Here is a 51,387-nt window from a genome sequence, read left to right on the forward strand (position 1 = left end):
AACGGGGTCCGGGCCATCCGGCCGTGGCGGATCGGCACCAACTCGGGAACCCGGGTACCCGCCTGACCGACCAGCAGACCGATCGGGTCGCGGTCGGCGCCGTCGCCGAGGTCGGCCAGATCGGCCACCGCGACGCGGTCGGCCGCCGCACGCCCGAGGGCTTCCCGATCGGACACGCTCAGATGGCGGCGTGCCGGGTCGGCCTCTACGTCCGGAGCACTCATGGCATGTCCGTTCTCATCGGTGACGACCGGCCCCGGTCGGGTCGAGCGGGGCCGAGCGGGGTCGAACGCCGGGGGTGGATCAGGACGCGAGGATGCGCTGCTTCTCCGTGGCGAATTCGGCGTCGGTCAGCACTCCCTGCGCGTGCAGATCCGCGAGCTGCTTGAGTTCGGCGATGCGGTCGGCGTTCGACGCGGCCGGGGCCGCCGGTGCCGGTTGCGGAGGCGGGGCCTGCTGGACATACTGCGGCTCGGGCTGCGCATACCGTTGCTGCTGCTCGTAACCCTGCTGGGCCCATCGCTGACCCTGACGACGAGACACTCTGTTGGACACCGCCGTTGCGGTTCCTGCGACGACTGCGGTGCGTGCCATTCCACGCAGGAGTCCGGGCATGATGTTCTCTTTTCTGTCGTTCGGCGAAAAGTAAGAGGATCAGTTCTCGGCGGACTCGAGGGCTTCGATCAGGTCGGTGACCGGAATCCGGCCGGACGCGACCGGCTCCGCCCCACTGCGCCGAAGCGCCGTCGCAAACGGTGCCGCCCAATGGTTTTCGTAGACGATGATGGCCGCGGCATGGCCGACGTCGAGCACGGCGCCCGCCTCGGCGAGATCATCCTCACCGATGAGGCCGGACGCAGCCTCGGCGAACAGCGTCACGTCGAGGTCCCCGTCGAGGTCGAGGTCGGCGATGTCCACACCGACCACACCGTCGGCGGTGCGCCGGAGGAACGCGAGGTCGAGGACTCGGATGATGTCGCGGTCGACGAGGTCACGCAGGTGCCCGAGTGCGCTGCCGTCGAAGTGGGCGTCTGCGGGAAATTCGACGACGAGATAGTCGATCGGACCGATTTCGACGTCGACGTCGGTGATTTCGCTGTCTGCTGCGGTCATGGTGTCCAGCCTTCCATCGCCCGATGTGCGCGGCATCATCCTACTGGTATGACAGCAGTCGGTCGGCCGGTATGACCGCAGCCGACCGGCATCGACGACGGTGGCACGATGTCATTCGGTCCGGGTGATTCGCATCCGCGGGCCGGCGGTGCACGATGAAGCGCGCACACAACCGTCGCCGGGTCCGTCGTGGCCCGAGATCACGAGGAGAGGTCAAATCATGTGGGATTCGTTCTGGGAGTTCATCTGGGGCATGGTGGTGATCTTCGCGTTCGTCGCCTACCTGCTCGTGCTGTTCTACATCCTGAGCGACCTGTTCCGTGACCGGAAGCTGTCCGGCTGGTTCAAGGCGATCTGGATCATCTTCCTGATCCTCATCCCCTACCTGACCGCACTGGTGTATCTCATCGCCCGCGGGCGCGGGATGACCGAACGCACCGTCGCCGCACAGCAACAGATGCAACAGCAGACCGACGACTACATCCGCAACGTCGCCGGACCGTCATCCGCCGAGCAGATCGCCACCGCCAAGGCACTCCTGGACGCGGGCACCATCACGCCGGCGGAATTCGAGACACTCAAGGCCAAAGCGCTCGGGTGAGGCCCGCCGTATCGAAGTGAATCGGCCTCGGACGCGTCAGTTGTTGTCCATGACGCTGTTGTCCATGACGCGCCCGAGGAACTCCGTCGCCGCATCCAGCCCTCCCCGCCACGGCAGGTCACCGTGATCGGAATCGACCCCCCGGAGCTCGTATCGTGTTCCGGCGGCGGCGAATTCGCCGAGCAAGGCCGCGGTCAGCGGTAGCGGCACATCGGCGTCGCGAAACCCCTGCACGACCAGGATCGGGCGGTCGTACCCCGTGGTCGGAACGGCCATGTACCGGTGCAACGCGGCCGCGAACACCGGGTCGTCGAGTGGCCGGGAGACCAGCCGTCCGGCAGGTGCCTGCCCGACCACCGACGCGAAGTCCGGTGCGCAGACACTCGAGATCCGGTCGATGATGCCGCGCCCGAGGGGCGTCAGATACCTTCCGACGTCGACGTCGTCGGAGTTGGCGGCCATCCCCGCCAGGATCGCGGCCACGGTTCCGGTCAACCCGGCGGGCAGTGCGGGGACACCCGGCCGCAGGGCGAGGATCGCGTTCTCCACATTCGATGCGGGCGCCATCGCGACGGTTCCGCGGAAGTCGAGGTCCGGGGCCCGGGCCGAGGCGACATTGCCGGTCGCCAGCGCGGCGTGACCGCCCTGCGAGACACCCACCACCGCCCACCGGCGGGACAGGCCGGGAAGCGCGATGTGGGCGGCCCGCACGATATCGGCCGACGCCGTCGCCTCCGACCGGGTCTGCAGATACGGATGGGTCCTCTGCCCGGCGACGACGGCGGCGGGGCTCAGACCCAGGTACTCCGGGGCGACGACCGCGTAGCCTGCGCGGTTGAATTCGGCGACGATCGCGGAGTCGTTGCGTTCGGCGATCGGCGACGCGGTGAGGCCGCAGTCCGGTCCGAGCCCGGAGGTGCCGTGGGTCCACACCACCACCGGCCATCCGCCCGGCGGCGGTGTCCCGGCCGGCGTTCGCACCAACCCACTCGCCGGCACCGTATGCCCGAATCCGTCGGTGGTGAGGTACGACAGTCGCGCCACGCGGTCGAGGCCACCCCAGGCGCGGCCGAGTGGGGCGATCGCCACCACCGCGCCGGGTGGCCCGGGCGAGGCCTGCGCCGGGGCTCGCACCACCCGTCAGAATGGCCGTGACCAGCACCGATACCATCACCGGCCACACGCTTGCATGCCTTCTCGTCGCCACGTAACACTCCTCGTTTACGAGTGAGTATCCACACCGATTCGCCCCTCCGGCTGGAATTATGGCGTCGAGCGCGGACAATCGAGACACATGACCTCCATGGAAATCCTCGCGCTCAGCTCGCTGCTCGTTCTCGTCGCCTGCGCCGCCGGCATCGGCGCGCTCATCGGCATTGTCGCCACCTCGGCCGGTTCCTCACCCGCCGCACCGGATCGCGGCGCCGACTTCGCGCCCGTCCCGGCCTCCTGAGGCCTGTCCTCAGACCTCGTACTCCACGAGCCGGCCCTGCACGTAGACCTCGGCGATCGCCGGCTCCCGCATCCCCATCAGCAGCGCGAACAGTGTCTGCTCCCTGGCCAATTCGGGATCATCGGCGCGAATCCCGTTGGTCAGCAACGATTCCAGCGGCGGCCAGCGTTCCGGCTCGATCACCAGGAAATCCGCTTCCTTACCGGCGTCGAGGTTGCCGAATCGCTCCTCGGCGTCGAGCGCGCGCGCCCCGGCCAGTGTCCCGGTGAACAACAGCTGCGCCGGATGCAGCGCCACGCTCGCGTCACCGGCTTCGGAGATGTGCACCTTGAACGCGTCGGCGAGCACCTGCGGTATCAGCCACTCATCTCCTGCCCCGCAATCGGTTCCGGCCGCCACGGTCACACCCGCCGCCACGGTCCGCCGCCACGGCATGGTGCCCGATCCCAGGAACTGTTGCGATGTGGGGCAGTGCGCGATCGATGTTCCGGTCTGCGCCATCCGTGACAGCTCGGCGTCGGTGCAGTGCACCGCATGCGCCATGATCGTCCGTCGTCCCAGCAGACTCTCACCGCCGGTCGACGAACCCGGCAAGAACTTCCCGTCGTAGGTGTCGAGATAACTGTCGACCTCGAAAAGTGTTTTCACCGTGTCGATTTCACCGGTAAGCGGACGATTGTTCTCGTTCAGGTGGGTGTGAACGTACACTCCTCGCTCGGTCACAGACGCGTATAGATCCCCCAGCGCACGCAAGGTCTCGGTGGTCACCGACAGGCTGAACCGGGGCACGATGGCGGTGTGGCGCAACGCGGTCGACGGGTCACCGGTGTCCGAGGCATGCCAGCGGTCGATCTCGGCCAGCGTCAAGGCGGTCGCGTCGGCCTCCGAGGTCATCAGCGGCGCAGCCGAATCCGGCCCGGAAGTCTGAATGCCGCGGCCGCTGACGATGCGCAGGCCCGCACGCTCGGTTTCGGTGAACAGTGCCTCCTGGGCCACCGGGAACGCCGATCCGAACACCATCGCGGCGGTCGTGCCGGCCGAGATCCGGCGGTTGGTGAAGTCCCGGGCGATGCGGCGGGCGAATTCCGGGTCGGCCAGTCGCGCCTCGGCCGGAAAGATACAGGTGTTCAACCATTCCAGCAGTTGCCCGCCACCGTAGGCGTCCAGGGAGTAGGTCTGCGGGAAGTGGATGTGGGTGTCGACGAAACCGGGCAGCAGAAAGGCCGGACCGTGATCGATCACCCGGTGCGCGGCGAACTCGTCGGGGACCTCGCCGCGGGGCCCGGAGAACAGGATGACCCCGGAGTCGTCGTCGACGACCAGCGCACCGTCGGCGATGTCGACGAGCGCGGCCACCGCGTCGTCGACGGTGGGATTACCGGCGATGTGGACGAGGTGGCCGAGGTGCGTGCTCATCGGTCAACCGAAGCACAACCGGCGCGGTTCGGCGCGCCGAGTGCGGTGCGACACCGTTCTGCGCGCCGACCTCATCCGCACCACTCGATGGTCCGCTCAGATGACGATCCGATCCGATGACGATCCGCTCAGATGACGATCCGCTCAGATGACGTGGCCGTCCCATTCGTGATCGTGCATGAACCCCTCGGCGAGACCGACGCGGTACTTCACGCAGCTGCGCAGGATGCCGAGGTAGGCGGCGGGCAGCAGCAGGCCCGGTTTCCGGTCACCCGGCACCCCGATGACGTCGTCGAATCCGCGCAGGTCCCGGAAGTACTCCCGCATGGTGCGTCCCTGCCGGGAGTCCTCCGTCCAGCCGAACAGCGTCATCCCGACCTTGATCATGGTGTGCACGTCGTCGTCGGGGACGATGACCTCGGTGTTCTCGCGGAAGAACGCGCGATCGACCCGGTTGTGCGGACGGAACATCATGATCCCGCTGGTCGCGCGGGGATTGCACTCGATGCAGTACAACCCCTTCTCGGGGTGATCGATGAAGTCGAAACCCACCTGGCCGGTGAAGTCGGTGCCGGCGAGGAAGTCGGTGACCCAGTCCAGGATCCCCTGGTGGTGGGCGGAGACGAACGACAGGCAGGAGCTGCCGCCGATCGCGTACTCCACCGGATAGGTCGCGTGGGCGAAGATCCGGCCCTCCCGCACCACCGAGTAGGTGCAGTAGCGGTCGCCGGTGAGCCATTCCTGTGCCAGCCACGGGTTGCTCGGGTCGTGATCGAGCCACTCCATCGCGTCACCGGGATACACCTTGTGCACCTTCTGCGAACCGCGCGAGTAGCACTTCTTGACCGCGAACGGTCCGGTGAAGTCGAGTTGTGCGATGTCCTCCGGTCCGCGGAGTTCGGCGAACTTCAGGGTCGGGATGCCGCGATCGGCCAGCATGACCTGGAAATCGTATTTGTTGTGCAGCCGGTTCTCGAGGTCGAAATCGGAGAGGAACAGCTCGCATTCGGGCGGGAAGAGCCCTCGCATCATCGCCAGGATGTCGGTTTCCTCGTGGATCGGGATGACGATGTCCACGGCTTCCTCGACGACGATGCGCGCGAGTTCGCGGCAGTATTCCTGCGGTTGGAATTTCGGAGGTGGGACGAGGTGAAAGCCGCTGACCGCATTGGAGACCCGGGTGATGGCGACCGGGATCGAGTCCACCGTCGTCACCCGGTGCCCGCCGGCGGCGAGCAGACGGGCGAGGTTCAGGGTCAGGAATGATCGGCCGAAGGTGATGAGCACATGCTTACCGGTTGGGGGCACGTCGCGAGTCTAGAGACATGCGGCCGATGAGCGCGCAGGGCGGCCCGACGGCACCGGTGAGGACACCGATGTCGCCGCCGCGGGTGTCCGCAATTTGCGCATAATTGACGGGCTCTTGTCGGCCCCACCCGGCATACTCGGACATGTCGGTACCCGGAATACTCGGACATGTCGGTACCCGGAATACCGGGACCGCGATGACTGTTCCAGTTTTTCGCGTTGTTAAGTTGGTGTTGTCGGCCGTTTGAGGCCGCAGGGGTGGAGGTGCGGATGTTGTTTGTCGTCGGCGTCATCTCCGCATGCCTGGCTGCCGTCGCCTACGGCATGTCGACGGTGCTGCGTGCGCTCGGTGCCCGTCGCGTCGCGCAGACCTCCCGTGAGGACGGGATCGAGGACACCAACGCGGCCGGTGGTCCGTCACTGCAGTCGACGATGTCCACGTTCGTCGATCCGTCCTTCATCCTCGGCACGGTGATGGTGATCGTCGGGTTCGCCGGCGGCGCGGTCGCCGCACGGTTCCTGCCGCTGTTCCTGTCGCAGACCATCGTCTCGGCCAACCTCGTCGTCACCGCGCTACTCGGGACGATCATGCTCAACATCGCCCTGCACACCCGGGACTGGGTGTCGATCTGGCTGGTCGTCTTCTCCCTGTGTCTGCTGGGCTTCTCCTCGTCGCATACGACCGGGGAAGGCCAGGCCCACTCGATCCACTGGGGTTTGTTCGTCGCGACGCTCGTGTTGTCATCGCTGGCCCTGCTCGGTGTCTACCGGCTGGGTCGCCACGGCGCGATCGTCGGTGGTGCGATGGCCGGCCTGCTCTTCGGCGTCATCGCGATCGCCGTGCGCATCCTCGACGGCGTTCACCCCTTCGACCTCAAGGTGCTGCTCCTCGATCCGGCGGCATGGACGATCGCCGTCGCGGGGGCGGCCGGATTCTTCGTGCAGACCGTCGCCCTGCAACTCGGTGCCGTCAACGGCGTCACCGCGGTCCTGGTGGTCGGTGAGACCGCAGGACCCAGCCTGGTCGGGGTGCTGTTCCTCGGCGACACCGCCAAGGCCGGTCTGGGCTGGCTGGCCGTCGTCGGTTTCATCGGCGCGGTGATCGGTGCGGTCCTCGTCGCCTGGTACGGCTCCGGCGATCCCGACCACTTCGGCGAGGCACCGCCGATGAAGGGCGGCTGGCGACGCGGACGGGAGAACGACGAACGCGACGACCTCGACGCCGAGGAGCGCGACGCCGCCGACGTGACGAGCGCCGTCGCCACCGACGACGAGGTCAGCGAGGATCAGTTCTGCGACGCAGACTTCACGCTCGTGGAGGACGATCTGGAAGCCGACCTGGGCGTCACCGGCGATCAGCGGGTGGCCCATCCCGGTGGCAACGGACCGCGCCGGACACCGTGACACCGTCTCCGTGATCACGCTGCACGCTTGACACCGAACGGTGGCGCCGACAGCGTGGTGACCATGTCCACGACCAGCTCCGCCGCCCGACGCGCCTATGACACCCTCGAACCCTTCCACGTCCTGGCCTACTTCAGTCCCGCCCTCGCCGCCGCGCACGAGGCGACCGGCCTGAACGCGCACGCCTTCTACGTCGGGGCACGTGCCGCACCGATGGGTCCGTGCGCGGCGGCGGTGGTGACCGCCGCCTTCGTCAACTTCGCCCCCGATTCGATCGCCAAGAGTTGGGCCAAGGCCGTCGCGGTCGGCCTCGACCGGGTGTCGCAGGCCCGCGACCAGATGCTCGATGAGCAATTGCGCGATATCTGGGGCGACGGCGTCGCCGACGACGCCATCGTCGCGGCCGCCGATGTGTTCGCCGAAGCGGCGCAGACCCTGCCGTACTCGGGTCGTCCGCTCGCCGCTGCGTGGGCCGCGGCCCCGGCACCCACGCCGCCGCACCTGCGGCTGTGGCATACCTTCGCCGTGCTGCGGGAGTGGCGCGGCGACAACCACATTGCCGCGTTGGTGGTTCACGGACTCGGCGGACTCGACGCCGCGGTATTCCACGAGGCGGCACTGCCCGATCCCACCGTCACGCGCCGGGTACTGGGCCGGGATCTGACGCTGCTCACCCGCGGCTGGTCGGCGCAGGAGTGGGAGGAATCGGTGGATCGTCTTGTCGCCCAGGGGCTCGCCGAACGCACCGGGTCGGATACCGAACCCGGTCACCGTCTCACCGCAGACGGCGCCGCCATCTACGACGACATCGAGGCGCAGACCGATGCCCTCGGTGAGCAACTGTGGTCGCGTCCAGAACTGTCGGAGACCGTCACCGCCCTGCGCCCGTACGTGAAGTCCGTCATCGACGCCGGGGTCCTGCCCGGCACCCGGAAGAAGTAGCCCGGAAGATCCAGGTCCGAGAAAATCGGCGATCTCGATCCCCCGGCGGGTGTGGTGGGTGTATTGGTCGAACCATGACACCACCACACCCCGACGACGAACACGAATCGCCTGATCACCAAAGACGTTCCACCAGTCTAGATCTCGCCGAGATCAAGCAGCTCAAGTATCGGTATCTGCGGGCCCTGGACACCAAGAACTGGGATGATTTCGCCGCCACCCTCACCGACGACGTGATCGGCCACTACGGCGGTCTCGACCTCACCGGCCGCGACGACCTCGTCGGCTTCATGCGCGAGTCGGTGGGACCGGGGGTGATCACCGAACATCGTGTGTCACATCCGGAGATCGACGTCGACTGCGACGTCGCGCACGGACGGTGGTATCTGTCGGATCGGGTGATCGTCGCCGAGGTGGAGTTCATGCTCATCGGCGCCGCCTTCTACGCCGACGTGTATCGGCGCACCGCCGACGGCTGGCGGATCTGCGCCACCGGATACGAGCGCACCTACGAGGCGCACGTACCGCTGGCGTCGATCCCCGGATTCAGCGTCACCCCGGGGCCGGCGATCATCGTCGGCGAGGGATCATCGCTCCCGAAATAACCGACGATTCGCGAGTCCGGAGGATCACCGTTCCCGGAGAATCAGTGAGGCGATGCCGTCGCGATCGGTGACGTCGAGCTTGGCACAGGCCCGGTAGATGTGGCCCTCGACGGTGCGGACCGAGACGGTGAGCCGCTCGGCGATCTGCCGGTTGGACAGTCCCGACGCTACCAGCGTGGCGATCTCGCGTTCGCGGGTGGTGAGCGGCAGCGGCTGCGCCGCCTCGAGTAGTGCCGGGGTGCGCAGACCACCGCAGGCCGCGGCCAGACGATTGGCCATCGACGACGACGCCACCGTCGCCGACCGTTTGCCGGCCTTGTCGTGGATCGCCGACGCCTGCGCGGCGACGTCGGCCGCCGACAGCCGCAGCCCCAGTGCCTCGAGATCGGCGGCGCAGACGTCGAGTTCCACCCCGTCACCGGCGGCGAGCGCCTCGGCGTGCCGGGCGTAGAGGCCCGGCAGCGGACCGTCGATCCGTTCGGCCAGTTCGGCCAGGCGCCCGGCCGGGCCGGCGTCACCGAACCGGACGACGGTGTGCAGCGCCTGCGCCTCGACGGCCAGTTGCCCGGTCTGCGCGGCCAGCGCGGCCGCATCCCACGCCCGCCGGATACCCAGTGACACCGTGCCGGCGGCGGCCGCCTGCCAGGCCTCGGCGATGCGCAGCATCGGCCGGAACACCGCGACGTGCCGGCCGTCCCGGGCGCGGGCGCGGGCCAGGACGGCCTCGGCGCGGTCGGCCTCCCCCAGCGCGCTCAGCGCCTGGGCGAGAAAGACATAGGCGGGGAAATTCCACGAGGCCGAGTACTCCTCGCCGTCGAGGGTGGCCAGGGTCTGCTCGATCCGCCGCACCACCGATGCGCATTCGCCCCGAGCCAGTTCGACGGCGGACACCAAAATCCCGGACATCGCCCAGCTGAGATACTGCGCGGTGTCGGCGAACGCCACGTAGCGTCCGGCGGCGGCGTCGGCGGCGTCGAGTCGGCCGCCGAGGATGAGTCCGAGGATCTCGCCGATCCCGGCCGGATACCGCAACAGTCCGTCGGTGAACTTCTCGGCCTCGCGGGCCCGCTGGATCAGCGGATCGAGTTCGTCGCCGCGCCCGATGAGGGCCCGGGACAGCATGCCACCGAACACACCCCATTCGACCGCCCACGGCAGCGCGTCCTCCGGTGCCAGTGCGGCATCCGACAGGCGCAGCGCGTCATCCAGCTTGTTCTCGAAAAGCGCACAGGCAGAACTGATTCCGTCGACGATTCCCATCAGGTGCGGATCGGTCACCGCAGCGCGCACCGCGTCGAGGATGGTCGATGCCCGGTCGGCGTCGTTCATCACCCAGAACATGTTGCCGACGCGCTGCAACCCGATCCGCAACTGCAGCGACGCCTCGAGCCCGGTGGTGTCGATGCGCGCGAGGATCGCCTCGGCCTCGTCGGGATGCCCCTGCCACATCAATGCCCGCGAGAGCAGTTCGGCCTCGGCGGGACCGCCGCCCTCCTCGAGCGCGGCGCGCGCGAATCGCTCCCCCATCGGGGTCTGCGCCAGGTTCAGGGCGTCGCCCGCGGCCGCCGACAGCAGACCGAGGTCGACCGCGGACGCGTCACTCTCCAAGGCCAATTCGGCCAGCCGGATGCGGTCGGCGGGTGACGACAGCGAACGCCCGCGCAGGGCCTTCACCAGATTGCCGCGGAGGCGCCGCGACGAGGCGAATCCGAGGCGTCGGCGGATGACCTCACCGAACAGCGGGTGGTGGAAGCCGACGTTGAGGTTGCGGCCCTCCCGTTCGATCCGCACCAGTCCGTCGATCTCGGCTTCCTCGACCGCCTCCTCGCCGGCCACCTCGGCGAGGACGTCGAGATCGAGGGGTTCACACAGGCTCAGATATTTCAGCGCGGTCAGCACTGACTCGTGAAGTTGTTCGATGCGTCCCTCGAGCAGCGAGGCGAGTTCGGAGGTGATGGCCGCGCGCCCGCGCAGCTGCCACACCCCGTTGACCTGCCGCAACGTGTTCGCCTGCCGGGCACCGTCGACGAGATGACGCAGGAACAGCGCGTTCCCGCCGGATGCCGCCCACATCCGGTCGGCCGAGTGTTCCTCGAGCTGACCGCCGAGCACCGACTCCACCAGTTCGACGCTCTCCTCCTTGGTGAACGGCGACAAGGTGATCCGCAGCAGGTGGTTGTCCTTCCACAGCGAGGTCACCGCGTCGGGGACGGTCTCGCCGCTGCGGACCGTCGCCACGATGTGCACCGCGCGGTCGATGGCGAGTTGGTGCAGCAGCGTCGCCGACAACTCGTCGAGCAGGTGCGCGTCGTCGACGCCGATGACGGCGTGACCGTCGGCGAGCAACGATTCGCGGGCCGCCGCGAGGTAGGTGACCGGGTCACTGGAGGTGGCCGTCCCGACCAGGTGGGCGAACACGCCCAACGGGATGCTGCGGGCCGATTCGGTTCCGGCGACCCACCGCACGCCGCTGCCGATGCTCGCGGTGACGTGCCGGGCGAGGGTCGTCTTGCCGACGCCGGAGTCCCCGGTCAGGACCACCCCACCGACGGCGGATTCGCCGCGCAGGGCCGCCGAGATGGCGCGATACTCCTTCTCGCGTTGCACCAGGGGCCAATTCGTTGGCATGGTTGCTGATTTTAGTCCCTTTATCAGCAAATACGCAGGTGAATATCAGCCAACGACATACGGTCGGTTGATCACGCGTCCCGTCGGTTGGTCACCACGACGCCGGCGACGAAGACGACGATGGCGACCACCGCGAAGTACACCAGCGACACATACGAATTCCAATGGAACACGTCGTCGGCCGAACCGCCGGACAAAAAGCGCGTCCCATTGGCGAACGGCAGGAACGGGCCGACCCAGTCACGCACCCGCGGAACCGATCCGAGAATGGTCTCCAGCACCAGCATCCACACCAGCACGATGGAGATCGCGCCCGCGGTCTGACGGACCAGCGCACCGACTCCCATCGACAGCAGCACGCACAGCGCGGCGAAGATCGGGGTACCCCAGATCTGCCGGATCACCGACGAGTTGCCGAAACCGACGACCGAGGTGCCGAGACCGGCCTGCAGGATCAGGATGCACACGACCGCCAGGACCAGAGTCGTGATCACGGTGAGCGCAACGTAGACCACGGCCTTGGCGATCAACACCCGCGGCCGATTCGGCACCGCGAGGAACGACGCCCGGATCGTGGAGAACCGGTATTCGCTGGTGATGCCGAGGACCGCCATGATCATCAGGACGATGACGGCAAACTGCTGCAGCCCGACAAGGAGCACGGTCATCGCGGCGCCGTCGGCGACCTCGGTGCCACTCGATCCGGTCTCGTCAGGTGCTCCGGTGAACAGCGCACTGAACAGCGCGGTGATACCGATGCTGAGCAACACCACCAGCCCCATGCACCAGTACGGGGAGCGGATGGAGCCGATTTTGATCTGTTCGGCACGCAGGACGTCGATCACTGCGGACCTCCCTGGGACGGGCCTGGGAACGGCCCCGGTGCGGGCGGGGACGGCGGGAATCCGGGTGGCGGCACCTGACCGGGTGGCACATACCCCGGTGGTGGCGAGCCGTGGCGCGGTGGACCCGAATGCATACCCGCCTCGGCGCCCGGCATCGCCACACCCAACTCCTGGGCGCCGCCACCCGGCGCCGCCCCGGTACCACCCTGATATTCGACGGCGTGCGCGGTCATCGCCATGAACGCTTCCTCCAGCGATGCGTGCGCGCCGACGAGTTCGTGCAGGGTCACCCCGGCCGCGGCGGCGATGTCACCGATCCGATCGGTGGTCGATCCGTCGTCGATGACGAACACGGTGCGTCCGTGGCCGTCGTTCTCCGGGTGCGGCGTCACGCCGGCGGCGACCAGCGCGTGATGGAGTTGATCCGGATAGGGCGAGCGCACCCGCACGATGGTGCGGGCCGCCGCGGTGAACTCGGCGACCGACTTGTCGGCGATCAGCCGGCCCTGTCCGATGACGATGAGGTGATCGGCGGTCAGCGACATCTCGGTCAGCAGGTGACTGGACACCAGGACGGTCCGGCCCTCGGCGGCCAGCGCTTTCATGAAGTTGCGGATCCAGACGATGCCCTCGGGATCGAGGCCGTTGACCGGCTCGTCGAACAGCAGGGTGTGCGGATCGCCGAGGATCGCGCCGGCCAGTCCGAGGCGCTGCGACATGCCCAGGGAGAAACCCCCGGCGCGTTTGCCCGCGACCTGGGTCAGGCCGACGGTCTCGAGGACCTCGTCGACGCGGGCGGCGGCGATGCCGTTGCTGGCGGCCAGCCACCTCAGGTGTGCCCGGGCGCTGCGGTTGGGGTGCACCCACTTCGCGTCGAGCAGGGCACCGACCTGCCGCAGCGGATTATCGAGGTGACGGTATTCCTTGCCGTCGATGGTGGCGCGTCCCGCGCTCGGCCGGTCCAGTCCCAGCATCATCCGCATGGTGGTGGACTTGCCCGCACCGTTGGGTCCGAGGAAGCCGGTGACGATCCCGGATGCCACCTCGAAACTCAGGTTGTCGACGGCACGCACCGGCCCATAGTCTTTGGTGAGGTTCTCCACTCTCAGCACGGACTCGACAGTACACAGCTTCCGGTGTCGGCCGGGCGGTGCGATGTCTCAGGGTGATGTCTCAGGCGTCGCGGTCGGGCGAGGAGGCGTTCGCCCAGCGTCGCCGCGGAATCCGGCCCGCACCGGCGGCCAACCGGCCGGCGGTGACGCCGTGCCGCATCGCCGCGGCCATCCGTTCCGGATCGTCGGCGCGCGTCACCGCCGTCGCGAGAAGTACTGCGTCACAACCGAGTTCCATGGCGAGAGCGGCGTCGCTCGCGGTTCCGATCCCGGCGTCGAGAACGATCGGTACCGTCGCCCGCGAGACGATCATCTCGATGTTGTGCGGGTTGCGGATACCGAGGCCGGTACCGATCGGCGAGCCCAACGGCATCACCGCCGCCACGCCGAGGTCGGCGAGTCGGGCGGCCAGCACCGGATCGTCGTTGGTGTAGGCGAGTACGACGAATCCGTCGTCGACGAGTTGGGTTGCGGCGTCGAGGAGTTCGACGGGATCGGGCAGCAGCGTCCGCTCGTCGGCGACCACCTCGAGTTTCACCCAGGACGTCTCGAGTGCCTCCCGCGCCAGTCGCGCGGTGAGGACCGCCTCGGCCGCGGTGTGAGCGCCCGCGGTGTTGGGCAGGATGTCGATCCCCAATCGCCGCAGCAGTTCCAGCACGCCGGTGGCACTGTCGGCACTGACCCGCCGGATGGCCACGGTCGTGAGTTCGGTGCCCGAGGCGATCAGTGCGCGGGAGAGAACATCGAGGTTTCCCGCACCGCCGGTACCCATGATCAGGCGTGAGGTGAACTGTTTGTCGGCGATGCGCAGCGGATCGCCGATTCCCGGGTCGACCGCGGTGCCGAACGCGGATTCGGCCGGCGCGCTAGCCACCTTGCACCGCCGTCACGATCTCCACCACGGCACCGTCGGAAAGGCCACGGCCCCAGCCACTTCGGGGTATCACCTCGCCGTCGACGGCCACCGCGATCCCTCGATCGGGCAGACCCATCGTCGACACCAGGTGCGCCACCGATCGGTCGTCGGCGAGGTACATGGTGTTCCCGTTGACCCGTATCGTCATACTCGTTCCCCTTTCGTGACGCCCGCCCCGATCCCGGTCTCCCTCGGCGCCTCGCCCAGCAACTCGAGGACCGCGTCGGATGTGTAGGGCGCCAACATGATTCCGTTGCGCCCGTGACCGGTCGCGATCACCGTCCGGTCGTCGGCCCGTTCGATGATCGGGAGGCCGTCGGGCGAACACGGCCGGAATCCCACCCCCACCTCGGTGAGTGAATACTCGCGCAGGCCCGGATAGACCTCGATCGCGTCGGCGAGCAACTCGGCCACGCCACCGGCCCGTGCCGCACCCGAGGCGTTCCGCCAGTCGGACACGTCACCTTCGTATTGTGTTGCGCCGACGACGATTCCGTCGCTTCTCGGCACCAGGTACACCATCCGGCCGTCCACTCGAGCGCGGATGACGTGCCGCGGCGGCGGTACCGTCCAGCGGTCGGCGGTCAGGCGCAGCACCTCCCCGGCGGCCAGGTGCACCGGGGCCGACGGCCACAGGTCCACCATGCCGGCGCCGGCGGTGAGCAGCACCTGATCGGCGTCGACCTCGGCCGGCGAGGTGATCCGGCGGGTGACGATGGTGCCACCCACTGCTTGCAACGCTGCGCGCAGTGCCGCCAGTAACCGCCGATTGTCCACTGCCCCTTCGCCTCGCGCGAGGTATCCACCGTGCAGCCGCGGCCCGACGGCCGGCTCACGACGACGGATCTCCGCGGCGCCGACGGGTGTCAGGTCGTCGTCGCCGCGCGGTCGGGCCGACCACACGAAGTCGGCGAGTTGGCGGAGGTAGGCGACGTCGGCGGCGGTGGTCGCGACGAACAGTGAGTCGCGGGCCGCGATGATCGACGGGTCGCCGAGTCGCTCGACGAGTGCCGGCCAGCGCCGCACCGAGGCTTCCGAGAGCGCCAGCAATGCGTCCTCGCCGGGATGTCCCTCGCCCAGCGAGCCGAGCATCCCGCCAGCCACGTGCGCGGCGCGGTAATGCTCGCCGGCGTCGAAAACCGTGACGCGCCAACCACGATCGGCGGCGGCCAGTGCGCAGGTGAGGCCGATGACGCCGCCACCGACGACGGCCAGCGTCCGCCCGTGCGGCCGTACGGATTCCGGGATCCGCGAATGATGCATCCGTGCTCCTTCCTTCGCCGGCATGATCCGGATCAGGTGTGACGGTCTGCGGGGGCGGCCCGCACTCTCAGCCCGACGTTCCCCGGACTCCCGTGTGGTGGTGCCAAGCCTACCCCCGACCGCACGGCCGCTACTCTCGTCCCCATGTCGACCGAATCTCGGACTCCCGGGACCGGCCGCGCCGAGGGACCATCCCGGCGCGATCGCCTCACCACCACCCGGCTCTACCTGTGCACCGACGCCCGCCGCGAACGCGGAGACCTGCCGGCCTTTGTCGATGCCGCGCTTTCCGGTGGGGTCGACATCGTGCAACTGCGCGACAAGGGTTCGGCCGGTGAACGCGAGTTCGGCGTGCTCGAGGCCCGCGAGGAACTCGCCATTCTCGCCGACCTGCGCAGCATCGTCGACGCACACGGCGCACTGCTGGCGGTCAACGATCGCGCCGACATCGCCGCACTCGCCGGCGCCGACGTTCTGCATCTCGGCCAGGGCGACCTGCCTCCTGCCGACGCCCGGCGCATCGTCGGCGACGACGTTGTGATCGGCGCCTCCACCCATGACCCGGAGCAGGCCGCGGCGGCGATCGCCGACGGCGACGTCGACTACTTCTGCACCGGACCGTGCTGGGCCACCCCGACAAAACCGGGTCGGGTCGCCGCCGGCCTCGACCTGGTGCGGTCGGTGGCCGCGACCGGCACCGCCAAGCCGTGGTTCGCGATCGGCGGCATCGACGCCGACCGCGTGCCCGAGGTCGTCGACGCCGGGGCCGGACGGATCGTCGTGGTTCGGGCGATCACCGCGGCCGCGGACCCCGCTGCGGCGGCGACCGATCTGCGGAGTCGGCTCGGCTGAACTGACGCAGCACCATTCACCCGCAGCCGGAGATGCCGGGAAAGCGACCCCGCGGGCGTGATACGGACCTTCCCTGAGCAGAACTCGGGTCGGGCAGGCTTTGCCGTGTCATCCACCCACGCCCACTGCCCTGAGTCTGCTCCCGAAACGCGTTTGCCCGCCGCCACGAGCCGGGTCTATGGTGGGCGGATCATGTCGTGGACACACATCGCGCTCGTAACCCGCCGCAGCGGGGTCTGATCTGACCGACCCCCCGCTGCGGGGTCGGCGTGCGCTGAATGACATACGTTGGAAGTCGGTCACCCACTCTTCGACCGAAACGATGATCCACGATGCCTTCTCGTCACCTCTCGCCCGCACCCTTGTCATCGGGTGAGCGCGACCCTCATCCGTCCACGTTCCCCTGGTCGCGCTGCGGCGGTCCGATCCCTCGCGGCATTCGCGAGGAGGCATCGGGCATGACCTGGCAAGAGTTCAACGAATCCTATGGCGCGACCGGCGCCATCCGCCTCGGGTCCTTCTCCGTGGCACCGGCCCCGGCGGACATGGTCGAATGCCGGGCCACCATGGCCTACGCCGACCGGATCATGTCGCTGTCGGCCACCTCGACCGGCCCGATCGGCGCCATGACGTCGATGCTGCACGAGATGGGTGCGCAAGTCTCGATCCTCACGCTGCATCAGCGCCCGACCGACGACGGATTCGCGTCGTTTCTGCTGTGTGAGCGCGACGACCGGCAGTGCTGGGCCTACGGCGACGGCGCGACCGGCGACGAGGCCAACGTCAAGGCCCTGATCGCCGGCGCCAACCGACTCCTCGAGCCGTAGGCGGCGCGGGACCTGACCCGGCCGGAGCCCTCGGGTCAGGTCGGCAGCGCTCAGGTCGGGTCGAGCGCGGCCAGACGTTCCCGCAACTGAGGCCATGCCTCACCGAAAGCGGGATGCAGCGGCAGACTGTCGACATCGGCCTCGTCGACCCACCGCAGTTCCGCGGATTCACCGTTGGCCACGGTCCGGACCGGCGCGTCGACGTCGGCGATCACCGTCGTGTAGGTCCACGCGTCCACCCGGTGCGTCACCAACGCGGCGACCACTTGCAGGTCGTCGGCCTCGATGCCGGCTTCTTCGTGCGCCTCACGCATCGCCGTGTCGATGGCGCTCTCGTGGGAGTCGCGCGCCCCGCCGGGCAGACCCCAGGTGCCGCCCTGATGGGACCAGACCGCCCGATGTTGCAGCAGGATCAGGGTCCGGCCCTCCTCCTCGTGGGGCGCACGGATCAGCAGTCCCGCCGCTCCGTTCACACCCCAATACCGGCTGCCATCGCCACCGATGACCCAGCCATCCCCGTCTCCGCGCACACATGCCTCCTCGACACCCGAGAATCGCCGGCGACAAACTCACCACCGCCATCCGCGGCGGATGCGTCCGCACCGCCACCGTTCCTCCACCGTATGTGAGGCAGCGCACCTCGGCCAGGGGTGGCGCGCGTGTCAGGCCGATGCGGACGAAGTGGAGAAAACGCCCCGGGGAGGTGGGGCATCGGCCCGTCGACATGTCCTAGGGTTGAAACGGACTCCTCCCCCGGAGCGATTCATCCGATACCGAGCGATTCGCCCGATACCGGACACTGCCACGCCGCGGCGAGGCGTCGGTGGGTGCGCCCTGCCGATGCGGCGGAGCGACCAGCACACTGAGCAGTTCGCTGCCCAGGACCGGCGGCCAGAAGAGGTGACGACGTGACCGGCGACGCATCTGGAGTGCGTACCGCGCTCACGCGCGCGGGTCGCACGATTCGACCGCATCCCACCACCCCGCCGATCCGGCAGGTCCTCACCGACCGTCGCGAACTGATGTCGATGGGCCGGGCGCGCGCCCAGTCACCGCTGGTCACAATGCGTCACTACGCACGCACCACGCCCGGCAAACTCATCATGATCGTCGCCGTCGTGGCCATCGGGATCCTCGCCACCGGCTGGTACGGCTCCACCGTGCTCGAGAAGCGCACCGACTCCCTGAAGTCGATGATCGACGTGGACGAACCCCTCGCCGAGGCATCGCAGGTGCTCTACAGCTCGCTGTCGATCGCCGACGCCGCCGCCAATTCCGCGTTCATCTCCGGCGGTCTGGAATCCCCCGAATTGCGGGCACGCTATTCCGACGCACTGGCCACCGCCTCGGCGTCACTGATGCGGGCGGCGGGCACCTCGGGGGCGCCCGGCGAGGTCAACGACGCCACCGACCGCGCGATCAACGCCGACCTGCAGACCCTCGCCACGACGATCCCCGTCTACAGCGGGCTCATCGAGACCGCCCGTATCAACAACCGGCTCGGCAACCCGGTGGGCAGCGCCTATCTCGGTCAGGCGTCGGCCCTCATGCAGGACCAGATCCTGCCGTCGGCTCAACGACTCTACGATCGACGCTCCACCGCGATCGCCGACCCGCAGCAGGCGCTGACGATCCCGCCCTACGGGGTCTACTTCGGGTTGCTCGTGGTGAGCCTGGCCCTCATCGGGACCTCCCGGTTCCTGGTGCGGCGCACACGACGCCGATTCAACATCGGCGTGCTCGCCGCCCTCGTCGCGATCCTCGGGGGGCTGGCGTGGCTGCTCATCTCCGGATTGGCGTCCGTCGCTGCCACCAATTCTGCGAAGGTCGACGGCGCCGATCCCCTCGGGCAGCTCACCGAGGCTCGCATCCTCACCCAGCAGGCACGGTCGGCGGAGACCCTCTCGCTGGTCCGTCGCAGCGATCAGGCCGATCTCGACCAGACCTTCGCGACCGCCACCGACAGCATCAGTGCGACGTTGACGCATCTGGGTGGGCAAACCGCCGACGACGACGGCGCGCTGTCCTCGGCGCAGGTGGAGTCGGTGAAGTCGGCGCTGGCGCAGTGGCGCGAATCCGACGAGCAGGCCCGTGCGGCGATCGAGAAGGGTGACTTCGCGACCGCCCGCACCCTCACGATCGGCAGCGATCCGTCGAGCACCGCGAGCAGCTACGCCGCGGTCGACTCGGCGTTGACCGACGCGATCACCACCACCCGCAACTCGTTCCGCGACGACATCAACACCGCGCAACGGGTCCTCGGCTACACCGGTACCGGGATCATGGTGCTGTCGCTCTTCGCCGCGGCGGCCCTCGTGCTCGGCATCATCCCGCGGATCCGGGAGTATCGATGAACCCCGTACCGATGAACCCCGGACCGATGAACCCCGGACGGCATCCGCTCACCTCGCGGCGCCACGGCGCGGCACGGTGGATCGTGCTCCTCGGCGCGGTCGTCGTACTGTGCAGCGGTTGCGTGACGTTCACCGCGCCGGAGTCGCCGCCGCCGTCGGCCGCGGGTGTCACACCCACCCCGCCCGGGGTGCAGACCGCGACGACCACCGAGCCGGTGCCGAACTCGCAGTCGTGCAATGCGACGGCGAGTCTGCGTCCACCCGAGCAGATGCCCGAACCCAACGAGATGCCGCCGAACAGCACGATGGCCGTGATCGCCGCCCGCGGTCGGCTGGTCGTCGGCACCGACATCGGCTCCAACCCGTTCAGCTTCCGTGATCCGCTCTCCGGTGACATCCAGGGATTCGATGTCGACATCGCCCGCCAGATCTCCGCGGCCATCTTCGGTGATCCCAATCGGATCGAGTACCGGGTGCTCAGCTCGGCCGACCGCACCGAGGCACTGCGTGACGGCTCCGTCGACGTCGTGGTCAAGACCATGTCGATCACCTGCGACCGTCTCCGAGAAGTCAGTTTCTCGGCCCCGTATTATATTGCGTCGCAACGCATTCTGGCACCCAAGAATTCCGGCATCACCGACGTCGACGGCCTCGCCGACAAGCGCGTGTGCGCCGCGCGCGGAACCACCTCGATCGGCCGGATGCAGGCCGACCAACCGCGTGCCAAGATCATCACCACAACCACATGGGCCGACTGCCTGGTGATGTTGCAGCAGGGCCAGGTCGATGCCGTCACCACCGACGACGCCATCCTGGCCGGGCTCGCCGCACAGGATCCGTGGGTGGAGGTCGTCGGACCGGGTCTCGGTGCCGAATACTACGGAGTGGGCATGCCGCAAGGGCACGATGACATGGTGCGGTTCGTCAACGGAGTCCTCGCGGAGAACAAGGCCAACGGTCAGTGGTATGCCACCTACAACCGGTGGCTGAGCAATCTGGGCCCCAGCTACGGCCCGCCACAGGCAACATATCGGGACTGAGGGACGATGACCGGGCACGACGAGCGCACCGACGAGACACCCGCGTGTGTCGACGTCGGGACGCAACGTGCCGCGCTGGAAGACCTCGACGTCGGGACCCAACGCGCGGAGTCCGACGATCTCGACCCGGGAACCCAGCGCGCATCGCTGGAGGACCTGGATCCGGGAACCCAGCGCGCATCGCTCGACGATCTCGATCCGGGAACCCAGCGATCCGATCCCGCCGACCTCGGGACCATGGCCACCCCGATGACCGGATCGACCGATCCTGTGGTGCGGTCCAGACCGCTCATCCCGACCGAGGCACTCACCTCGGTCGGCCAGACCCGTCGTCTCGTCCCAAAGCGCCGCCCGCAGGTGCACGATCGGCGACTCGGCAGCGGTCTGGTCGAACTCCCGAAGATCACCGACATCGAGCCCGCGGACGCCGTCCTGGACTATCCGGTCATCGCCGAGGCCAAGCGCACCTGCTGGCGCTGCGGCCGACCGGTGGGACGTGACTCTGGTTCGGCTGCAGGCGAACTCACCGGAACCTGCCCGCACTGCGGCGCGCGATACTCCTTCGTTCCCGGACTCGAACCGGGCACCGTCGTCGCCGGACAGTACGAGATCGCCGGCGCCATCGCCCACGGTGGCCTCGGCTGGATCTACCTCGCCATCGACCGCAACGTCTCCGACCGCCCCGTCGTCCTCAAGGGTCTGCTGAATTCGTCGGACTCCGAGGCGCAGCAGGTGGCACTGGCCGAGCGGCAGTTCCTGGCGTCGGTCAATCATCCCGGCATCGTCAAGATCTACAACTTCGTCGAGCACGTCACCGACGACGATCAACGCTTCGGCTACATCGTCATGGAGTACATCGGCGGCCAGACGCTCAAGCAGATCACCTCCGGCGGAGCGGATTCCGACTCCGCGCAGGCAACGATGCCCATCGAACAGGCGATGGCCTACATTCTCGAGGTGCTGCCGGCCATCGGATATCTGCACTCGGTGGGACTGGTGTACAACGACGTCAAACCCGAGAACATCATGATCTCCAGCGACGAGGTCAAACTCATCGATCTCGGCGCGGTGTCGGCGATCAACGGGTACGGACACCTGTACGGCACACCGGGATTCCAGGCGCCGGAGATCGTACAGACCGGACCGCAAGTGGTCACCGACATCTACAGCATCGGACGGACCCTGGCGGTCCTGACCGTCGACATGCCCATGGAGAAGGGACGCTATCTCGACGGGCTGCCCGACGCCGAGTCGACACCGGTGTTCGCCGACAACCCGTCGTTCCACATGCTCCTGCGGCGGGCGACCGCGGCCGACCCAGATGACCGCTTCGCCTCCGCCGAGGAGATGACCACGCAGCTGCTGAATGTGTTGCGCGAGACCGTCGCCGTGCACACCGGGGTGCCGCGACCGTCGCTGTCGACGGTGTTCACCCCGCAACGCTCCACCTTCGGGACCGATCTGATGCTCGCTCCCGTCGACGGCTTCTTCGATCCCGATCTCGCCGCCTTCTACGATCCGGTCGACATCGCCCGCGCGCTGCCGGTGCCGCTGGTCAATCCGACCGATCCCGCTGCCGGACTGCTCAATTCGGCGGCGCTGTCGGATCCGCGCCAGACCCTCGACTCGATCGGCGCGGCCCGGGCCGAAGGTTTCGCATCACTGCTGGGCCGCCCGGCCACCAGCGCCCACCCGTCGCTGGAGATCGACCTCGCCGAGGCCCGAGCACACCTCGAACTCGACGACGTCGACACCGCACTGGCCGTGTTGCGGGATGTCTCTGCCCAGCACGGGGATTCGTGGCGGGTGCAGTGGTACATGGGTATCTGCGCCCTGATGAACGACGAACCGGAGTTGGCCCACGCCCGCTTCACCGACGTCCTGGCCGCGATGCCCGGTGAGGTGGCACCCAAGTTGGCGACCGCCGGCACCTCCGAACTCATCGGACGATGGCTCACCGACGAGAAACAGCCGACCGACGATGCCGACGGCGCTCCCGATGCGCGCATCGAGGAGATGTACGCGATCGCCGCACACCATTATCACGACCTGTGGCTGACCGACCACAGCATCGTCACCGCCGCCTTCGGGCTGGCGCGCCTCGCCGTGGCCCGCGGCGACTTCGACGCCGCGATCGAACCGCTCGACGAGGTCCCCCCGACGAGCCGTCACTACAACACCGCCCGGGCCACCGCCGTGCTCGCTCTGGTCCACGGACGCGATCCGCAGTTGGTGGAGAAACGTCAGATCATCGAGGCGGCACAGCGTCTGGAGGCGATGCCGGATTCCGAGCCCCGCAAGGCGCGTCTCCAACTCATCGTGCTCGGCACCACGATGGGGTGGATCATGGCCCATCCCGAGGAGGCCGGCACCCCGGCCACCGTGCTCGGCGTGCCGTTCACCGAACGTGGACTCCGCGCCGGAACCGAACGCGCACTGCGCTCACTGGCCCGTCAGATGCGCAGCAACCGCGATCATCGTTTCCTGCTCGTCGACCTCGCGAACTACGTGCGGCCCGACAGTCTGTTCTGACGTCGTCCCGTCGAGTGGGCGCCCTTCTCCGTCGAGTGGGCGCCATATCCCGTCGAGTGGGCGCCCTTCTCCGTCGAGTGGGCGCCATATCCCGTCGAGTGGGCGCCTCGCGTTCTACCGCCGCACCGACGACCCGGCACGCGCCGAGATCGTGTGATCGCCCGACAGGAATTGCGACATCATCCGGCGGTAGGTGGCGGTGTAGGTCGGCCACATCACCGAGTTCCGGCCGGTCGAGTCGAAATACCAACTGCCACAGCCACCGGAGTTCCAGACGGTCGACGCGAGCCGGGCATCGATGTCGGCCACGTACCGATCGTGGGCGGCCTGCGTCACCTCGACGGTGCCCGCGCCGTGCGCGGCGAGATAGGTCAGCACCTGGCCGATGTAGTAGGCCTGCGCCTCGAGCATCAGCACGATCGACGAGTGGCCGAGGTTCGTGTTCGGGCCGTACATCAAGAACAGGTTGGGGAAGTCCGGGATCTCGACACCGCGGTAGGCGCTCGGCGATGCGTGCCAGACCTCGTCAAGTCGCCGTCCGTCGCGGCCGGTGATGACCGACGCCAGCGGTGGGGCGGTGGGCGTGAACCCGGTGGCGAAAACGACGGTGTCGACCTCGAATTCGGCGCCGTCGGCGCTCACCGCACCGGTCGGGGTCAGACGCGCCAGGGCACCGGTGACGGTGGTGTGCGGATGGACGAGCGCCGGGTACCACTTGTTGGAGATCAGGATTCGTTTGCATCCGATGCTGAAATCCGGGGTGAGGCGCCGACGCAGGCCCTCGTCGGCGATCTGATGATGCAGATGCCGCAGTGAGATGGCGCGGAAGATATTGAGGAGTTTGCGGTGGTGCGCCATCGCCATCACATTAAACTCGTGAGTGAGCCAGGTGAATCGCCGCGCAGCCCGATGCAGCTTCGGGAAGCGTTTGTAGGCAGCCTGTTCCACCGGCCCGATGGTGCGATCCAGGCGCGGGATCACCCACGACGGGGTGCGCTGGAAGACCACCAGTTGGTCGACGTCGTCCACGATCTCGGGCACGACCTGGATGGCCGACGCACCGCTCCCCACCACCGCGACCCGACGACCGACGAGGCTGTGCCCATGGTCCCACCGTGCGGTGTGAAAGACGTTGCCGGAGAAGTCCTCCAGGCCGTCGACCGCCGGAATGGTCGGGGCCGACAACGCCCCGGGCGCCGCTATCAGGTAGGTGGCCAGTATGGTGCCACTCGAGGTGTCCACCCGCCAACGACCCTGATCGGCATCCCACTCCGCCGCGAGAACTTCACAGTCATAACGGATCTGATCGTCGAAGTCCCGCGCGACACCCTCGAGGTAGTTCTTGATCTCCCAACCACGGCCGTAGGTGTGCGACCAGTCGGGCTTGTGGGCGAACGAGAGTGAGTACAGGGATGTGGGCACGTCGCAGGCTGCGCCGGGATAACTGTTGTCACGCCAGACGCCACCGGGGCCGTCGGCACGTTCGACGGCGACCACCGTGAGATGCGGGTGGTCGGTACGCAGTCGGTGCAGCGCGGCCAGTCCGCCGAATCCGGTGCCGACGATGAGGACGTCGACGCACTCGTTGCCGCCGCTCGGCTCTGAGCCGCCCCTGGCGGGCGGTTGCATGCCGGGTCGATCGGTGGGAGTGAGAGTCATTGTCGGAGCGCCTCGGTGAAGGTGGTGAAGATGCGACGGGCGACGTCGCGGTCGGTGGAGGGGTCGCGCAGCAAGCGCGAAATGGCCAGTCCACGAGCGAGTTCGGCGGCCACCTCGATCTGTTCCGCGGAGTAGCGGTGCCCGAACAGTTCGAGACCGGTGGTCAGCAACTCCTCGGCGATGCGCCGCTCCACCGGGATCAGTGCTTCCCGCAGTGCGGGATCGGTCCGCGAGGCGACCCAGAGTTCCAGCGCCGCGTAGAACAGCGGACCGTCGAACACGTCGAGCAGCAGGTCCAGGTCCGGTTCGGCCGCGCCGGCACGTTCGATGATCTCGGCCTTGCGCCGGTCGACGAGGTAACCGATCGCGGCCACCACCAGCGATTCCCGTGTCGGGAACTGATGAAGCAGCGCACCGCGTGACACCCCGGCCCGCCGATTGACCTCCTGGGTGGTGGTGGCACCGTACCCACGCTCGATCAGCAACTCGACGGTGGCGTCGAGCACCTTGTCGCGCGTCGCCGCCGAGCGTTGCGCCTGAGTGCGCGGGGCGGGCGCCGTCGGGACGGGAGTGGTCGTCGTTTCGGACACTCCGTGATCGTATCCGCCTACTTACAATCAGTCCAGACTGTTTTGTGCGCGGTTCTCGCCGGCCGACACCGCGACCCCGTTGACGGCGCTCACCTCACCGTTGACTGCGCTCTGGGGTCGTTCCAGCGCAACCTACGGAGGCCTCGACACCTCCCTCGGCCAGCGCCTCGTCGGGCGCGACCGACGGGTGGGCGAGCGCCGTCAGTGGGTCGGCGAACCCCGTGAGTGAGTGTGTGAGCGCCGTCAACGCGTGGGTGAGCGCTGTCAACGTAGAGGCGAGCGCCGTCAGTGCGGCACGCGCACTACTCCTCGACGACTTCCGCCGACTGCCGTGCGATGGCGAGTTCCTCGTTGGTGGGGATCACCAGGACGGTGACCGGGCTGTCGTCGGTGGAGATGCGTCGTGGTTGCCTGCTGCGCACCGCGTTACGTTCCGGGTCGACGACGATGCCGTAGTTCTCCAGCCCGGCGAGGGCGTCGGCCCGGACCGACGCCGCGTTCTCGCCGACGCCCGCGGTGAAGGTGATGGCGTCCACCCGTCCCAGGTCGATCATGTAGGCCCCGATGTAGCGGCGCAACCGGTGGATGTAGACGTCGTAGGCCAGCTTAGCGGCCGGGTCGCCGTCGGCGATTCGCTGTGTGACGGAACGGAAGTCGTTGTCTCCGCAGAGCCCCTTGAGGCCCGAGTTCTTGTTCAGCAGGGTGTTGATTTGATCGGCATTCAGTTTGACGACGCGGTGCAGATGCAGCACGACGCCCGGGTCGATGTCACCGCTGCGGGTACCCATCACCAGCCCCTCCAGCGGCGTCATACCCATGCTGGTATCGATGGGGTCGCCTCCCCGGATCGCCGAGGCGGACGCACCGTTACCCAGATGCAGCACAATCTGATTGACGTCGGACGGTTCCTTGCCCAGCAGGTCCGGCACCTGCTCGGAGACGAACTGATGGCTGGTCCCGTGGAAACCGTAGCGGCGAATGGCATGCAGTTTCGCGACGCCGCGATCGATGGCATAGGTGGCGGCCGCCTCGGGCAGCGCGTGAAAGAAGGCCGTGTCGAAGACGGCCACCGAGGGCACGTCGGGAAGCTTGTCCCGGGCCGCTTGGATACCGATGAGATTGGCCGGGTTATGCAGCGGCGCAAGCGAAGAGATGCGTTCGATCTCACTGATGACGTAGTCATCGATCAGCGTCGGCTCGAAGAACGTCCGCCCGCCGTGCACCACTCGGTGCCCCACCGCCGACAGCCCCGCGTTCGCGAGGTCGATACCACCTTCGGCGAACAAGGCCATCACCCGGGCGATGGCCGCGGCATGGTCGAGGAGTTCGAGTTTCTCGGTGATCTCCTCACCGGCCTGGACGTGGGTGATCGTTCCCTCGTCCTCACCGATGCGTTCGGCGATCCCCTCCGCGATGACCACCTCGCTACCCGGATGCACGAGTTGATATTTCAGCGATGACGATCCGGCGTTGAGAACCAGCACCGACCCGGCGATCTGGTCGGTCATCGGGTGACTTCCTCGGCGGCCATGTTCTGCGCCTGGATCGCGGTGATGGCGACGGTGTTGACGATGTCGTCGACCAGCGCACCACGCGACAGGTCGTTGATCGGCCGTCGAATACCTTGCAGCACCGGCCCGATGGCGATGGCGCCGGCGCTACGCTGCACGGCCTTGTAGGTGTTGTTGCCGGTGTTGAGATCCGGGAAGATCAGCACCGTGGCGCGCCCGGCGACCGGCGAGTCGGGCATCTTCGTCTTTGCGACGGACGGTTCGACCGCCGCGTCGTACTGAATCGGGCCTTCCACCAACAGATGTGGGGCGCGCTCCCGGACGAGTTCGGTGGCCACGCGCACCTTGTCGACGTCGGCACCGGTTCCCGAACTCCCCGTCGAGTACGACAGCATCGCCACCCGAGGCTCGATCCCGAAGCCCGATGCCGTGGTCGCAGAGGAGATGGCGATGTCGGCGAGTTGCGCGGCGGTGGGATCGGGCACGATGGCACAGTCGCCGTAGGCCAGCACCTTGTCGGCCAGGCACATGAAGAACACACTCGAGACGGTGGAGACGCCGGGTGCGGTCTTGATGACCTCGAAGGCCGGGCGGATGGTGTGTGCGGTGGTGTGCGCCGCGCCACTGACCATGCCGTCGGCGCGACCGGTGTAGACGAGCATCGTGCCGAAATACGAGACGTCGCGCATCCGCTCCTGCGCCTGCTCGAAATCCATCCCCTTGTGCTTGCGGAGTTCGGCGTAGATCGTCGCGAATTCGTCGGTGAGTGGCGAGGTTCCGGGATCGATGATCTCGACGCCGGTGATGTCGATACCGAGATCCTGCGCTCGCCGGCCGACCGCGTCGGGATCGCCGAGGATGATCAGCGAGACCACATCGCGACGCAGCAGACGTCCGGCGGCGCGCAGGATGCGATCGTCTCCACCCTCGGGGAGCACGATGCATTTCCTGTCGGCGCGGGCACGGGCGATCAGCCCGTACTCGAACATCTGCGGCGTGGTCACCTGACTGGTCGGCACCTTGAGGACGCTCATCATCTCGTCGGCGTCGACGTGGCGCTCCATCAGTTCCAGTGCGGCCTCGATCTTGCGGACCGATCCGACCGCCACCCGCCCGCGGGTCTTGGCCGCGGTGCGCGCGGTTTCGTAGGTCCCCTGTTCGCAGGCCAGGATCGGCAACGTCGACTTCAGGCCGCTGACGAGTGCGTCGATCATCGGATGGGGATGCAGCCCACCGTTGAGTATGATGCCGGTCAGCCGCGGAAAACCCTGTGCGGCATTGGCGGTCACCAGCGCGAGCAGGACGTCGGACCGGTCGGCCGGGGCGATCACGACCATGCCGTCGCTGAGGCGTTCGAGGATGTGCTCGACGGTCATGCCGCCGACCATCACGTTCAGCGCCTCCCGGTCGAGCAGTTCGGGGTCCCCACTGAACAGCGAGGCACCGAGCGCCTCCTGGAGTTCGGCCATGGTGGGCGCGAACAGCACCGGGTCCTCGGGCAGGCACCAGGCCGGCACCGGTACCCTCTCAAGTTCGGCACGAATCCGTGACATCTGTTGCGGATCACAGCGATTGGCGACGATCGCCGCGGTGGTGGCGTGGATGGCCGCGATCTCGGCGAGCAGATGTTCGGCGAGATCGCGCACCTCGCCGGCAGTATGACCGGATGCGTTGAGCGCCAGGATGATCGGTGCCGAGAGGTTGGCCGCGACGCGGGCGTTGAAGGCCAGCTCGGACGGATTGCCCACGTCGGTGTAGTCCGAACCGAGGATGACCACGGCGTCACATCGCGATTCCACGACGTGGAAACGGGCGACGATCTCGGCGATCGCCCCCTCGGGCGCGGCGTGCACCTGGTCGTAGGTGACGCCGATGCAGTCGTCGTAGTCGACGTCGGCCGAGGCGTGCTCGATGAGCATCTCCAGCAGGAAGTCGCGTTCGGAGGCGACGGCCCGCGAGATCGGCCGGAATACGCCGACCCGACCACCTGTCGCCGACAGCAACGCGAGCACACCCAGCGCGATCGTCGACTTTCCGGTACCCCCCTCGGCCGAGGCGATGTAGATACTCGTCGACGGGGCGTTCGCGCTGTCCTCGCTGGCTGCGGTCATGGTGTCTTAGCCTAGCGATACCCGCCCGGCCAGGCGCCCTACTGACCGGTCGGTTCGGTATCCTCCGGCTGCGCGGCGTCCGCGACGATCGCGCGCACCACCAGGTCGGCCACCTCCTCATCGGACAAAGCGCTCTGCGGGACGAGCATGACCGAGTAGATCACCCGCACCAGGAATTCAGCGGCTCCTCGCGGATCGGGCACCAGATGTTCACCGATCTCCGGTTCGAGGTCCTGTAGTGCTTCGTCGACGATCCGCTCCACCAGCGACGGCCCGGCGGCGGCGTCGGTGCTGATGATCGCCCGGACGATCTCCTCGGGTTCCTTGCGCAGCACGTACTGCAGGGCCTCGTGCTCCCGGATGTAGGGCAGCACGTTGCGGATCTGGGCGCGGACCTTGCCGGCCGCGTCCGGTTCGCTCGCCGCCCAGTCACGCAGCAGCACCCGCAACTGCGCGACCTCACGCTCGACGATGGCCGCAACCAGCGCATCGCGCCCACCGAACATGCGATACGCGGTGGCCCGTGCGACACCCGCGTGGCGAGCCACCGACGTCAGGCTCAGCGCCTTGGCCCCGAAGCGGGACACCAGGCTGACCCCGACGTCCACCATCCGATCGCGTTCCATGAGAAAACGTTAGCGAACGGGTCGCAATCGGGGTGATGCGCCGCGCACGACGTCACAGTCATGTCACTGTTGTACGCATAGATGTCGATCATAGTAGTCTCGCCGCATGCCCCCCGACGGACCCGCCGCGCCGACCGCGCTGACCACCGCCATCGCCGACGCGGTCCGCAGCGCCCGCCTCGAACGCGACATGACCGTCGCCACCCTGGCCACCGAGTCGGCCGTCTCGCGCGCGATGATCACCAAGATCGAACGCGGAGACGCCCAGCCGACGGCCGCGCTGCTCGCGAAACTCGCCAACGCCCTGGGCCTGACACTCTCGGAGCTGATCGCCCGCGCCGAGAATTCCGAGGCGCGGCTGGCCCGTCGGGACGAACAACCCACCTGGACCGACCCCGACACCGGATACCGCCGACGAGCCATATCCCCCTCCGCCGCACACGATCTCGAACTCGTCGAGGTCGATCTCCCACCCGGCTCACAGGTCTCCTACCCCGCAGAGTCGTATCGCTTCATCGATCAGCAGATCTGGGTCCTGGCCGGCACGCTCAGATTCGACGAGGGATCAGCGACCCACGAACTCCACACCGGCGACTGCCTGTCACTCGGCGCGCCGTCCCCATGCCGATTCCACAATCCGTCCACCACCGAAGCGTGTCGTTATCTTGTTGTGCTCCACAAGGTTTCCCGACCGCGCTGACACCGGATCTACCTTGAGAGGCCCCACCATGGACATCCGCGACGCCACCGACCTCGACGCCGAGGGCATCACCGTCATCTACAACGACGCCGTCGCACACACCACGGCAATCTGGAACGAGCGCCTCGTCGACGCCGACAACCGCCGCGGATGGATCGCCGACCGTCGGGCCGCCGGATTCCCCGTTCTCGTTGCCGTGGAACCCGACCCGGCCAATCCCGACGCGGAGCGGGTCCTCGGCTACGCCACCTACGGCCCGTTTCGCCCCCACGACGGCTTCCGCCGCACCGTCGAACACTCAGTGTATGTCCATGGGGATCAACGAGGTCGCGGCCTGGGCACCGATCTGATGGCGGCCCTGCTCGATCGGGCGCGCAACTCCGGCGTGCACGTCGTCGTCGCCGGGATCGATGCCGCCAACACCGGGTCGATCCGGTTGCATGAGCGACTCGGCTTCACCCGCGTGGGGACGCTGCGCGAGGTCGGTACGAAGTTCGGATCATGGCTGGATCTCGCTTTCCTGCAACTGATTCTCGACGACGGGACGCCCGCCGACCGGTGAGGCGGATCGGCGGGTTCGCCGACGGCTACCGCCAGCGGCAGAGCCTTGCCAGTTCGAGGGAAATCCCATCTCGTCCTCGGACCGCATCCGAATCGATGCCAGTCGCGTCGTGATCAGGTCGGCGATCCCGTCCACCCACGTGGTTCCCGGCGCCAGAATCTCGCCTGGTCTCGCATTGCCACGGGTTCGCGTGCCCGTGACACCCGAGTCGTGAGCGATACGGTCGCGGTCGCTCATGTTCATGCCTTTGTAGACCTATGCGGGAAGGTTGATAGAAGTCCGGCCCACAGTTCCGTCAACTGTCACAACTCGGTTCGCGTACGGCCTGACCACCATCGACCGGCTGCTCCACACTTACCCGACGCCACCGCAGCGGCACCCGCAGCAGCCCGCGTGTCAGCGCGACGCCCACCAGGCACAGCACACCGCCGACGATCCGAAGGGGTGTCGGCACCTCGGCGAGCAGCAGCCAGGACAACACGATGACAAGGGCCGGCACCACCAGCGTGGTGGCGGCCATCGCACCCGCCGACGTGCGGGCCAGTGCATAGGCCCACGTGCTGAAGGCTATGGCGGTCGGGCCGATACCGAGGAAGACCATCCAGCCGATGTCGGCGGCCGAGGCCGAGGCCACCTCGCCGATCGCGGCGGGAACAAACGGCAGGGTGACGACGAGACCCGCGAACGCACCCCAGAAAGTCGCGGTCAACGCGTCGACGGTGCCCAGCGCCACCTTCTGCACCAGCACGCCGGTCGCGTAGAGCACGGCGGCGAGCAGCCCCAGTCCGACGCCCAGCCAGTCCGCGTGCGTGTCACCGCCACCCACCGTGATGAGGACGACGCCGCCGAATGCGACGGCGATCCCGACCACCAGCCGCATCGAGAATCCTTCACCCAGAAAGAGTCCGGCGAAGACGGCGACCAGGATGGGCGCAAAATTCACCAGCAATGCCGCGGTTCCGGCGTCGATGTGCTGTTCGGCCCAGTTCAGCACCACGCTGTAGGCCCCGAACCACGCTGCGCCGTAGGCGATCACCAGTGCCAGGTATCGGCCGCGCGGTGGCACGAACGGGTTCGACGCCGCGCCACTCGATCCTCGTGCCACGACGGCGGCGAGCACCACCAGCGCGACGACCGCGATGGCGAGTCGCCCGAAGGCGAGCACCCCCGGCGAGAACGCCTGTCCGGCCGAACGGATCGCGATGAACGACAGGGACCACAGCGCGACGGTGGTGGCCGCGGCGAGGGCCGGAAGATTCACCGCACGTGGCTTCAGAGAATCACTCCGCGACAGTCAGTTTCCGCAGGCGCGGGGCCAGATCGGACTCGAAGTTGTCGAGGAAACGACGCTGATCATGTCCCGGCGCGTGGAAGACGAGGTGATTCAGGCCGGCGTCGGTGTAGAACTTCACCTTCTCGACGGCCTCGTCGGGGTCGGAGGCGACGATCCAGCGCTTGGCGACCTGCTCGATCGGCAACTCGTCGGCCAGGCGTTCCATCTCCGTCGACGAGTTGACGCTGTGCTTCTGCTCCGCGGTCAGTGACAGGGGCGCCCAGAACCGACAGTTCTCCAGTGCCAGTTGCGGATCCGGATCGTAGGAGATCTTGATCTCGATCATCCGGTCGATTGTGTCGAAGTCACGCTCGGCCTTCTCCGCACCCTCCTTGACCGCCGGGATCAGCTTCTCGGTGTAGAGTTCGGCCCCCTTGCCGGAGGTGCAGATGAAACCGTCGCCGGCCCGGCCGGCATACCGTGCGACGACCGGTCCACCCGCGGCCACGTACACCGGAATCGGTTGCTCCGGAACGTCATACATGTAGGCGCCCTGGGTGTGGTAGTACTCGCCATCGAAGTCGACCTCGTCACCGGTCCACAGTTCGCGCATCAGCCGGATGGCCTCGCGCAGCCGGGCGAAGCGTTCCTTGAACTCCGGCCATTCCCCCTGGAATCCGGTGGCGTATTCGTTGAGGGCCTCGCCGGTGCCGACGCCGAGCATGATCCGGCCCGGATACAGGCAGCCCATGGACGCGAAGGCCTGCGCGATGACGGCCGGGTTGTAGCGGAAGGTCGGCGTCATCACCGAGGTGCCGATCTGCACCCGCTTGGTGCGTTCGCCCACCGCGGCCATCCACGCCAGCGAGAACGGGGCGTGCCCGCCGTTGTGGCGCCAGGGCTGGAAATGATCGCTCACGGCGACCGAATCCATGCCGTGCTCCTCGGCCGCGACCGCGATCTCCACCAGCTCGCGGGGATCGAACTGCTCGGCCGACGCCTTGAATCCGAGTTTCAACTGCTGTGCCATGTCGCCGCCTCACTTCGCGGAACGGCCCGGTCTCGAGTGCCGGTGCGCTCCGATCACTGTCGTCTGATCGACATCCAACGTACTCATCGGGTGACGAGACGCACAGACTCGACCCCTTACACCCACCTCCCGGCGAGCTGGACCTCAAGTTCACTTGAAGTTCTATCCTCGTCGTCATGAGCATGGAATCCGTCGCCTGGGACATGATGTACCGGACCGGCACCGCACCGACCGGGTCGAACGGAGGCGCCGACCGCCGCACCACCCTGCGACGGGTGAGCGGCTTCGCGCGTCCGCACCTGCGCCGCATCGTCGCCTTCCTCGTGTTGTCGGTGTTCACCGCGGTTCTCACCGTCGTCACCCCGCTGCTGGCGGGCCACGTCGTCAACCTGATCACCGCCGGTGACGCCGGGGCCGGTCCGGCCATCGTCGGCGTCGCGGTGCTCATCGCGGTGATCGCGGTGGCCGAGGCGCTGGCGTCGGTCATCACCCGCTGGCTGTCGGCGACCATCGGCGAGGGCCTCATCCTGGACCTGCGTCGCGCGGTCTTCGACCACGTCCAACAGATGCCGGTGGCCTTCTTCACCCGCACCCGCACCGGCGCTTTGGTGAGCCGCCTCAACAATGACGTCATCGGCGCCCAACGCGCGTTCAGCGACACCCTGTCCGGGGTCGTCTCCAACGCCGTCACGCTGGCGCTCACCCTGGGCGTGATGTTCGCGATCAGCTGGCCGATCACCCTGCTGGCGCTGATCCTGTTGCCGGTCTTCGTCATTCCCGCGCGACGACTCGGCCGGCGGATGTCGGCGCTGTCCCGGGAGGCCGCCGAACACAATGCCCGCATGTCGACGCAGATGACCGAACGGTTCTCCGCCCCCGGCGCCACCCTGGTCAAACTGTTCGGACGACCGGAGACCGAATCGGCGGCCTTCGCCGACCGCGCGGATCGAGTGCGTGACATCGGAGTTCGACGCGCCATGCTGCAGTCGGTGTTCATGACGGCACTGACCCTGGTGTCCGCCTTGGCCCTCGCCCTGGTCTACGGCCTCGGTGGCTGGCTCGCCGTGCACGAGCACCTGTCCGCGGGCGCGGTGGTCTCGCTGGCCCTGCTGCTCACCCGGATGTACGCACCACTGACCGCCCTGGCGAACGCGCGCGTCGAGATCTCCTCTGCGGTGGTCAGTTTCGAGCGCGTCTTCGAAGTCCTCGACCTTTCACCCCTCATCGCCGACAAGCCCGACGCCATCGCGGTGCCGCACACCGATGAGACCCGCGGCGTGACGGTCCGATTCGACGATGTCTCCTTCGCCTACCCGTCCGCGGACAAGATTTCCCTCGCCTCACTGGAAGAGGTTGCGCAACTGGACAACCGGGGCGGCAGTACTGTACTGCATCACATCGACCTCGATGTCCCGGCCGGATCGATGCTCGCCCTCGTCGGCAGTTCCGGCGCCGGAAAGTCGACGATCGCCTCCCTGGCCACCCGGCTCTACGACGTCGACGAGGGGTCGGTGCGGCTCAACGGCATCGACGTCCGTGACCTCCCGTCGGCATCGGTGCACGCCACCGTCGGCCTGGTCACCCAGGACGGTCACCTCTTCCACGACACCGTCCGCGCCAATCTGGGTCTGGCACGCCCGGACGCGTCCGACGACGACATCTGGGCAGCGTTGCGCCGCGCCCGACTCGACGATCTCGTCGCGACACTGCCCGACGGCCTCGACACCGTCGTCGGCGAACGCGGATATCGGCTCTCCGGCGGTGAACGCCAGCGGCTGACCATCGCGCGACTGCTCCTCGCGAGGCCGTCGGTGGTGATCCTCGACGAGGCGACCGCCCACCTGGACTCGACGTCGGAGGCCGCGGTGTCGGCGGCGCTCGGCGAGGCCCTGGAAGGCCGGACGTCGATCGTCATCGCCCACCGGCTGTCGACCATTCGCGCCGCCGACCAGATCGCGGTGCTCGAAGACGGCCGCGTCGTCGAACGCGGAACCCACGCGACGCTGCTCGCGAAGGGCGGGCGCTACGCCGAGCTGTACCGCACCCAGTTCGCCGGGGAAGAGCAGACCCGCGAGTGCTGCCCCGCAGTCGGGGCGTGAGCGCACACTCGACGGGAAAGGGCACCCACTCGACGCAAAACGACGCACACTCGACGGGAAAGGGCGCCCACTCGACGGGGCGGGATCGTCAGTCCTCGGGGTCGTCGTCGTGATCGCCGGGCGGCGGCGTGAGCTTGGCCTTCCGGTAGGTCATGACGACCATCATGATGTTGACCAGGATGAGGATGATGCCGAGCGCGACCCACACCCAACGGCCGTCGCGCCACCAGGTGTAGGTCAGGAAGCCGACGCAGACCATCAGAATGATGGCGCCGACGGTGACCATGCCACGCGAAAAGCCCTGCGCGGCGCTCTGGAACTGATGATTGGTCACCGGACGTGCACTCCTCGAACTACTGGGGTCAGTTCTGCACGACGATCGCCACCGCGGTCGCCACTGCCACCACCACTATGGCAGCGACGACGATGATCACCTGGCTCGACCCCGGCATCGGCTCACCACGACGCAACGCCCGGTCGGTGCGCCGCCACCGCCAGGCGCCCAGCAGCACGATCGCACAGCCGAGCGCGACCATCACCAGGCCGAGAACCGTCTCCACGATCGCATCGGTGACGTCGGGGGCGACGTAGACGATGGCCACGCCGCCGGCGATGAAGCCGAGCGCGGTACGCACCCACGCCAGCAGGGTGCGTTCGGCGGCGAGGGTGAATCGGGCGTCGGGAGCACCCGGCGGCCTCAGGTCCTCGGCGGGCACAACCCGATCGTCGTCATCCGGCCCATTGGTTCTCTCGGTCGTCAGTGTCCTTGGCCTCTCGAATCGCATGACCGGCAAAGGCGGCCGTGGCCTCGATCGCCTCCAGTGTCTCCTGGTGACGGAAACCGAAGACCGGGAACGCGTGAATTTGCCACGAATAACTATGGGCCACTGCGTCGATTCCGGCAGCGTCGAGGTTCTCGATGAGGTGGATGACGTCGGGTTCGAGGAGTTCGTTCTCGGCGGTGACCATGATGGTCGGCGGGAAGTCCTCCGGGTCGAGATCGGCGATGCGGCGCGCCCCGGCGAAGGGCCGCGGACCACGCAGGAACGCCGGGGCCAGTTTGCGCAGCTGGGACAGCGGGATGTAGGCGTCGGCGCGGCTGCTGCGGTCGGGATGGTCGGCGAGGTCGATGTCGAGCAACGGGGAGAACCCGATCAGCGCGGTCGGCGCGGGCAGGTCCTGCTCGGCTGCCCCTTCGACGACCTTGGCCGCCAGGAAGCCACCCGCGGAATCCCCGGCCACCACGACGCGTCGAAACCCGCGTTCGGTGAGCAACTCGCGGTACGCCGACATCGTGTCGGCCACCGAGGTGCCGACGCCCGCGGCCGGCAGTTGCCGGTAGACGAGGGAGAACACCGGCAGTTCGGTGGCCTTGGACAGGCGCGCGGCGATGGAACGGTGGGTGCCGACGCCTCCGACGACGAACGCCCCGCCATGCAGGTAGAGGACGGCGGTGTCGGAGTCGCGCCGCGACGGCCCGGTCGGCACGATCAGTTCGGCCGGACGTCCGCCGAGTTCGAGTTGCTCACGGACGACGCCGCGCGGGGTGGGGCCGGCGGCGAAGGTCCGGTCGATGAGGAACAGACCGGCCATTCCGGCCCGGTCCAGGGGCCAGAGCGACATCAGCGGTTTGAGTGCGATGCGGCTGCCCAGCCAGATCGGATACGACAGCAGGCTCGCCTTGCGATGATGCACGATCGGCATCGGACTCCTCCGGGGTTCGGTGTCAGGGGGCCGGTGTCAGGAGGCCGCGGTGTGACGCCTTCGGCCTTGGTACCGGCACGTCGTCGGACCACCCGAGTGGACTGATCGGGAGTGTGTAAGTGAACCTACACCGATCTCCGGCGCTCACGGGGCGGTTACGGCGGGTTTCGCAACCGAACTCACCGGAGCCCGGCACCGAGACGAATGACACCCAGCGTTCACCCACGTCCGGGTCAACACGTGTCCCGGGCGCGATATATTTCTTGCTTCCATGTCTAAAAACGGTGGTGAGAGTGGACATACCCGGCCAATATCTGCTGTCGTCACAGGCGAGCGCACCGCGCACGCTCTGCGACATCCTCGACGAGACCGCCGCACGGTATCCCGACGCACCCGCCATCGACGACGGCGACGTCATCGTCAGCTACTCGCAACTCCTCGCGGTGATCCGTCGCGGTGCCGACCGGCTCGCCGCGGCCGGGGTGCGACGCGGCGGTCGCGTCGGCATCCGGATGCCGTCGGGGTCGCGGGATCTCTACACCGCGATCCTGTCGACGATCTATGCCGGCGCCGCCTATGTGCCGGTCGACGCCGACGATCCCGAGGAGCGCGCCGAACTCGTCTTCGGTGAGGCGGGTATCGACGCCCTCGTCGACGCCTTCGGGGTGCATGCCACCAACCCGGATTCCGACGGGCTCGCACCGGCCATCGCCGACGCGTGTCCCACCGTCACCGACGACGCCTGGATCATCTTCACCTCAGGTTCCACCGGAACCCCCAAAGGTGTTGCGGTGACCCATCGCAACGCCGCTGCCTTCGTCGACGCCGAGGCGCGACTGTTCCTGACCGACGAGCCGATCGGCCCCGGCGACCGCGTCCTGGCGGGGCTGTCGGTGGCCTTCGACGCGTCGTGTGAGGAGATGTGGCTGGCGTGGCGCAACGGCGCCTGCCTGGTGCCCGCACCACGATCCCTGGTGCGCAGCGGCATGGATCTCGGGCCGTGGCTGGTGCAACGTGACATCACCATCGTCTCGACCGTGCCGACCCTGGCGTCGCTGTGGCCGCCGGAGGCCCTCGAGGCGGTCCGGCTGCTGATCTTCGGCGGTGAGGCCTGCCCGCCGGAACTGGCCGAGCGCCTTGCCGTTTCGGGTCGCGAGGTGTGGAACACCTACGGCCCCACCGAGGCCACCGTGGTGGCGTGTGCCGCACCGCTGGGCGGCCCGGGACCGGTCCGTATCGGATTACCCTTGGCCGGTTGGGATCTCGCGGTGGTGGGCGCCGACGGAAGCCCGGTCGCCGAGGGGGAGATCGGCGAGTTGATCATCGGCGGCGTCGGACTCGCGCACTATCTGGACCCGGCCAAGGACGCCGAGAAGTACGCGCCGATGCCGATTCTGGGCTGGGAACGTGCTTATCGCAGTGGCGATCTCGTGCGTCTGGATGCCGAGGGCCTGGTATTCCAGGGCCGCGCCGACGATCAGGTCAAGGTCGGCGGCCGACGCATCGAACTCGGCGAGATCGACAACGCCCTGCAGCATCTACCCGGCGTGAGTGGTGCCGCCGCGGCGGTCCGCACCACCGCGGCCGGCAACAGTCTGCTGGTGGGGTATCTCGTCTCCGCCGATCCCGACTTCGACGTGGAACGCGCCCACACCCTGCTCACCGAACGCCTCCCGACGCCGATGGTGCCCCGCCTGGCACTCGTCGACGAATTGCCCACGCGCACATCGGGAAAGGTCGACCGCAACGCCCTGCCCTGGCCACTGCCCGGCGCGGCCGCGGACGCCGATGACGACGACGCCGACGATCTCTCGCCGACCGAGGCGTGGCTGGCCGGGCGCTGGACCGACGTTCTCGGCGCGCGGATCACCAGCCCGGACGCGGACTTCTTCACCGAGGGCGGCGGGTCGCTGTCGGCGGCACAATTGGTGACCGCGCTGCGCGAACGCTACCCGGCGATCACCGTCGCCGATCTCTACGACCATCCGCGCCTCGGCGCCCTGGCCCGCATGCTCGACACCATCGCGCCGACGACGGTCATCACCGAACGTGAGGTCACCCCGACACCGCGGTCGACCGGCGTGGCGCAGATCCTGCTGTCGGTGCCGCTGACCACCCTGACCGGCTTGCAGTGGGCGACGTGGCTGGGCGTGACCAACAACGTCGGCGCCTGGGCGGCACGCCGACTCGACGTCACGGTGCCGTGGCTGGTCGAGGTGAACTGGTGGGTGGTGCTCGTCGCGTTCCTGGTGTTCATCACTCCCCTGGGCCGGATGGTCATCGCGGCTCTCGGGGCGCGCGTCCTGTTGGCCGGCGTGCAACCCGGCACCTATCCGCGTGGTGGTGGTGTGCACCTGCGCCTGTGGGTCGCCGAACGACTCCTCGAGGCCGCGGGCGCCGCCAACATGTCGGGCGCGCCGTGGATGATCTACCTGGCCCGGGCGCTCGGCGCCGACATCGGCCGGGGCGTCGACCTGCACACCATCCCGCCGGTCACCGGCATGCTCACCGTCGGTGAGGGCGCCTCCATCGAACCCGAGGTGGACCTGTCCGGGTGGTGGATCGACGGCGACGTCGTGCACATCGGTGCGGTCGAGGTGAAGCGCGGCGCAACGGTCGGCGCCCGCTCCACCCTCGCACCCGGCGCGGTCGTCGGGCGGGACGCGGAGGTCGCGCCGGGTTCGGCGGTCTTCGGCCGGGTCAAGAAGGAGCAGCACTGGGCCGGATCACCGGCGGTCAAGGTGGGTAAGGCCGAGCATCGGTGGCCGGCGCACCGGCCACCGCGGCGTACCGCGTGGGTTCCGGCCTACGGACTGTCCTCGCTCCTGCTCGCGGCCATCCCGCTGGTGTCCCTCGGCGCCGGGCTGGTGGTCATCGGGTCGTGGGCGTTGCACGCGAATCGTCTGCGCGACGTCGCCGAACGCGCCCTGATCCTGATCCCCGCCGCCACCCTCGTCAGTCTCGGCACGTTCGCGGTGATCACCGCGGTCCTCGTGCGGTTGCTCGCGATCGACATGACCAAGGGCTATCACCCGGTGCGCTCGCGGGTCGGCTGGCAGGTGTGGATGACCGAGCGACTCCTGGACTCGGCACGCACCTATCTGTTCCCGCTGTATGCGAGTCTGTTGACGCCGTGGTGGTTCCGGATTCTGGGCGTCAAGGTCGGCAAGGGCACCGAGATCTCGACGGCTCTGGTGCTGCCGAAGTTCACCACCATCGACGACGGCTCCTTCCTCGCCGACGACACCATGGTCGCCTCCTACGAACTCGGCGGCGGTTGGCTCTACATCGACGACGCGAAGGTCGGCAAGCGGTCGTTCCTCGGGAACTCCGGGATGACCGGCCCGGGCCGCAAGGTGCCCAAGAACGGTTTGGTCGCGGTGCTCTCGGCCGCTCCGGACCGCGCGAAGAGCGGGTCGAGCTGGTTGGGCAGTCCGCCGGTGCGGCTGCGTCGTACCGCCTCGGAGGCCGACACCTCCCGCACCTTCGATCCGCCGATGCGGCTCAAGGTGGCGCGCTCGGCGATCGAGACACTGCGACTCATCCCGGTGATGGTGTCCTTCGGTCTGGGTCTGTTCATGCTGTTGGGTCTGCAGTACGTCGCGTTCCACACGAGTTATCTCATTGCCGGTCTGGTCAGCGGGCTGATCCTACTGGTGGCCGGGGCGGCGGCGTGCTGCATCGCTGCCGCGGCGAAGTGGCTGGTCGTGGGGCGCATCGTGGTGTCCGAGCACCCGCTGTGGAGTTCGTTCGTGTGGCGCAACGAGTTGTCGGACGCCTTCGTCGAGACCGTCGCCGCGCCGTGGTTCGCCAACGCGGCCACCGGCACCCCGATCCTCAACCTGTGGCTGCGGATGCTGGGCGCGCACATCGGCCGCGGCGTCTGGTGTGAGACCTACTGGCTGCCCGAGGCCGATCTGGTGACCCTGGGCGACGGCGCGACCGTGGAACGGGGCTGCGTGGTGCAGACCCACCTCTTCCACGACCGGGTGATGGCCATCGACCGGGTCACCCTGGAGGCCGGCGCGACGATGGGCCCCCATTGCGTCGCACTGCCGGCATCGGGGCTCGGTGCATCAGCGACGGTGGGTCCGGCGTCGCTGGTCATGCGCGGCGACGTGGTGCCCGCCCACACCCGGTGGCAGGGCAATCCGATTGCGCCCTGGTACGGCTGAGAGACCTGCACTCACATACGCGAAGCGGGCCGTCATCGAGATCTCGGTGACGGCCCGCTTCGTCTACGGGTTGTTGGCGACGTTGCGGTTCAGACCGAGGCGTCGACCTTCTTCGGCAGGGTCAGCAGGGAGGCGATGCTGATGACGATGAGGAAGATGCCGCCGATCAGGACGAGGAAGTCGACGCCGACTCCGCCGAGGGAGATCATCGCGATGCCCGCGAGCAGGCCGATGATGCCGGAGAGGACGAGGAACCAGGTCGGTGCGTGCCCGGACTTGGTGACCGCGGCGTAGAGGTCACCGACGCCCTGGAAGATCCAGCCGACACCGATGAACAGCGCCAGCAGCCACACCGCATTGCCCGGATGGAACAGCGCGATGATGCCGAGGACCAGGATCGCGAATCCGAGGATGCCCAGCAGGACGCGCCATCCGGGGGCGATGAACGTGGCGGCGAAGGCCTGGTAGATGCGGAAGATGCCGGTGATGATCAGCGAGATGCCGAACAGGACGGCCAGCACGATGGTGGTCGCGCTCGGCCAGACGACCGCGATGATGCCCAGCACGATGCCGAGAATCGATGTCGCGATGATCGCTGATCTCACCGCACCGATGAGTTCGTCGGGGATCTGTCTGGTGTACACACCGAATGTCATGGCCGAAGCGTATCCCGCGTGACATGCGGTGGGCACTCAAAGCCGCCAGGTTGAGTCCAAAGGCCCCCGGGAGAATCACCCGAAACGGGTGGCGGTAGACAAGAACGCGTGACGCCGATCGCCTTCTTCCGTACCGAGTCCGACGACCGGGTGATGCCGACCCCGTTCGCCCGAAGCCTATGGGCGCCCGGCACCCTCAACGGCCCGGCGGTCTGCGCATTGGCCGCACACCGCGTCGAGACGGCATTCGCCGAACCCGGTTTTCGTCCCGCCCGTTTCACCATCGACCTGTTCCGGGCAGCGCGGGAAGTCCCCACGATCACGCGTGGCCGGCTCATCCGGTCGGGAGGTCGCATCCGCGTCGCCGAACTCGACGTCGTGCAGTTCTTCGACAATCCGGGGACCGGCGACGACGGTGTCGTCGTCGCCAGGTCGACGACGGTGTTTCTGCGCGAGTCGCACAATCCACCCGGTGACCGGTGGGAACGGCAACCCGACACGATCACGTTCGTTCCGCCGGAGGCCGATGCGGCCCGTGACGCCGCGCTGGACTCGGACGATCCGCAAGCGTTCACCACGTTGTGGTCGCACGATGCGCCCGACGGCACCGTCGGCCGGTGGGATACGGAGATGTCGCGACACCAGAACGGGGCACGGAAACGTCGCTGGTCGCGCGCCGCTCCCGCCGTCCTCGGCGAGCCGATCACGCCGTTCGCGCGCGCGGTGACGGCCGCGGAATCGACCAGCCTGATGGCCAATTGGGGTTCGACGGGCATCGGTTTCATCAACTGCGATCTCACGGTGGCGTTGTCGCGTCTGCCCGAAGGTCAGTGGATCGGCGTGGAGGCCGATTCGCATACCGAACACGACGGCATCTCCGCTTCGACCGCGGGGCTCTACGACTCGAAGGGCATGTGGGGTACCGGCATGGTGACCGCGGTGAACAATTCCGCCGCCGAGATCGACTTCACCAGCCACGATCTGCACGCGCGTTTCGTCACCGAGTGATCGCGCGGGGACCGCGCGGGTCCGGTGTCGCGGCCCCGACGTCGGCTCACAGCTTTTGCTAAGGTCCCGGACATGTTCCGGTCTCGCCTGTCCCGAATTCGGACCGCCATGACGATCGTGGTCACCGCGGCGGCACTGACGACGGGCCTGGCCGTCGCGTCACCGGCCGGTGCCGCCGACTACGCGGCCGGAAATGCGTCGATGGTCGGCCGGCTGACCGGTCCCGGGGCCATTAACGACACGGTCGGCCGATATCAGATCATCGGCACCGACCTCGGCATCATGTGGGACAACGGCCGCGGCGAGATCCTCACCGCCTTCGGTGACACGCAATCCTTCAATGGGTGGTCACTGCTGCACGGGTCGCTGTTCCATTGGCGGTCGAATGTGCTGTTGCGCAGTACCGATCGCAACCTCGCCGACGGGATGACGTTCACCGGGCACACCGGGCCACCCGGCTATGCGAGCAGACTGCTCAAACCCAATCTGCGTCGCGAGATCACCCTGATCCCGACCGCCGGCGTGGCCGTGGGCAACAGGCAGTATCTGAACTACATGTCGGTGAAACGCTGGGTCGCCGACAGCCATTGGGTGACCAACTTCTCCGGCCTGGCGGTGTCTTCCGACAATGGGCGCAGTTGGCACCGGACCGACACCTATCGGCCGAACACGGGCGGCAACGTCAAGTTCCAGATGTCGGCGTATCTGAAGGTCGGTGACACCGTCTACCAGTATGGCACTCCCGACAGTCGTTGGGGTGCAGTCTATCTGGCTCGGGTACCGGCATCGCAGATCGAGAATCTCGGTGCCTACGAGTACTTTTCGCGTGGCCACTGGGTCCCCCGCAATCCCGGGGCGTCGACGCCGATCATGCCGCCGAAGACCGGTGAGATGTCGGTGGCGTGGAATTCGTACCTGGGTAAGTATGTTGCGCTCGTCCAGACCGAACCGGGTGTCATGCTGCGCACCGCCGACAGCCCGCAGGGACCGTGGTCGGCGGGCGAACTCGTCGTCTCACGCAATGACCCGTACTCCGGATACGCGCCCTTCATCCATCCGTGGTCGACGTCGGGTCCGACCCTGTATTTCACCTATTCGGTGTCATACGGATACCAGGTGTATCTGATGCGATTGCCGTTGCGGCGCAACTGATGTCGCCAGGCCTGCGGTCCCGCCTGCCGAGCGGCAGACAGAACCGCAGGTGCTGCGTCAGCGACCCAGCAGTGCGTTCATCTGGTCGATCTCGGCCTGCTGCGAGGTCTTGATCTGCGTTGCCAGCTCGCGTGATTCGGGGTTGACCCCGCCGGCGAGTTCCTGATCGGCCATCGTGATGGCCCCCTGATGATGGGTGATCATCCCCTGCAGCCACAGGGTGTCGAAGGCCTGCCCGCGGGCGTCCTCGAGGGCATCCATCTGGGCATCGCTCATCATGCCGCCCATGGCCGAACTCGAACCCGTCATGGATCCGTGATGCATGCCGCCCATGTCGTCATCGGCATCGTCGTCGACCGCGATCCCCCAGGACCGCAGGCGAGCCGTCATCTGGTCGATCTCCGGCTGCTGGGCATTCTTGATCTGCGTTGCCAGAGCGAGGATCGCAGGATTGTCGGTGCGACTCGGCACCAGTTCGGCCATCTCGATGGCCTGCTCGTGATGAGGGATCATCATCTGGTTGAACATGATGTCGGTCTGATTGTGCGCCGAGGCGCCCGGCGACGACGTCACCGAATCCATGGCGCCGCTCATGTGACCGGCGTGTGCCCCGCTCGGATGTGTCGCGGTCTCGTCCGACGACGAGCAGCCCGCGACGATCAGGGCTGCGCAGGCTGCGAGGGCAGCACCCGTCAGTCGGGTGCGGTTGATGGTGAACATCTGAAAACTCCTGTGCGAGTGATTGATACGTATTGTCGGAGGGCTTACGCCGTCCATCAGCAGCGGATCACCGAAAGCGTCAGATGGGTGGGATGGGCCCACGGGGGTGGACGCCCCAGCCGGCCGATGAGTGCCGGCGCGATACCCATCAGGACGGGTAGCGCCGCGAAACCCCAGACCAGGATCAGCAGGATCACCGGCGGCAGCGGGACGTCGTCACCCCGCAGGGATACGCAGTGATGTCCGAGGACGCAGTGGTCGCCGTCACTCAGGTGCGCCTGGTCGGTGTGCTCGTGCATCCCGGCGGTCGCCATGGACGGTGCCGTCTGAGCAGATGCCACCGAGTGCGTCGATCCGTCCCGCGAGCCGGCTGTCGAGGTGCCGGCGATCAGCGAATGCATGAGCGCCACCGCAACACCGAGCAGCATCACCACGACGACGCGCAGCCACCGCTGTCGCTGGGGTCGTCTGACGATCGGCATGCCCCCGAGGCTATCCGGATTGCGAGACCGAAGCCCCCGGCGGCACACCATCGGCCACGTCGGCGTCGGCAACGGTCTCCCGGTGCGCCGACTCCGCGTCGGGGTCCGCCGCCTCGTCGCGTTCGGCGGCTTTCCGGGCGTTGCGCGGCCCGACGATGCGGCGATCGATCAGTTGGTACACGAGTACCACCGCGCCGGCCAGCGCCCACCCGAGCAGGATGTCGAAGACGTAGTGCTCGGCGGTGTAGACGAGCGTGAACGCCATCGCGAGGGCGTAGCCCATGAACAGTGTTCGGCCGAGCGCCTTGACCCGCGGCCACATGAACAGCGCGAGCAGCATCGTCAACCCGGCGTGCAGGGACGGAATCGCGGCGACGAGATTCGACTTCCCCTGACCGATCTCGATGAGGTCGGATGCGACGTGGATATGCAGGAATTCCCAGCCGCGCGGGGAGATGCGCTCCACATACGGCGCGGCGTCGGCATACGAGGGGTCGATCGGCCCCAGCATGCCACCGGGTTCGGTGGCCACCGGGTTGGTCATGCAGATCGCTTCGCGCGGGCCGTCGGCGACCTGGGCGGCGGTGCATCGTGCTGCCGCCCAGGGCGGGGCCGCGGGAATCAGGGTGTACCCGACCAGCCCGAGGAAGGTGGTCGCGACGAAGCAGATCGCGAACCGACGCCACGCCGAGCGGTCCCGCAGCCACAACACCGCCGCCACCGCATACGGAACGACGAAGTACGACATGTAGACGACGCTGGTGATGACCTCCCACCACGGCGCCGACGGCTGTTTCAGGTGCTCCTGCAGCCACACCGTCGGGACGACCCCGAACATCGCCTTGTCCACATCGGGCGCGAGATGCCATTCGACGGGCACCTGAATGAGCTGGGCGACGTTGCGGGTCCAGTCGTAGAGCAGCAGGATCAGCGCGAACGGCGCCCAGTCGAGGAAGACCGTGATCGTTCGTCGGCGTCCGATGCTGGCCGCGATGAGACCGAGGCACAGCAGGATGATCAACCGGGTGCGGTCGAAGGCCAGGCCGTACTGGACGACCTGCCAGACCATGAACAGGCCCCACGCGATCAGTGCGACCCTGCGTACGACGGTGAGGTCCCGACGCTTCTCGGGTTCGGCCTCCATCTCGGCGGCCGCGGCGAGGTCGTCGAGGACCGGTTCGAGGTCGACGGGGTCGGCAGCGGAATCGTCGGTCACAAGGTTGTCGGGCAGTGAGTCGCCGGGGACGGGGTTATCGGGTCTGACGTCATGGGATCTGGTGTCGTCGGATACCGAATCCTCGGTCGCCGACCGCGCTCTGGGGAACCGCGAGGCCTGACCCGTCGTCTCGTCGATACTCAAGCCCCAGCCCCTCACCAATTCCGTTTCCCGCTCGTCACCCAACGTCAGCCTAATGAACATCTGGTGTTCTCGACGCGTTCGGACACGCGTTGTTCTCCGTTCGACACCCAAACCTCCTAGACTCGAGAGTGGTAGAGGTCACAGTCAGTGGGCCCGGGTCCGGTAGGGAGGTCGACGATGCCGAACAGATTCCTGCGATACGGCGATCAGCGGTACATCATCACCAGGGAGGCCGAGGCACGCCTCGACCGCGCGCTCGAATCCGTGTACACCAAGGGCGGCGGCCATCAGTGGCTGAACCTCTATCACGACACCGAGGCACCGTGCCGTCTGCTGATCGCGTCGGGCGTTCCCATCACCATCGAGACCGAACCGAACGACTGACCGGGCAGTTCACGCCGTGTCCATATCGGCCCGCAGATGAGCGGTCGGCCCGAGGATCAGCGGTCGGCCCGAGGATCAGCGGTCGGCACCGCACTCCAGGGTGTCTCTTCCGTTGCCTCTGCGAGGGATCGGCGGCATCGATTGTTCTCCGGCAAGGCGGAGGAGGCGTCGTCCCGAGGTGCGAGGTACGAGCCTCGACGGCGAGTAATAGCGGAGCCGTTGTGACCGACGACAACGCAGCCAGGGGGCAATCCGCCGCGTTGAGCTCCGTCGAAACGAGCCGCCAAGACCCGCAAAGGGCAATGGGAGACATACCCTAGGGTGAGAACCATGCGAATCGGAGCCCATCTGCGCGAGGACGACGACCCCTTGGCCACCGCGACCGATCTCGGGATCGACGTCTTCCAGATGTTCGTGACCGATCCGCAGAAGTGGAACAAGCCGGTCCCCCGCGATGATGCGGCAGCCATCCGCGAGTCACCGATCGACGTCGTCGTGCATTCGAGCTATCAGATCAATGTGGCCAGCCTGAACAACCGGCTGCGGATGCCGTCACGCAAGGCCGTCGAACAGCAGGCCGCCGCGGCTGCCGATCTCGGAGCGTTCGGACTCGTCGTCCACGGTGGTCATCTCCGGGACAACGACGATGCCGCCGAGGGCTTCGCCAACTGGCGGAAGCTGTTCGACCGGCAGGTCGACAAGGGCGGCTTCGGCGTTCCGATCCTCATCGAGAACACCGCCGGTGGCGATCACGCCATGGCGCGCACCCTCGAGGCGATCGATCGACTTTGGGAGTCGGTCGGCGATTTCGACCAGGCCGGTTTCTGCCTCGACACCTGCCACGCCTGGGCCGGAGGTGAGGATCTCGTCGGCCTCGTCGAACGCGTCCGGGCGATCACCGGTCGTATCGACCTGGTACACCTCAACAACTCTCGTGACGAATTCGATTCCGGCCGCGATCGGCATGCGAATCTCGGTGACGGACACATCGATCCGGAGGTGCTGGCCGCGGTCGCGGCCGCCGCCGACGCCCCGGTCATCCTGGAGACCCCCGCCGAGGGCATCCCGGACGACCTGGCCTATCTGCGGTCGGCACTGACCGTGTGATGGGTTGGACGACAACGGCTGCACCACAGGTTTGCGCCGCCGGAGTTCTTCCCCCACCTACTGATTCGTCCCCCAGCAGTTTCCGGCCGAAGAACGCGAAAGTGGGGGACGAACCACTCCTCCCCCACTTTTGTGCTCCCCCAGCACTTTCGGCTCGCGTAGCGCTGTCCCCCGCACACCGCCCAGCACCCTCACACGGCAGCGTCGAGCCTGGCTCGCTGATCGTCGGTGAGGGTTAGTTCGGCCGCGTCGAGGGCCTCGTCGAGTTGGGCGACCGAACTCACCCCGACAATCGGACGTATCGGCGGCGTGCCGCCGAGCAGCCAGGCGAGCACCACCTGACCCGGCGTCGCACCGAGTTCTGCTGCCACATAGGCCAATTCGGCGAGACGGCGGGTCGTTCCTGGGTGATCGTAGGGTTCGGGGAACGGACGGTCGGCGCGGTCATAGCTGCCCTGGATGAGCGGGCTGTAGGCCCACAGCTCCAACTCCGGATGCTCGGTGACGTAGTCGATCGTCTCATCCGTCATGAACCCGAACCGGTGATCCTTACCCGGCACCGCGGCATCCGGACGCGGTCGCACATACGACGTCGAGAGTTGCAGGGCAGTGAAGGGCTCACTGCCCGCGACCGCGGCCAGCGCCCGCGCCTGCTCGACCCGCCACGTGGGGTGATTGGAGATGCCGATCCGCCCGACCGTCCCGTCGGCGACGAGCCCGCCGAAAGTGGCGACGATTTCCGCCATCGGGGTGGCGCGGTCTTCGAGGTGCGCCCAGTAGAGGTCCGTCCGGTCGGTGCGCAGCCTGCGCAGACTCGCCCGTACCGACCGCGTCACCACATCGGCGGCCAGCCCGACAACCTCCCCCGGGCGGCCCGGCACCGGCTCGGGCCCCACCTTGGTGGCGAGCACGACCTCGTCGCGCACGCCGGGGTTGTCGGCGAACCACCGTCCGAGCATCTCCTCGCTCTGCCCGCCGGCGCCGGTACCGGAGGCCCAGAAGGCGTAACAGTCGGCGGTGTCCAGGGTGGTGCCGCCGCGCTCGAGGAATCGTTCGACGATGGCGCGGGAGGTGGGGCCGTCGGTACGCGTGCCGAAGTACATACAGCCGAGGACGAGGTCTGCAGTGGACATGCGATCGAGGGTACGGAGCCCCGCAGCTCCGGCACCCCACATGGCGCCGCTTTCAGCTGCTTGCAAAAGTCAGCACGGTCACAAACCATCGGGTTGTCGACCAGAACCCGGCAGGGTATTCTTGAGGTTACCGGCCAGTAACTTAGGGTCGATCGGTGCTGCTCTCACACCGTTTGCCCTCGAGTTCTCCAGCCAAGCAGTGAAGCGACGATCGCCGCACGGGACCAGTTCAGCCCGCGTCAGATAGGAATCCACAAATGGGCCACTACAAGAGCAACATGCGCGACCTCCAGTTCAACCTCTTCGAGGTTTTCGAACTGGACAAGGTGCTCGAGTCGGGGGAGTTCGGCGACCTGGATCATGAGACCGCCGTCGACATGCTCCGCGAGGTCAAGTCCCTCGCCGAGGGCCCGATCGCGGAGTCCTTCGCCGACGTCGACCGCAACCCGCCGGTCTTCGATCCCGACACCCACAGCGTCACCATCCCCGAGGGCTTCAAGAAGTCCTACAACGCCCTCATCGAAGGCGGCTGGGACAAGGTGGGCGTCGCCGAGGAACTCGGCGGCATGCCCGCACCCCGCTCGCTGTACTGGGCGATCGGCGAGATGATCCTCGGCGCCAATCCCCCGGTGTTCATGTACGCCGCCGGCTCCGGTTTCGCGAACATCTTCTACGACAACGGCACCGACGAGCAGAAGAAGTGGGCCGCAATCTGCTCCGAGCGCGGATGGGGCGCCACCATGGTGCTCACCGAGCCCGATGCCGGCTCCGACGTGGGCGCCGGCCGCACCAAGGCCACCCAGCAGGAGGACGGCTCCTGGCACATCGACGGCGTGAAGCGATTCATCACCTCCGCCGACCAGGACATGACCGAGAACATCTTCCACCTGGTGCTCGCCCGCCCCGAGGGCGCCGGCCCCGGCACCAAGGGCCTGTCGCTGTTCTTCGTCCCCAAGTTCCACTTCGACCCGGAGACCGGCGAACTCGGCGAGCGCAACGGCGCCTTCGTCACCAACGTCGAACACAAGATGGGCATCAAGGCCTCGGCGACCTGTGAGGTCACCTTCGGCCAGCACGGCATCCCAGCCAAGGGCTGGCTCGTCGGCGAGGTCCACAAGGGTATTGCCCAGATGTTCGACGTCATCGAGCACGCCCGAATGATGGTGGGCACCAAGGCCATTTCGACGCTGTCGACCGGTTACCTGAACGCCCTCGACTACGCCAAGGAGCGTGTGCAGGGCGCCGACATGGTGCAGATGACCGACAAGGCCGCTCCGCGTGTGACCATCACCCATCACCCGGACGTGCGGCGTTCGCTGATGACCCAGAAGGCCTACGCAGAAGGCCTGCGAGCAGTCTACCTCTACACCGCGTCGCATCAGGATGCCGTTGCCGCACAGATCGTTTCGGGCGCCGACGCCAACCTGGCCCACCGCGTCAACGACCTGCTGCTGCCGATCGTCAAGGGCGTCGGCTCCGAGCGTGCCTACGCCAACCTCGGCCACGAGTCGCTGCAGACCTTCGGCGGTTCCGGCTTCCTGCAGGACTACCCGATCGAGCAGTACGTCCGTGACTCCAAGATCGACTCGCTCTACGAAGGCACCACGGCCATCCAGGCGCAGGACTTCTTCTTCCGCAAGATCATTCGCGACAAGGGCCAGGCCCTGGCACACGTCGCGGGCCAGATCCAGTCGTTCATCGACTCCGAGGCCGGCAACGGCCGCCTCAAGGCCGAGCGCGCACTGCTCAAGACCGCGCTCGAGGACGTCCAGGGCATGGCGGCCTCGCTCACCGGCAACCTGATGAACGCGCAGGAGAACCCGAAGGACCTCTACAAGGTCGGCCTGGGCTCGGTGCGCTTCCTGATGGCCGTCGGCGACCTGATGATCGGCTGGCTGCTGCTGCGCCAGTCGGAGATCGCCATCGCCAAGCTGGATGAGGGCGTGACCGGCGACGACAAGGCCTTCTACGAGGGCAAGGTCGCGGTCGCGAGCTTCTTCGCGAAGAACATGCTTCCGCTACTCACCGCGGTCCGCGTCACCGTCGAGAACGTCGACAATGACATCATGGAGCTCGACGAAGCGGCCTTCTGAGCCACTGGAAGCGCGAAGGGCTGGGACCCGTAGGTCCCAGC

47 protein-coding genes (1 of these 47 running past the window's edge) are annotated in these 51,387 nt (G+C 67.6%); 19 read left to right on the forward strand and 28 right to left on the reverse strand.

Translation table 11 applies throughout. The annotated features are described in order from the left end of the window. The 3 genes from ACWDPV_RS07425 to ACWDPV_RS07435 form a co-directional block, all read right to left on the reverse strand. Window positions 1–224, reverse strand: the start of a protein-coding gene (locus ACWDPV_RS07425) for a DUF2252 domain-containing protein (RefSeq protein ID WP_348806144.1). It extends 1,195 nt beyond the left edge of the window; the window shows 224 of its 1,419 coding nt (coding positions 1–224); its start codon is at window positions 222–224; its stop codon lies beyond the left edge, outside the window. Between the two features lie 79 nt (window positions 225–303). Beyond that, entirely contained in the window at window positions 304–615 is a 312-nt protein-coding gene (locus ACWDPV_RS07430) for an SHOCT domain-containing protein (protein ID WP_348806145.1), read from the reverse strand. Window positions 616–654: 39 nt separating this feature from the next. Continuing rightward, window positions 655–1,113 carry a DUF6325 family protein gene (locus ACWDPV_RS07435; RefSeq protein ID WP_449742380.1) on the reverse strand — a complete coding sequence of 153 codons (459 nt, stop codon included), beginning with the start codon at window positions 1,111–1,113 and terminating at the stop codon, window positions 655–657. A 220-nt stretch (window positions 1,114–1,333) separates the two neighbouring features. Here ACWDPV_RS07435 and ACWDPV_RS07440 point away from each other — a divergent pair, with 220 nt between their 5' ends. After that, on the forward strand, window positions 1,334–1,714 hold the full coding sequence (locus tag ACWDPV_RS07440; protein WP_348806147.1) for an SHOCT domain-containing protein: 381 nt from the start codon (window positions 1,334–1,336) through the stop codon (window positions 1,712–1,714). Window positions 1,715–1,750: 36 nt separating this feature from the next. Here ACWDPV_RS07440 and ACWDPV_RS07445 read toward each other — a convergent pair whose 3' ends face one another. Next, window positions 1,751–2,848 carry an alpha/beta hydrolase family protein gene (locus ACWDPV_RS07445; RefSeq protein WP_449742381.1) on the reverse strand — a complete coding sequence of 366 codons (1,098 nt, stop codon included), beginning with the start codon at window positions 2,846–2,848 and terminating at the stop codon, window positions 1,751–1,753. Between the two features lie 160 nt (window positions 2,849–3,008). Between ACWDPV_RS07445 and ACWDPV_RS07450 the strand changes: the two genes are divergently transcribed. Beyond that, a complete protein-coding gene (locus ACWDPV_RS07450) occupies window positions 3,009–3,167 on the forward strand; it encodes a hypothetical protein (protein WP_449742382.1) in 159 nt (52 codons plus the stop codon). A gap of 9 nt (window positions 3,168–3,176) precedes the next feature. Here the strand turns inward: ACWDPV_RS07450 and ACWDPV_RS07455 are convergent, their stop codons facing one another. Together ACWDPV_RS07455 and ACWDPV_RS07460 are read right to left on the reverse strand one after the other, a co-directional pair. After that, window positions 3,177–4,583 carry an amidohydrolase family protein gene (locus tag ACWDPV_RS07455; RefSeq protein WP_449742383.1) on the reverse strand — a complete coding sequence of 469 codons (1,407 nt, stop codon included), beginning with the start codon at window positions 4,581–4,583 and terminating at the stop codon, window positions 3,177–3,179. 144 nt (window positions 4,584–4,727) lie between these two features. Then, window positions 4,728–5,891, reverse strand: a complete 1,164-nt coding sequence (locus ACWDPV_RS07460; protein WP_449742384.1) for a carboxylate--amine ligase — start codon at window positions 5,889–5,891, stop codon at window positions 4,728–4,730. Window positions 5,892–6,161: 270 nt separating this feature from the next. On the opposite strand from ACWDPV_RS07460, the gene ACWDPV_RS07465 reads away from it, so the two are divergent. The 3 genes from ACWDPV_RS07465 to ACWDPV_RS07475 all read left to right on the forward strand — a co-directional run bounded on the left by ACWDPV_RS07465 (window position 6,162) and on the right by ACWDPV_RS07475 (window position 8,842). Next, window positions 6,162–7,295 (forward strand): EamA/RhaT family transporter, encoded by a 1,134-nt coding sequence (locus tag ACWDPV_RS07465; RefSeq protein ID WP_449742385.1) that lies wholly within the window; start codon window positions 6,162–6,164, stop codon window positions 7,293–7,295. Window positions 7,296–7,352: 57 nt separating this feature from the next. After that, complete coding sequence (locus ACWDPV_RS07470) at window positions 7,353–8,237, forward strand: SCO6745 family protein (RefSeq protein ID WP_449742457.1); 885 nt, start codon at window positions 7,353–7,355, stop codon at window positions 8,235–8,237. A 74-nt stretch (window positions 8,238–8,311) separates the two neighbouring features. Continuing rightward, window positions 8,312–8,842 (forward strand): nuclear transport factor 2 family protein, encoded by a 531-nt coding sequence (locus tag ACWDPV_RS07475; RefSeq protein WP_449742386.1) that lies wholly within the window; start codon window positions 8,312–8,314, stop codon window positions 8,840–8,842. A 24-nt stretch (window positions 8,843–8,866) separates the two neighbouring features. On the opposite strand, the gene ACWDPV_RS07480 is transcribed toward ACWDPV_RS07475, so the two are convergent. From ACWDPV_RS07480 to thiO, 6 genes are all read right to left on the reverse strand, one after another. Further along, window positions 8,867–11,470, reverse strand: coding sequence for a LuxR C-terminal-related transcriptional regulator (locus ACWDPV_RS07480; RefSeq protein WP_449742387.1), 2,604 nt, complete (start codon window positions 11,468–11,470; stop codon window positions 8,867–8,869). 71 nt (window positions 11,471–11,541) lie between these two features. Further along, window positions 11,542–12,315, reverse strand: a complete 774-nt coding sequence (locus tag ACWDPV_RS07485) for an ABC transporter permease (protein WP_449742388.1) — start codon at window positions 12,313–12,315, stop codon at window positions 11,542–11,544. Beyond that, a complete protein-coding gene (locus ACWDPV_RS07490) occupies window positions 12,312–13,427 on the reverse strand; it encodes an ABC transporter ATP-binding protein (RefSeq protein ID WP_449742389.1) in 1,116 nt (371 codons plus the stop codon). The genes ACWDPV_RS07485 and ACWDPV_RS07490 overlap by 4 nt, the downstream gene beginning before the upstream one ends. Window positions 13,428–13,488: 61 nt before the next feature. Next, a complete protein-coding gene (gene thiG, locus ACWDPV_RS07495; protein WP_348806218.1) occupies window positions 13,489–14,250 on the reverse strand; it encodes a thiazole synthase in 762 nt (253 codons plus the stop codon). A gap of 43 nt (window positions 14,251–14,293) precedes the next feature. Then, window positions 14,294–14,491 (reverse strand): sulfur carrier protein ThiS, encoded by a 198-nt coding sequence (gene thiS, locus ACWDPV_RS07500; protein WP_449742390.1) that lies wholly within the window; start codon window positions 14,489–14,491, stop codon window positions 14,294–14,296. Beyond that, window positions 14,488–15,606 carry a glycine oxidase ThiO gene (gene thiO / locus ACWDPV_RS07505; protein WP_449742391.1) on the reverse strand — a complete coding sequence of 373 codons (1,119 nt, stop codon included), beginning with the start codon at window positions 15,604–15,606 and terminating at the stop codon, window positions 14,488–14,490. Before thiO ends, thiS begins: the two co-directional genes overlap by 4 nt. 144 nt (window positions 15,607–15,750) lie before the next feature. Here thiO and thiE point away from each other — a divergent pair, with 144 nt between their 5' ends. Together thiE and ACWDPV_RS07515 are read left to right on the forward strand one after the other, a co-directional pair. Then, complete coding sequence (gene thiE, locus ACWDPV_RS07510) at window positions 15,751–16,458, forward strand: thiamine phosphate synthase (RefSeq protein ID WP_348806161.1); 708 nt, start codon at window positions 15,751–15,753, stop codon at window positions 16,456–16,458. A gap of 458 nt (window positions 16,459–16,916) precedes the next feature. Next, window positions 16,917–17,285: a hypothetical protein gene (locus tag ACWDPV_RS07515; RefSeq protein WP_449742392.1), complete on the forward strand. Its 369-nt coding sequence runs from the start codon at window positions 16,917–16,919 to the stop codon at window positions 17,283–17,285. Between the two features lie 50 nt (window positions 17,286–17,335). On the opposite strand, the gene ACWDPV_RS07520 is transcribed toward ACWDPV_RS07515, so the two are convergent. Beyond that, window positions 17,336–17,815 (reverse strand): NUDIX hydrolase, encoded by a 480-nt coding sequence (locus ACWDPV_RS07520; RefSeq protein WP_449742393.1) that lies wholly within the window; start codon window positions 17,813–17,815, stop codon window positions 17,336–17,338. 378 nt (window positions 17,816–18,193) lie between these two features. Between ACWDPV_RS07520 and ACWDPV_RS07525 the strand changes: the two genes are divergently transcribed. From ACWDPV_RS07525 to ACWDPV_RS07535, 3 genes are read left to right on the forward strand one after another with little or no spacing between them, the layout of a single operon-like run. After that, window positions 18,194–19,639, forward strand: coding sequence for a hypothetical protein (locus ACWDPV_RS07525; protein WP_449742394.1), 1,446 nt, complete (start codon window positions 18,194–18,196; stop codon window positions 19,637–19,639). Further along, window positions 19,636–20,679 carry a glutamate ABC transporter substrate-binding protein gene (locus ACWDPV_RS07530; RefSeq protein WP_449742395.1) on the forward strand — a complete coding sequence of 348 codons (1,044 nt, stop codon included), beginning with the start codon at window positions 19,636–19,638 and terminating at the stop codon, window positions 20,677–20,679. The genes ACWDPV_RS07525 and ACWDPV_RS07530 overlap by 4 nt, the downstream gene beginning before the upstream one ends. A 6-nt stretch (window positions 20,680–20,685) precedes the next feature. Beyond that, window positions 20,686–23,211 carry a tetratricopeptide repeat protein gene (locus tag ACWDPV_RS07535; RefSeq protein ID WP_348808421.1) on the forward strand — a complete coding sequence of 842 codons (2,526 nt, stop codon included), beginning with the start codon at window positions 20,686–20,688 and terminating at the stop codon, window positions 23,209–23,211. Window positions 23,212–23,325: 114 nt separating this feature from the next. On the opposite strand, the gene ACWDPV_RS07540 is transcribed toward ACWDPV_RS07535, so the two are convergent. From ACWDPV_RS07540 to ACWDPV_RS07560, 5 genes are all read right to left on the reverse strand, one after another. After that, entirely contained in the window at window positions 23,326–24,840 is a 1,515-nt protein-coding gene (locus ACWDPV_RS07540; protein ID WP_449742458.1) for a flavin-containing monooxygenase, read from the reverse strand. A 26-nt stretch (window positions 24,841–24,866) separates the two neighbouring features. Further along, window positions 24,867–25,460 carry a TetR/AcrR family transcriptional regulator gene (locus tag ACWDPV_RS07545; RefSeq protein ID WP_449742396.1) on the reverse strand — a complete coding sequence of 198 codons (594 nt, stop codon included), beginning with the start codon at window positions 25,458–25,460 and terminating at the stop codon, window positions 24,867–24,869. Between the two features lie 302 nt (window positions 25,461–25,762). After that, a complete protein-coding gene (locus tag ACWDPV_RS07550) occupies window positions 25,763–26,968 on the reverse strand; it encodes an acetate kinase (RefSeq protein WP_449742397.1) in 1,206 nt (401 codons plus the stop codon). After that, window positions 26,965–29,082: a phosphate acetyltransferase gene (gene pta / locus ACWDPV_RS07555; protein WP_449742398.1), complete on the reverse strand. Its 2,118-nt coding sequence runs from the start codon at window positions 29,080–29,082 to the stop codon at window positions 26,965–26,967. Before pta ends, ACWDPV_RS07550 begins: the two co-directional genes overlap by 4 nt. 38 nt (window positions 29,083–29,120) lie before the next feature. Further along, window positions 29,121–29,708 (reverse strand): TetR/AcrR family transcriptional regulator, encoded by a 588-nt coding sequence (locus tag ACWDPV_RS07560; protein ID WP_449742399.1) that lies wholly within the window; start codon window positions 29,706–29,708, stop codon window positions 29,121–29,123. Window positions 29,709–29,814: 106 nt separating this feature from the next. Between ACWDPV_RS07560 and ACWDPV_RS07565 the strand changes: the two genes are divergently transcribed. Together ACWDPV_RS07565 and ACWDPV_RS07570 are read left to right on the forward strand one after the other, a co-directional pair. Then, window positions 29,815–30,408 (forward strand): helix-turn-helix domain-containing protein, encoded by a 594-nt coding sequence (locus tag ACWDPV_RS07565; RefSeq protein WP_449742400.1) that lies wholly within the window; start codon window positions 29,815–29,817, stop codon window positions 30,406–30,408. 28 nt (window positions 30,409–30,436) lie between these two features. Beyond that, complete coding sequence (locus ACWDPV_RS07570; protein WP_449742459.1) at window positions 30,437–30,970, forward strand: N-acetyltransferase family protein; 534 nt, start codon at window positions 30,437–30,439, stop codon at window positions 30,968–30,970. A gap of 295 nt (window positions 30,971–31,265) precedes the next feature. On the opposite strand, the gene ACWDPV_RS07575 is transcribed toward ACWDPV_RS07570, so the two are convergent. Both ACWDPV_RS07575 and fgd read right to left on the reverse strand, forming a co-directional pair. Beyond that, window positions 31,266–32,231 carry a DMT family transporter gene (locus tag ACWDPV_RS07575; protein ID WP_449742401.1) on the reverse strand — a complete coding sequence of 322 codons (966 nt, stop codon included), beginning with the start codon at window positions 32,229–32,231 and terminating at the stop codon, window positions 31,266–31,268. A 19-nt stretch (window positions 32,232–32,250) separates the two neighbouring features. Further along, window positions 32,251–33,273 (reverse strand): glucose-6-phosphate dehydrogenase (coenzyme-F420), encoded by a 1,023-nt coding sequence (gene fgd / locus ACWDPV_RS07580; RefSeq protein WP_449742402.1) that lies wholly within the window; start codon window positions 33,271–33,273, stop codon window positions 32,251–32,253. A 176-nt stretch (window positions 33,274–33,449) separates the two neighbouring features. On the opposite strand from fgd, the gene ACWDPV_RS07585 reads away from it, so the two are divergent. Next, the gene (locus tag ACWDPV_RS07585; RefSeq protein WP_449742403.1) at window positions 33,450–35,372 is read left to right on the forward strand and encodes an ABC transporter ATP-binding protein; all 1,923 of its coding nucleotides are present in this window, start codon (window positions 33,450–33,452) and stop codon (window positions 35,370–35,372) included. 88 nt (window positions 35,373–35,460) lie between these two features. Here ACWDPV_RS07585 and ACWDPV_RS07590 read toward each other — a convergent pair whose 3' ends face one another. From ACWDPV_RS07590 to ACWDPV_RS07600, 3 genes are read right to left on the reverse strand one after another with little or no spacing between them, the layout of a single operon-like run. Beyond that, window positions 35,461–35,706, reverse strand: coding sequence for a hypothetical protein (locus ACWDPV_RS07590; protein WP_449742404.1), 246 nt, complete (start codon window positions 35,704–35,706; stop codon window positions 35,461–35,463). A gap of 28 nt (window positions 35,707–35,734) precedes the next feature. After that, window positions 35,735–36,088: a YidH family protein gene (locus ACWDPV_RS07595; protein ID WP_348808424.1), complete on the reverse strand. Its 354-nt coding sequence runs from the start codon at window positions 36,086–36,088 to the stop codon at window positions 35,735–35,737. A 13-nt stretch (window positions 36,089–36,101) separates the two neighbouring features. Next, complete coding sequence (locus ACWDPV_RS07600; protein ID WP_449742405.1) at window positions 36,102–37,076, reverse strand: alpha/beta hydrolase; 975 nt, start codon at window positions 37,074–37,076, stop codon at window positions 36,102–36,104. Window positions 37,077–37,360: 284 nt separating this feature from the next. Between ACWDPV_RS07600 and ACWDPV_RS07605 the strand changes: the two genes are divergently transcribed. Next, the gene (locus ACWDPV_RS07605; RefSeq protein ID WP_449742406.1) at window positions 37,361–41,251 is read left to right on the forward strand and encodes a Pls/PosA family non-ribosomal peptide synthetase; all 3,891 of its coding nucleotides are present in this window, start codon (window positions 37,361–37,363) and stop codon (window positions 41,249–41,251) included. Between the two features lie 89 nt (window positions 41,252–41,340). Here ACWDPV_RS07605 and ACWDPV_RS07610 read toward each other — a convergent pair whose 3' ends face one another. Further along, the gene (locus tag ACWDPV_RS07610; protein ID WP_449742407.1) at window positions 41,341–41,907 is read right to left on the reverse strand and encodes an HdeD family acid-resistance protein; all 567 of its coding nucleotides are present in this window, start codon (window positions 41,905–41,907) and stop codon (window positions 41,341–41,343) included. A 108-nt stretch (window positions 41,908–42,015) separates the two neighbouring features. Here ACWDPV_RS07610 and ACWDPV_RS07615 point away from each other — a divergent pair, with 108 nt between their 5' ends. Together ACWDPV_RS07615 and ACWDPV_RS07620 are read left to right on the forward strand one after the other, a co-directional pair. Continuing rightward, complete coding sequence (locus ACWDPV_RS07615) at window positions 42,016–42,915, forward strand: acyl-CoA thioesterase domain-containing protein (protein ID WP_449742408.1); 900 nt, start codon at window positions 42,016–42,018, stop codon at window positions 42,913–42,915. Window positions 42,916–43,023: 108 nt separating this feature from the next. Beyond that, window positions 43,024–44,067 (forward strand): DUF4185 domain-containing protein, encoded by a 1,044-nt coding sequence (locus ACWDPV_RS07620; RefSeq protein WP_449742409.1) that lies wholly within the window; start codon window positions 43,024–43,026, stop codon window positions 44,065–44,067. A 57-nt stretch (window positions 44,068–44,124) separates the two neighbouring features. Here the strand turns inward: ACWDPV_RS07620 and ACWDPV_RS07625 are convergent, their stop codons facing one another. The 3 genes from ACWDPV_RS07625 to ACWDPV_RS07635 are packed head-to-tail and all read right to left on the reverse strand — an operon-like array spanning window position 44,125 to window position 46,629. Continuing rightward, complete coding sequence (locus ACWDPV_RS07625) at window positions 44,125–44,787, reverse strand: DUF305 domain-containing protein (RefSeq protein ID WP_449742410.1); 663 nt, start codon at window positions 44,785–44,787, stop codon at window positions 44,125–44,127. Window positions 44,788–44,843: 56 nt separating this feature from the next. Beyond that, on the reverse strand, window positions 44,844–45,269 hold the full coding sequence (locus ACWDPV_RS07630; RefSeq protein WP_449742411.1) for a hypothetical protein: 426 nt from the start codon (window positions 45,267–45,269) through the stop codon (window positions 44,844–44,846). 10 nt (window positions 45,270–45,279) lie between these two features. Continuing rightward, window positions 45,280–46,629 (reverse strand): phosphatase PAP2 family protein, encoded by a 1,350-nt coding sequence (locus ACWDPV_RS07635; RefSeq protein WP_449742412.1) that lies wholly within the window; start codon window positions 46,627–46,629, stop codon window positions 45,280–45,282. A 177-nt stretch (window positions 46,630–46,806) separates the two neighbouring features. On the opposite strand from ACWDPV_RS07635, the gene ACWDPV_RS07640 reads away from it, so the two are divergent. Next, complete coding sequence (locus ACWDPV_RS07640) at window positions 46,807–47,013, forward strand: hypothetical protein (protein WP_449742413.1); 207 nt, start codon at window positions 46,807–46,809, stop codon at window positions 47,011–47,013. Window positions 47,014–47,343: 330 nt separating this feature from the next. After that, a complete protein-coding gene (locus ACWDPV_RS07645) occupies window positions 47,344–48,120 on the forward strand; it encodes a deoxyribonuclease IV (RefSeq protein ID WP_449742414.1) in 777 nt (258 codons plus the stop codon). A 191-nt stretch (window positions 48,121–48,311) separates the two neighbouring features. On the opposite strand, the gene ACWDPV_RS07650 is transcribed toward ACWDPV_RS07645, so the two are convergent. Continuing rightward, window positions 48,312–49,253 carry an aldo/keto reductase gene (locus tag ACWDPV_RS07650; protein WP_449742415.1) on the reverse strand — a complete coding sequence of 314 codons (942 nt, stop codon included), beginning with the start codon at window positions 49,251–49,253 and terminating at the stop codon, window positions 48,312–48,314. Between the two features lie 257 nt (window positions 49,254–49,510). Between ACWDPV_RS07650 and ACWDPV_RS07655 the strand changes: the two genes are divergently transcribed. Further along, on the forward strand, window positions 49,511–51,346 hold the full coding sequence (locus tag ACWDPV_RS07655) for an acyl-CoA dehydrogenase (protein WP_449742416.1): 1,836 nt from the start codon (window positions 49,511–49,513) through the stop codon (window positions 51,344–51,346). Window positions 51,347–51,387: the final 41 nt, after the last annotated feature.

This window comes from Gordonia sp. NPDC003504, assembly GCF_053587995.1.

Bases quoted from the DNA above. Each gene is read 5' to 3' on its own strand.
- ACWDPV_RS07430 (WP_348806145.1), bottom strand. From the start codon at position 615: ATGCCCGGACTCCTGCGTGGAATGGCACGCACCGCAGTCGTCGCAGGA.
- ACWDPV_RS07435 (WP_449742380.1), bottom strand. From the start codon at position 1,113: ATGACCGCAGCAGACAGCGAAATCACCGACGTCGACGTCGAAATCGGT.
- ACWDPV_RS07440 (WP_348806147.1), top strand. From the start codon at position 1,334: ATGTGGGATTCGTTCTGGGAGTTCATCTGGGGCATGGTGGTGATCTTC.
- ACWDPV_RS07450 (WP_449742382.1), top strand. From the start codon at position 3,009: ATGACCTCCATGGAAATCCTCGCGCTCAGCTCGCTGCTCGTTCTCGTC.
- ACWDPV_RS07455 (WP_449742383.1), bottom strand. From the start codon at position 4,583: ATGAGCACGCACCTCGGCCACCTCGTCCACATCGCCGGTAATCCCACC.
- ACWDPV_RS07465 (WP_449742385.1), top strand. From the start codon at position 6,162: ATGTTGTTTGTCGTCGGCGTCATCTCCGCATGCCTGGCTGCCGTCGCC.
- ACWDPV_RS07475 (WP_449742386.1), top strand. From the start codon at position 8,312: ATGACACCACCACACCCCGACGACGAACACGAATCGCCTGATCACCAA.
- ACWDPV_RS07480 (WP_449742387.1), bottom strand. From the start codon at position 11,470: ATGCCAACGAATTGGCCCCTGGTGCAACGCGAGAAGGAGTATCGCGCC.
- thiS (WP_449742390.1), bottom strand. From the start codon at position 14,491: ATGACGATACGGGTCAACGGGAACACCATGTACCTCGCCGACGACCGA.
- thiO (WP_449742391.1), bottom strand. From the start codon at position 15,606: ATGCATCATTCGCGGATCCCGGAATCCGTACGGCCGCACGGGCGGACG.
- thiE (WP_348806161.1), top strand. From the start codon at position 15,751: ATGTCGACCGAATCTCGGACTCCCGGGACCGGCCGCGCCGAGGGACCA.
- ACWDPV_RS07515 (WP_449742392.1), top strand. From the start codon at position 16,917: ATGACCTGGCAAGAGTTCAACGAATCCTATGGCGCGACCGGCGCCATC.
- ACWDPV_RS07530 (WP_449742395.1), top strand. From the start codon at position 19,636: ATGAACCCCGTACCGATGAACCCCGGACCGATGAACCCCGGACGGCAT.
- ACWDPV_RS07535 (WP_348808421.1), top strand. From the start codon at position 20,686: ATGACCGGGCACGACGAGCGCACCGACGAGACACCCGCGTGTGTCGAC.
- ACWDPV_RS07540 (WP_449742458.1), bottom strand. From the start codon at position 24,840: ATGCAACCGCCCGCCAGGGGCGGCTCAGAGCCGAGCGGCGGCAACGAG.
- ACWDPV_RS07550 (WP_449742397.1), bottom strand. From the start codon at position 26,968: ATGACCGACCAGATCGCCGGGTCGGTGCTGGTTCTCAACGCCGGATCG.
- pta (WP_449742398.1), bottom strand. From the start codon at position 29,082: ATGACCGCAGCCAGCGAGGACAGCGCGAACGCCCCGTCGACGAGTATC.
- ACWDPV_RS07560 (WP_449742399.1), bottom strand. From the start codon at position 29,708: ATGGAACGCGATCGGATGGTGGACGTCGGGGTCAGCCTGGTGTCCCGC.
- ACWDPV_RS07565 (WP_449742400.1), top strand. From the start codon at position 29,815: ATGCCCCCCGACGGACCCGCCGCGCCGACCGCGCTGACCACCGCCATC.
- ACWDPV_RS07570 (WP_449742459.1), top strand. From the start codon at position 30,437: ATGGACATCCGCGACGCCACCGACCTCGACGCCGAGGGCATCACCGTC.
- fgd (WP_449742402.1), bottom strand. From the start codon at position 33,273: ATGGCACAGCAGTTGAAACTCGGATTCAAGGCGTCGGCCGAGCAGTTC.
- ACWDPV_RS07585 (WP_449742403.1), top strand. From the start codon at position 33,450: ATGAGCATGGAATCCGTCGCCTGGGACATGATGTACCGGACCGGCACC.
- ACWDPV_RS07600 (WP_449742405.1), bottom strand. From the start codon at position 37,076: ATGCCGATCGTGCATCATCGCAAGGCGAGCCTGCTGTCGTATCCGATC.
- ACWDPV_RS07610 (WP_449742407.1), bottom strand. From the start codon at position 41,907: ATGACATTCGGTGTGTACACCAGACAGATCCCCGACGAACTCATCGGT.
- ACWDPV_RS07620 (WP_449742409.1), top strand. From the start codon at position 43,024: ATGACGATCGTGGTCACCGCGGCGGCACTGACGACGGGCCTGGCCGTC.
- ACWDPV_RS07625 (WP_449742410.1), bottom strand. From the start codon at position 44,787: ATGTTCACCATCAACCGCACCCGACTGACGGGTGCTGCCCTCGCAGCC.
- ACWDPV_RS07630 (WP_449742411.1), bottom strand. From the start codon at position 45,269: ATGCCGATCGTCAGACGACCCCAGCGACAGCGGTGGCTGCGCGTCGTC.
- ACWDPV_RS07640 (WP_449742413.1), top strand. From the start codon at position 46,807: ATGCCGAACAGATTCCTGCGATACGGCGATCAGCGGTACATCATCACC.
- ACWDPV_RS07645 (WP_449742414.1), top strand. From the start codon at position 47,344: ATGCGAATCGGAGCCCATCTGCGCGAGGACGACGACCCCTTGGCCACC.
- ACWDPV_RS07650 (WP_449742415.1), bottom strand. From the start codon at position 49,253: ATGTCCACTGCAGACCTCGTCCTCGGCTGTATGTACTTCGGCACGCGT.
- ACWDPV_RS07655 (WP_449742416.1), top strand. From the start codon at position 49,511: ATGGGCCACTACAAGAGCAACATGCGCGACCTCCAGTTCAACCTCTTC.